The organism is Herbiconiux oxytropis (assembly GCF_024979315.1).
GTDB classification, from domain to species: Bacteria; Actinomycetota; Actinomycetes; order Actinomycetales; family Microbacteriaceae; genus Herbiconiux; species Herbiconiux oxytropis.
In genome coordinates this window covers 1-56,456 of sequence record NZ_JANLCK010000001.1, presented here as the reverse complement: position 1 = coordinate 56,456, position 56,456 = coordinate 1, and the positions used below count along the sequence as shown (strand labels likewise).

General features: G+C 69.3%; 58 protein-coding genes and 1 pseudogene (1 of these 59 running past the window's edge). 53 read left to right on the top strand and 6 right to left on the bottom strand.

The window, feature by feature from the left end; translation table 11 throughout:
• Positions 1-165, top strand: a pseudogene (locus N1028_RS00295) (ComEC/Rec2 family competence protein) (its annotated part extends 1,596 nt beyond the left edge of the window); the annotation flags it as partial.
• Between the two features lie 358 nt (positions 166-523).
• Positions 524-1,567, top strand: a complete 1,044-nt coding sequence (gene holA / locus N1028_RS00290; RefSeq protein WP_259524750.1) for a DNA polymerase III subunit delta — start codon at positions 524-526, stop codon at positions 1,565-1,567.
• Positions 1,568-1,734: 167 nt separating this feature from the next.
• Here holA and rpsT read toward each other — a convergent pair whose 3' ends face one another.
• Positions 1,735-1,995 (bottom strand): 30S ribosomal protein S20, encoded by a 261-nt coding sequence (rpsT, locus tag N1028_RS00285; protein WP_259524749.1) that lies wholly within the window; start codon positions 1,993-1,995, stop codon positions 1,735-1,737.
• Positions 1,996-2,204: 209 nt separating this feature from the next.
• On the opposite strand from rpsT, the gene N1028_RS00280 reads away from it, so the two are divergent.
• Together N1028_RS00280 and N1028_RS00275 are read left to right on the top strand one after the other, a co-directional pair.
• Positions 2,205-3,395 carry a pyridoxal phosphate-dependent aminotransferase gene (locus tag N1028_RS00280; protein WP_259524748.1) on the top strand — a complete coding sequence of 397 codons (1,191 nt, stop codon included), beginning with the start codon at positions 2,205-2,207 and terminating at the stop codon, positions 3,393-3,395.
• A complete protein-coding gene (locus N1028_RS00275; RefSeq protein ID WP_259524747.1) occupies positions 3,392-4,387 on the top strand; it encodes a ketopantoate reductase family protein in 996 nt (331 codons plus the stop codon). The genes N1028_RS00280 and N1028_RS00275 overlap by 4 nt, the downstream gene beginning before the upstream one ends.
• Positions 4,388-4,507: 120 nt before the next feature.
• Here the strand turns inward: N1028_RS00275 and N1028_RS00270 are convergent, their stop codons facing one another.
• Entirely contained in the window at positions 4,508-5,398 is an 891-nt protein-coding gene (locus N1028_RS00270; protein ID WP_259524746.1) for an NAD-dependent epimerase/dehydratase family protein, read from the bottom strand.
• 131 nt (positions 5,399-5,529) lie between these two features.
• On the opposite strand from N1028_RS00270, the gene lepA reads away from it, so the two are divergent.
• Genes lepA through hemW form a run of 3 tightly spaced genes read left to right on the top strand, consistent with a single transcriptional unit; the run spans position 5,530 to position 9,278 of the window.
• On the top strand, positions 5,530-7,380 hold the full coding sequence (gene lepA / locus N1028_RS00265; RefSeq protein ID WP_259524745.1) for a translation elongation factor 4: 1,851 nt from the start codon (positions 5,530-5,532) through the stop codon (positions 7,378-7,380).
• Between the two features lie 5 nt (positions 7,381-7,385).
• Entirely contained in the window at positions 7,386-8,048 is a 663-nt protein-coding gene (locus tag N1028_RS00260; protein WP_259524744.1) for a DUF1990 domain-containing protein, read from the top strand.
• Between the two features lie 6 nt (positions 8,049-8,054).
• Positions 8,055-9,278, top strand: coding sequence for a radical SAM family heme chaperone HemW (gene hemW, locus N1028_RS00255; RefSeq protein ID WP_259524743.1), 1,224 nt, complete (start codon positions 8,055-8,057; stop codon positions 9,276-9,278).
• 9 nt (positions 9,279-9,287) lie between these two features.
• Here the strand turns inward: hemW and N1028_RS00250 are convergent, their stop codons facing one another.
• Positions 9,288-9,812, bottom strand: coding sequence for a DUF4870 domain-containing protein (locus N1028_RS00250; protein ID WP_259524742.1), 525 nt, complete (start codon positions 9,810-9,812; stop codon positions 9,288-9,290).
• 193 nt (positions 9,813-10,005) lie between these two features.
• Between N1028_RS00250 and hrcA the strand changes: the two genes are divergently transcribed.
• The 20 genes from hrcA (at position 10,006) to dapF (ending at position 30,227) form a co-directional block, all read left to right on the top strand.
• Positions 10,006-11,040, top strand: coding sequence for a heat-inducible transcriptional repressor HrcA (hrcA, locus tag N1028_RS00245; protein ID WP_259524741.1), 1,035 nt, complete (start codon positions 10,006-10,008; stop codon positions 11,038-11,040).
• A gap of 72 nt (positions 11,041-11,112) precedes the next feature.
• Positions 11,113-12,222 (top strand): molecular chaperone DnaJ, encoded by a 1,110-nt coding sequence (dnaJ, locus tag N1028_RS00240; protein ID WP_259524740.1) that lies wholly within the window; start codon positions 11,113-11,115, stop codon positions 12,220-12,222.
• 7 nt (positions 12,223-12,229) lie between these two features.
• The gene (locus N1028_RS00235) at positions 12,230-12,982 is read left to right on the top strand and encodes a 16S rRNA (uracil(1498)-N(3))-methyltransferase (RefSeq protein WP_259524739.1); all 753 of its coding nucleotides are present in this window, start codon (positions 12,230-12,232) and stop codon (positions 12,980-12,982) included.
• Positions 12,983-13,011: 29 nt separating this feature from the next.
• Positions 13,012-13,374 carry a histidine triad nucleotide-binding protein gene (locus N1028_RS00230; RefSeq protein WP_259524738.1) on the top strand — a complete coding sequence of 121 codons (363 nt, stop codon included), beginning with the start codon at positions 13,012-13,014 and terminating at the stop codon, positions 13,372-13,374.
• Positions 13,375-13,399: 25 nt separating this feature from the next.
• Positions 13,400-14,344: a PhoH family protein gene (locus N1028_RS00225; RefSeq protein WP_259525315.1), complete on the top strand. Its 945-nt coding sequence runs from the start codon at positions 13,400-13,402 to the stop codon at positions 14,342-14,344.
• Positions 14,345-14,354: 10 nt separating this feature from the next.
• Complete coding sequence (gene ybeY, locus N1028_RS00220) at positions 14,355-14,822, top strand: rRNA maturation RNase YbeY (protein ID WP_259524737.1); 468 nt, start codon at positions 14,355-14,357, stop codon at positions 14,820-14,822.
• Entirely contained in the window at positions 14,819-16,117 is a 1,299-nt protein-coding gene (locus tag N1028_RS00215; protein WP_259524736.1) for a hemolysin family protein, read from the top strand. The genes ybeY and N1028_RS00215 overlap by 4 nt, the downstream gene beginning before the upstream one ends.
• The gene (gene era, locus N1028_RS00210) at positions 16,114-17,016 is read left to right on the top strand and encodes a GTPase Era (RefSeq protein WP_259524735.1); all 903 of its coding nucleotides are present in this window, start codon (positions 16,114-16,116) and stop codon (positions 17,014-17,016) included. The genes N1028_RS00215 and era overlap by 4 nt, the downstream gene beginning before the upstream one ends.
• A gap of 41 nt (positions 17,017-17,057) precedes the next feature.
• Positions 17,058-18,035, top strand: a complete 978-nt coding sequence (dapA, locus tag N1028_RS00205) for a 4-hydroxy-tetrahydrodipicolinate synthase (protein WP_259524734.1) — start codon at positions 17,058-17,060, stop codon at positions 18,033-18,035.
• A 38-nt stretch (positions 18,036-18,073) separates the two neighbouring features.
• The gene (locus tag N1028_RS00200; RefSeq protein WP_259524733.1) at positions 18,074-19,750 is read left to right on the top strand and encodes a ribonuclease J; all 1,677 of its coding nucleotides are present in this window, start codon (positions 18,074-18,076) and stop codon (positions 19,748-19,750) included.
• A 142-nt stretch (positions 19,751-19,892) separates the two neighbouring features.
• Positions 19,893-22,775 (top strand): FtsK/SpoIIIE family DNA translocase, encoded by a 2,883-nt coding sequence (locus N1028_RS00195; protein WP_259524732.1) that lies wholly within the window; start codon positions 19,893-19,895, stop codon positions 22,773-22,775.
• Between the two features lie 3 nt (positions 22,776-22,778).
• Positions 22,779-23,384 carry a CDP-diacylglycerol--glycerol-3-phosphate 3-phosphatidyltransferase gene (pgsA, locus tag N1028_RS00190; RefSeq protein WP_259524731.1) on the top strand — a complete coding sequence of 202 codons (606 nt, stop codon included), beginning with the start codon at positions 22,779-22,781 and terminating at the stop codon, positions 23,382-23,384.
• Positions 23,381-23,863: a CinA family protein gene (locus tag N1028_RS00185; RefSeq protein WP_259524730.1), complete on the top strand. Its 483-nt coding sequence runs from the start codon at positions 23,381-23,383 to the stop codon at positions 23,861-23,863. Before pgsA ends, N1028_RS00185 begins: the two co-directional genes overlap by 4 nt.
• Positions 23,864-24,027: 164 nt before the next feature.
• Positions 24,028-24,336, top strand: a complete 309-nt coding sequence (locus tag N1028_RS00180; protein ID WP_259524729.1) for a helix-turn-helix domain-containing protein — start codon at positions 24,028-24,030, stop codon at positions 24,334-24,336.
• Positions 24,337-24,352: 16 nt separating this feature from the next.
• Positions 24,353-24,580 carry a DUF3046 domain-containing protein gene (locus N1028_RS00175; RefSeq protein ID WP_259524728.1) on the top strand — a complete coding sequence of 76 codons (228 nt, stop codon included), beginning with the start codon at positions 24,353-24,355 and terminating at the stop codon, positions 24,578-24,580.
• Positions 24,581-24,885: 305 nt separating this feature from the next.
• A complete protein-coding gene (recA, locus tag N1028_RS00170) occupies positions 24,886-25,977 on the top strand; it encodes a recombinase RecA (protein WP_259524727.1) in 1,092 nt (363 codons plus the stop codon).
• A 3-nt stretch (positions 25,978-25,980) separates the two neighbouring features.
• A complete protein-coding gene (locus tag N1028_RS00165) occupies positions 25,981-26,700 on the top strand; it encodes a regulatory protein RecX (protein WP_259524726.1) in 720 nt (239 codons plus the stop codon).
• A 77-nt stretch (positions 26,701-26,777) separates the two neighbouring features.
• The gene (gene miaB, locus N1028_RS00160; protein ID WP_259524725.1) at positions 26,778-28,376 is read left to right on the top strand and encodes a tRNA (N6-isopentenyl adenosine(37)-C2)-methylthiotransferase MiaB; all 1,599 of its coding nucleotides are present in this window, start codon (positions 26,778-26,780) and stop codon (positions 28,374-28,376) included.
• A gap of 7 nt (positions 28,377-28,383) precedes the next feature.
• Complete coding sequence (gene miaA, locus N1028_RS00155; RefSeq protein ID WP_259524724.1) at positions 28,384-29,340, top strand: tRNA (adenosine(37)-N6)-dimethylallyltransferase MiaA; 957 nt, start codon at positions 28,384-28,386, stop codon at positions 29,338-29,340.
• A 5-nt stretch (positions 29,341-29,345) separates the two neighbouring features.
• Positions 29,346-30,227 (top strand): diaminopimelate epimerase, encoded by an 882-nt coding sequence (dapF, locus tag N1028_RS00150; protein ID WP_259524723.1) that lies wholly within the window; start codon positions 29,346-29,348, stop codon positions 30,225-30,227.
• A 21-nt stretch (positions 30,228-30,248) separates the two neighbouring features.
• Here dapF and N1028_RS00145 read toward each other — a convergent pair whose 3' ends face one another.
• On the bottom strand, positions 30,249-30,866 hold the full coding sequence (locus N1028_RS00145; RefSeq protein WP_259524722.1) for a class I SAM-dependent methyltransferase: 618 nt from the start codon (positions 30,864-30,866) through the stop codon (positions 30,249-30,251).
• 41 nt (positions 30,867-30,907) lie between these two features.
• On the opposite strand from N1028_RS00145, the gene hflX reads away from it, so the two are divergent.
• Positions 30,908-32,455 carry a GTPase HflX gene (gene hflX / locus N1028_RS00140; RefSeq protein WP_259525314.1) on the top strand — a complete coding sequence of 516 codons (1,548 nt, stop codon included), beginning with the start codon at positions 30,908-30,910 and terminating at the stop codon, positions 32,453-32,455.
• Positions 32,456-32,541: 86 nt separating this feature from the next.
• Here hflX and lexA read toward each other — a convergent pair whose 3' ends face one another.
• Positions 32,542-33,216, bottom strand: a complete 675-nt coding sequence (gene lexA, locus N1028_RS00135; protein ID WP_259524721.1) for a transcriptional repressor LexA — start codon at positions 33,214-33,216, stop codon at positions 32,542-32,544.
• A 282-nt stretch (positions 33,217-33,498) separates the two neighbouring features.
• Between lexA and N1028_RS00130 the strand changes: the two genes are divergently transcribed.
• The 6 genes from N1028_RS00130 (at position 33,499) to N1028_RS00105 (ending at position 37,964) form a co-directional block, all read left to right on the top strand.
• On the top strand, positions 33,499-33,891 hold the full coding sequence (locus tag N1028_RS00130; RefSeq protein WP_259524720.1) for a LysM peptidoglycan-binding domain-containing protein: 393 nt from the start codon (positions 33,499-33,501) through the stop codon (positions 33,889-33,891).
• A gap of 102 nt (positions 33,892-33,993) precedes the next feature.
• Positions 33,994-35,088 (top strand): histidinol-phosphate transaminase, encoded by a 1,095-nt coding sequence (locus N1028_RS00125; RefSeq protein ID WP_259524719.1) that lies wholly within the window; start codon positions 33,994-33,996, stop codon positions 35,086-35,088.
• A 10-nt stretch (positions 35,089-35,098) separates the two neighbouring features.
• The gene (gene hisB / locus N1028_RS00120; RefSeq protein ID WP_259524718.1) at positions 35,099-35,704 is read left to right on the top strand and encodes an imidazoleglycerol-phosphate dehydratase HisB; all 606 of its coding nucleotides are present in this window, start codon (positions 35,099-35,101) and stop codon (positions 35,702-35,704) included.
• Positions 35,701-36,339 carry an imidazole glycerol phosphate synthase subunit HisH gene (gene hisH / locus N1028_RS00115; RefSeq protein WP_259524717.1) on the top strand — a complete coding sequence of 213 codons (639 nt, stop codon included), beginning with the start codon at positions 35,701-35,703 and terminating at the stop codon, positions 36,337-36,339. Before hisB ends, hisH begins: the two co-directional genes overlap by 4 nt.
• Before the next feature lie 97 nt (positions 36,340-36,436).
• On the top strand, positions 36,437-37,183 hold the full coding sequence (gene priA / locus N1028_RS00110) for a bifunctional 1-(5-phosphoribosyl)-5-((5-phosphoribosylamino)methylideneamino)imidazole-4-carboxamide isomerase/phosphoribosylanthranilate isomerase PriA (RefSeq protein ID WP_259524716.1): 747 nt from the start codon (positions 36,437-36,439) through the stop codon (positions 37,181-37,183).
• Positions 37,176-37,964, top strand: coding sequence for an SseB family protein (locus N1028_RS00105; RefSeq protein ID WP_259525312.1), 789 nt, complete (start codon positions 37,176-37,178; stop codon positions 37,962-37,964). Before priA ends, N1028_RS00105 begins: the two co-directional genes overlap by 8 nt.
• Here N1028_RS00105 and N1028_RS00100 read toward each other — a convergent pair.
• A complete protein-coding gene (locus N1028_RS00100; protein ID WP_259524715.1) occupies positions 37,957-38,307 on the bottom strand; it encodes a DUF1844 domain-containing protein in 351 nt (116 codons plus the stop codon). The genes N1028_RS00105 and N1028_RS00100 overlap by 8 nt on opposite strands.
• A 239-nt stretch (positions 38,308-38,546) precedes the next feature.
• Between N1028_RS00100 and infC the strand changes: the two genes are divergently transcribed.
• The 19 genes from infC (at position 38,547) to N1028_RS00005 (ending at position 56,145) form a co-directional block, all read left to right on the top strand.
• Complete coding sequence (gene infC, locus N1028_RS00095; RefSeq protein WP_259524714.1) at positions 38,547-39,236, top strand: translation initiation factor IF-3; 690 nt, start codon at positions 38,547-38,549, stop codon at positions 39,234-39,236.
• Positions 39,237-39,291: 55 nt separating this feature from the next.
• Entirely contained in the window at positions 39,292-39,486 is a 195-nt protein-coding gene (gene rpmI / locus N1028_RS00090) for a 50S ribosomal protein L35 (RefSeq protein ID WP_259524713.1), read from the top strand.
• Between the two features lie 42 nt (positions 39,487-39,528).
• Positions 39,529-39,915 carry a 50S ribosomal protein L20 gene (rplT, locus tag N1028_RS00085; RefSeq protein WP_259524712.1) on the top strand — a complete coding sequence of 129 codons (387 nt, stop codon included), beginning with the start codon at positions 39,529-39,531 and terminating at the stop codon, positions 39,913-39,915.
• Positions 39,916-39,955: 40 nt separating this feature from the next.
• Complete coding sequence (locus N1028_RS00080) at positions 39,956-40,756, top strand: TrmH family RNA methyltransferase (RefSeq protein ID WP_259524711.1); 801 nt, start codon at positions 39,956-39,958, stop codon at positions 40,754-40,756.
• Between the two features lie 82 nt (positions 40,757-40,838).
• Entirely contained in the window at positions 40,839-41,618 is a 780-nt protein-coding gene (locus N1028_RS00075; RefSeq protein WP_259524710.1) for an amino acid ABC transporter ATP-binding protein, read from the top strand.
• A gap of 60 nt (positions 41,619-41,678) precedes the next feature.
• Positions 41,679-42,542: a glutamate ABC transporter substrate-binding protein gene (locus N1028_RS00070; protein WP_259524709.1), complete on the top strand. Its 864-nt coding sequence runs from the start codon at positions 41,679-41,681 to the stop codon at positions 42,540-42,542.
• A 73-nt stretch (positions 42,543-42,615) separates the two neighbouring features.
• A complete protein-coding gene (locus N1028_RS00065) occupies positions 42,616-43,263 on the top strand; it encodes an amino acid ABC transporter permease (RefSeq protein WP_259524708.1) in 648 nt (215 codons plus the stop codon).
• A complete protein-coding gene (locus N1028_RS00060; protein ID WP_259524707.1) occupies positions 43,260-44,147 on the top strand; it encodes an amino acid ABC transporter permease in 888 nt (295 codons plus the stop codon). Before N1028_RS00065 ends, N1028_RS00060 begins: the two co-directional genes overlap by 4 nt.
• Positions 44,148-44,271: 124 nt before the next feature.
• The gene (locus N1028_RS00055) at positions 44,272-44,820 is read left to right on the top strand and encodes a hypothetical protein (RefSeq protein WP_259524706.1); all 549 of its coding nucleotides are present in this window, start codon (positions 44,272-44,274) and stop codon (positions 44,818-44,820) included.
• Between the two features lie 61 nt (positions 44,821-44,881).
• The gene (gene pheS / locus N1028_RS00050; RefSeq protein ID WP_259524705.1) at positions 44,882-45,922 is read left to right on the top strand and encodes a phenylalanine--tRNA ligase subunit alpha; all 1,041 of its coding nucleotides are present in this window, start codon (positions 44,882-44,884) and stop codon (positions 45,920-45,922) included.
• 1 nt (position 45,923) lies between these two features.
• Positions 45,924-48,455, top strand: coding sequence for a phenylalanine--tRNA ligase subunit beta (gene pheT, locus N1028_RS00045; RefSeq protein ID WP_259524704.1), 2,532 nt, complete (start codon positions 45,924-45,926; stop codon positions 48,453-48,455).
• A gap of 28 nt (positions 48,456-48,483) precedes the next feature.
• On the top strand, positions 48,484-49,530 hold the full coding sequence (gene argC, locus N1028_RS00040) for an N-acetyl-gamma-glutamyl-phosphate reductase (protein WP_259524703.1): 1,047 nt from the start codon (positions 48,484-48,486) through the stop codon (positions 49,528-49,530).
• Positions 49,527-50,690, top strand: a complete 1,164-nt coding sequence (argJ, locus tag N1028_RS00035; protein ID WP_259524702.1) for a bifunctional glutamate N-acetyltransferase/amino-acid acetyltransferase ArgJ — start codon at positions 49,527-49,529, stop codon at positions 50,688-50,690. The genes argC and argJ overlap by 4 nt, the downstream gene beginning before the upstream one ends.
• The gene (argB, locus tag N1028_RS00030; RefSeq protein WP_259524701.1) at positions 50,690-51,646 is read left to right on the top strand and encodes an acetylglutamate kinase; all 957 of its coding nucleotides are present in this window, start codon (positions 50,690-50,692) and stop codon (positions 51,644-51,646) included. The genes argJ and argB overlap by 1 nt, the downstream gene beginning before the upstream one ends.
• Positions 51,647-51,686: 40 nt before the next feature.
• Positions 51,687-52,889 carry an acetylornithine transaminase gene (locus N1028_RS00025; protein WP_259524700.1) on the top strand — a complete coding sequence of 401 codons (1,203 nt, stop codon included), beginning with the start codon at positions 51,687-51,689 and terminating at the stop codon, positions 52,887-52,889.
• Positions 52,890-52,918: 29 nt separating this feature from the next.
• Positions 52,919-53,878: an ornithine carbamoyltransferase gene (argF, locus tag N1028_RS00020; protein ID WP_259524699.1), complete on the top strand. Its 960-nt coding sequence runs from the start codon at positions 52,919-52,921 to the stop codon at positions 53,876-53,878.
• Positions 53,878-55,329, top strand: a complete 1,452-nt coding sequence (gene argH / locus N1028_RS00015; RefSeq protein WP_259524698.1) for an argininosuccinate lyase — start codon at positions 53,878-53,880, stop codon at positions 55,327-55,329. The genes argF and argH overlap by 1 nt, the downstream gene beginning before the upstream one ends.
• On the top strand, positions 55,326-55,499 hold the full coding sequence (locus tag N1028_RS00010; RefSeq protein WP_259524697.1) for a hypothetical protein: 174 nt from the start codon (positions 55,326-55,328) through the stop codon (positions 55,497-55,499). The genes argH and N1028_RS00010 overlap by 4 nt, the downstream gene beginning before the upstream one ends.
• 10 nt (positions 55,500-55,509) lie before the next feature.
• Positions 55,510-56,145 (top strand): DNA-3-methyladenine glycosylase, encoded by a 636-nt coding sequence (locus N1028_RS00005; RefSeq protein ID WP_259524696.1) that lies wholly within the window; start codon positions 55,510-55,512, stop codon positions 56,143-56,145.
• The last annotated feature ends 311 nt before the right edge of the window (positions 56,146-56,456 follow it).

Genomic DNA, 56,456 nt, shown 5'->3' with positions numbered 1-56,456 from the left:
GCCGTGCCGCTCGTCGGCAACGACGCGAGCGTCACGGTGCTCTTCACGGGTCCGCTCCGGATGATCTTCCTCGGCGACCTGGGGGAGCAGGCCCAGAGCGCGATGGCCTCGTCCGCCTCCCTCGGGCCCGTCGACGTGGTGAAGGTCGCCCACCACGGCAGTGCCGACCAGAGCGACGCCCTCTACCGCGAACTCTCCGCGCAGGTGGGCATCATCTCGGTCGGCGCCGGCAACCGCTATGGTCACCCCACCCCCCGCATCCTGTCCCTCCTGGCCGCCACGGGCACCGAGGTCCTCCGCACCGACACGGCCGGGCGGATCGTCCTCTCGGGCACCAGGGCCCGCATCACCGCCTGGACCGAGAGGGCGGAGCAGACGGCGGCCGTCGTGTCGGCGGTGGCGGCTAGGCTGGAGGGCGAGCCGAGGGATCGGCGTCGACCGGTCTTCGAGCCGTCACGGTGCGCTGAACCGACGTCGTCGCATCCGGTTCGAGTGGATCGGTCGGATCGGGCAGGGAGAACGCATGGCGGTCGCGCGAGGCAGGTCGACCGCGAAGACGGCAACCAAGTCGTCCGCCAAGGTCGGCATCCCCCAGCTGGAGTGGAACCAGATCCGCCCGGCGCCCGTCGTGCTGGTGAGCGGAACCGAGTCGTTCCTCGCCGAGCGCGCCATCCGCCAGCTCCGCGATCTGCTGAAGGCGGAGGATCCGAGCCTCGAGATCAGCGACATCGACGCGGCATCCTACGCGCCGGGCGAGCTGCTCTCGCTCGCGAGCCCCTCGCTCTTCGGGGAGCCGCGGATGATCCGCATCGCCTCGGCGGAGAAGTGCACCGACGCGCTCATCGAGGATGTCATCTCCTATCTCGCGCTCCCGGCTGACGACACCTACGTCGTGCTCCGGCACGGCGGAGGTGTGCGCGGCAAGAAGATGCTCGAAGCCGTGCGTGCGGCGGCGGGCGTCGCAGAAGAGGTCGTGTGCACCGAGCTCAAGCGCGACTCCGATAAGTACGAGTTCGCCTCGGCGGAGTTCCGAGCGGCGGGCAAGCGGGTCTCGCCCGGTGCCATCCGTGCGCTCGTCTCGGCGTTCAGCGACGACCTCGCAGAGCTCTCCTCCGCCTGCGCGCAGCTGATCTCTGATGCGAGCGAGGAGATCACCGAGGTCACGGTCGAGCGCTACTACGCCGGCCGCGTCGAGACGAACGCGTTCGCGGTGGCCGACTCCGCCATCGGCGGCAGCTACGGCGACGCGCTGGCACTGCTCCGGCACGCGCTCGCGTCCGGTGCCGATCCTGTGCCGATCGTGGCGGCGTTCGCCATGAAGCTCCGCACCATGGCGAAGGTGCTCGGCACGCGTGGGGGCTCCGGCCAGCTGGCGGGCCAGCTCGGCATGGCGCCCTGGCAGGTCGACCGCGCCCGCCGCGACCTCTCGGGCTGGACGGGGGAGGGCCTCGGCCGGAGCATCCAGGTGCTCGCCGAGACCGACGAGAGCGTCAAGGGCGCGGGCCGCGACCCCGTCTTCGCGCTCGAGCACATGATCAGCGTCATCTCGTCCCGCGGCACCCTCTAACCCCGCCCCACCCCACCCCCCCTCGCCGAACCGTCACTTTCCACACCAAGACGGCGCCGGATGCGTGAAAAGTGACGTCTCGGCCTTCCTGTGACTTGACACTTCCCGGGCCCGCGGGCACAGAAAAAGGGCCCCGCCGAAGCGGAGCCCTTTCGAGGTGAGCGCGATCAGATCGCGGAGACCTGCTTCGCGATCGCCGACTTGCGGTTCGCGGCCTGGTTCTTGTGGATGACGCCCTTCGAGGCGGCCTTGTCGAGCTTCTTGCTCGCGACGAGGAGCGAGGTCAGAGCCTTGTCCTTGTCGCCGGCGACGACGGCCTCGCGCGTGGCGCGGATCGCGGTCTTGAGCTCGCTCTTGACCGCCTTGTTGCGCTCCTGAGCCTTCTTGTTGGTGCCGATGCGCTTGATCTGCGACTTGATGTTTGCCACGGAAATAACCCTCTGTATCTGTTCGGATGAATGCGGTGCGATGCTCCGCTGCGGCCGAGCCGCGGAAGGAGCCACTCGCTGTTCGCACCCAACTGAATCGCGTGGATGCGTAAGCCAACAGGCAACATTACCAGTTCCTGAGCGACGGAACAATCCTACCGTCTCCGCGCACGCCGAAACGCCCCGCCGCAGCGACTACCGTGAGGACCATGCCCCGTCTCGCCTCCCACACCGACTCGGTCCCACCCTCCGGCATCCGCCGCATCTTCGAGCTCGCCCACGCCCTCGACGACGTCATCTACCTGGCCATCGGCGAGCCCGACGTCGCGGTCGATCCGGCCATCCTCCGCCGGGCCTCCGAGGCCTGGCTCGCCGACGACACCGGCTACACCCCCAACGGCGGCATCCTCGAACTCCGGGAGGCGATCGTCCGCACGGTCGCCGAGCGCAACGGCATCCGCACCGACACCGAGCGCGTCTGGGTCACGAACGGCGCCACCCAGGCGCTCTCGCTCGCCTTCTCGATCCTCCTCGACCCGGGCGACGAGGTGCTCGTGCCCGACCCCGGCTACACGACGTTCGGCATGAACGCCCACCTGGCATCCGCGACCCCGGTGCCGTACCCGCTCCGGCCCGAAGCGGCCTTCGCTCCCGACTTCGACGAGCTCGAGCGCCTCGTGACCGATCGCACACGCCTGCTCGTCGTGAACTCGCCCTCGAACCCGCTCGGCGCCGTCTTCGACCGCGACACCCTCGAGGCCCTCCTCGCCTTCGCCCGGGAGCACGACCTGTGGGTGCTGAGCGACGAGGTCTACGAGCGCTTCAGCTACGACCAGCCGCACATCAGCCTCGCGAGCCTCGGCGACGACGAGCGCGTGCTCACCGCCTTCAGCGCCTCGAAGACCTACGCGCTCACAGGCGCCCGCGTCGGCTGGCTGCTCACCCCGCCCGGCTTCGCACCGCTGCTCCGGTCGGTGCAGGAGGCGACGGTGAGCTGCATCAACACCCCGGCTCAGCGCGCCGTGGCGGCCGCCCTCACCGGCCCCCAGGACCACGTCGACGAGGCCGCCGCCCGCTACCGTTCCAACCTCGCCGCGGCCACCGCTCTGCTCGACGAGCGCGGCATCCGCTACCTCGAGCCCACCGGTGCGTTCTACCTCTGGGTCGACGTCTCCCACGCCGCCGACGGCGACGTCGCCGGCTGGGCCGAGCGCTTCCTGCTGCAGCAGCGCGTCGCGGTCGCCCCCGGCAGCGCGTTCGGCCGCATGGGGGAGGGCTGGATCCGCCTCTGCGTCGCCGCCTCCGAGCACGACCTCCTCGAAGGCATCCGCCGCCTCCCGGCACCACCGACGAGCACGTCGACCGTCTCTTCGTCGACCGTCGGCGCTCCCGCCTCATGAGGATCGCCGTCATCGGAGCCGGCGCCATCGGTGGTGCCACCGCAGCACTCGCCGACCGCGCGGGCCACACCGTCGCCGTCACCGCCCGCGGAGCCCAGCTCGGGGCGATCCGCACCGAGGGCCTCCGCCTCACGGGCGCCTGGGGCGACCACCTTGCCCACCCCCACGCCACCCCCGCCCTCGACGGGAGGCCCGAACTCGCCTTCCTCTGCGTCAAGGCCCAGGATGCGACGGCCGCCCTCGCCGAGAACGCCGCGTTCCTGGCGGGCGTGCCCCTCGTCGTCGTGCAGAACGGTCTCGGCGGCGCGGAGGAGGCATCCCGCCTCCTCCCGGACACACCGGTGATCGGCGCCCTCGCCCTCTACGCGGCGTCGTTCCTGGAGCCCGGGCGGATCACCATCACCACGGGTGGTGCCACCTACCTAGGCCGACTCGACTCCACGCCCCCGGATGTCTTCGCCGAGACGGTCCGGACGGTCGGCGCCTTCCTCGACACCCGTGTCACCGAGAACTTCACGGGAGCGCAGTGGACGAAGCTCATGGTCAACCACGTCAACGCCCTCCCCGCGATCACCGGCCTGTCGGTGCAGGAGACGATCGCCGACCCCCGCCTCAGGCGGATCCTCACCGCGAGCATGCAGGAGACGATCCGCATCGCCCGGGCTTCCGGCGTGCGCTTCGAGTCCCTGCTCGGCCTCGACGACCGTCTGCTCGGCGCCGTGGCCCGCCTGCCTCGCAGCCTGGCGCAGTACCTCCCGCGGCTCATGGGCAAGCGGATGGGGTCTGTCCCGAACCCGGGATCGACCCTCCAGAGCATCCGCCGCGGTCAGCTCACCGAGATCGACCACCTGAACGGCGCCGTGGTGGCTGCGGCCGCCGCGGTAGGTCGCGAAGCCCCCGTCAATGCCGCGCTCGTCGACCTCGTGCACCGCGTCGAGCGCACGAGCAACTTCTTCACCCCCGCCGAGGTCGAGGCCGCCGTCCTGCGCTGACCGCCGCCGCCCCCCCCCGCCCCACTTGACAGAAGTTGCGCGAATAACCGCCGACTTGGCACATCTTGTGTCAAGTCGGCGGCTTCAGGCCCAGGAACTGTCAAGTCGCGAGAGACTCGCTCAGCGCGCGTACGACCCCGCGCGCAGCTCCTCGAGCAGCGTCGGCCCGTTCGGCTCCCACCCGAGGTCGATCCGCGCGGCCGATCCGATCGCCTGCTGGTCGAGCAGCAGCGCGTCGCCGAACTCCTCGCCGAGCCGGGCGTGCACGTCCTCCACCGAGGTCGGCTCCACGCGCCCGCCGAGTCCCGCGGCCGCAGAAGCGGCCTCACCGAGCGACCGCACGGTCGGGTTCTCCCCGCTCGCGCCGATGTAGTACGAGCCGCCGTCGGCGAGGTCGAACGCGAGCAGGTAGAGCTCCGCGAGGTCGTCGACGAACACCGTCGTCCAGTGCTGCGTGCCCGGCCCGATCAGCGAGAGCGCCTCCCCGTCGGAGCCAGCGACCCGCGCGGCGTCGACCACGAGGTTCGGGATGCCCCCGCCGTGCCCGAACACGACGGCCGGCGCGATGATCGTGGTCTTGACCCCCGACGCGCCCTGCACGCGCGCCTCGACGACCGGGCGCCACGAGGTGAGGGCGGGCGGCGCGAACGGCGTCGACTCCGTGAGGTCGGCGCCCGATCCGAAGATCCAGATGCCGCCCGTGTGCACGTAGGGCTTGTCGCTGCCCTCGAGACCGGCGAACGCCGCGGTCACGAAGGCATCGTCGGTGGGGGCGCTCGAGTCGTCACCGGGGGAGGCGGTGTGGATGACGCCGTCGCTCTCGAGTGCGAGGTGCGTCACGATCTCGCGGTCGGTGAGCGAGCCGAGCACGGCGGTGGCGCCCGCGGCCTCCACCTCGCGCGCCTTCTCCTCGGTGCGCACGAGGGCGACGACGTCGCGGCCCTGGCCGCGGAGCTGACGGAGGACTGCGGAACCGATGTAACCGGTCGCGCCGGTGAGGAAGATGGCCATAGGAGGATTCAACCGAACAAGGCCCCGATACTTCCACCCGTGACGCTGTGAGTCGTCTCTGCGGCAGCCCTGCGCGACATGGCAGAATGGGGCGTCCGGCGATCCGGTCGGACACACCACCAGAGGAATGCGTGAGCCCCACATCACTGAAGGCACTCCAACCTGCCTCCACCGACCCCGCGTTCATCCGCAACTTCTGCATCATCGCGCACATCGACCACGGCAAGTCGACGCTCGCCGACCGCATGCTCGGCATCACGGGCGTCGTGAGCGACCGTGACATGCGCGCCCAGTACCTCGATCGCATGGACATCGAGCGCGAGCGCGGCATCACGATCAAGAGCCAGGCGGTGCGCATGCCGTGGTCGCGAGGCCTCGACACCTTCGCCCTCAACATGATCGACACTCCGGGCCACGTCGACTTCTCCTACGAGGTGAGCCGCTCCCTCGCCGCGTGCGAGGGCGCCATCCTGCTCGTCGACGCCGCTCAGGGCATCGAGGCCCAGACCCTCGCGAACCTCTACCTCGCGCTCGAGAACGACCTCACGATCATCCCCGTGCTCAACAAGATCGACCTGCCTGCGGCCGATCCGGAGAAGTACGCCAAGGAGCTCGCGAGCCTCATCGGCGGCGATCCGGAGGACGTGCTGCGGGTCAGCGGCAAGACGGGCCTCGGCGTGGAGGACCTGCTCGACCGCGTCGTCGAGCTCATTCCCGCCCCGAAGGGCGATCCGGATGCCGCGGCCCGCGCCATGATCTTCGACTCCGTCTACGACGCCTACCGTGGCGTGGTCACCTACGTGCGCATGATCGACGGGCACCTCAACCCGCGCGAGCGCATCCAGATGATGTCCACCCGTGCCACGCACGAGATCCTCGAGATCGGAGTCAGCTCCCCCGAGCCGACCCCCAGCAAGGGCCTCGGCGTCGGCGAGGTCGGCTACCTCATCACGGGCGTGAAGGATGTGCGCCAGTCGAAGGTCGGCGACACCGTCACGACCGCCGCGAAGCCCGCCACGAAGGCCCTGCCGGGTTACACCGAGCCGCTGCCGATGGTGTTCTCGGGTCTCTACCCGATCGACGGCAGCGACTACCCGGTGCTCCGCGAGGCCCTCGACAAGCTCAAGCTGAGCGACGCGGCGCTCGTCTACGAGCCCGAGACCTCCGTGGCGCTCGGCTTCGGCTTCCGGTGCGGCTTCCTCGGCCTCCTGCATCTCGAGATCATCACCGAGCGGCTCGAGCGCGAGTTCAACCTCGACCTCATCGCCACGGCCCCGAGCGTGATCTACGAGGTCACGACGGAGGACAAGAAGACCGTCACGGTCACGAACCCCAGCGAGTTCCCGGGCGGCAAGATCCTCAACGTCAAGGAGCCGGTGGTCAATGCGGCGATCCTCGCGCCGAAGGACTACGTGGGCACCATCATGGAGCTCTGCCAGAGCCGCAGGGGCACGCTCCAGGGCATGGACTACCTCGGCGAGGACCGGGTGGAGATCAAGTACACGATGCCGCTCGGTGAGATCGTGTTCGACTTCTTCGACAGCCTCAAGTCGAAGACCGCGGGCTACGCGAGCCTCGACTACGAGCCCGCCGGCGAGCAGGAGGCCGACCTCGTGAAGGTCGACATCCTGTTGCAGGGCGAGCAGGTCGATGCGTTCAGCGCCATCGTGCACCGCGAGAAGGCCTACGCCTACGGCGTGCTGATGACGGGCCGGCTCCGCGAGCTGATCCCGCGCCAGCAGTTCGAGGTGCCCATCCAGGCCGCCATCGGTGCCCGCATCATCGCCCGCGAGTCCATCCGCGCCATGCGCAAGGACGTGCTGGCCAAGTGCTACGGCGGCGACATCTCCCGCAAGCGCAAGCTGCTCGAGAAGCAGAAGGAGGGCAAGAAGCGCATGAAGATGGTGGGCCGCGTCGAGGTGCCCCAGGAGGCCTTCATCGCCGCGCTCTCGGGCGACGTCGAGAAGAAGGACAAGAAGTGACCGCGGTGAGCGCTCTCCCCGCTCCGCGGCAGGCCGTCGACGCACCTCTCAGCTACGCCGCCATCGGAGCCACCCAGGCGGCCGACCTGCTGTACTTCCCGCCGAAGGGCTTCCGGCCCATGGAGGCGCGCGCACGGATCGGCTCCGGCGCGGAGCGCTTCGAGGCCGCGAGCGCGAGGCTCATGGCCTGGGGAGTGCAGCGCGGCGCCGGGATCAGCGTCGGCGACATCCAGCTGCCCACCCCCACCGAGACCGACTACGTGGGTCTCGTCTTCGATTCCGTGGGCAATCCGATCGCCCCCCGCGACACGCATCCGGAGCAGGCCTACGGCGAGGACGGAACGCCCCTCGTCTCGCCCGGCACCACCGCCGTGCTCTCGATCAAAGCGTTCGGCCTCGTGGTCAAGGCGCCTGTTCGCGTGGTCTACCTGGTCGAGGAGCCCGGCCGCCGCGGCTTCGCCTACGGGACCCTGCCCGGGCATCCGGAGTCGGGCGAGGAGAGCTTCGTGGTGGAGCGCCGGCAGGACGACTCGGTCTGGATCGTCATCCGCGCCTTCTCCCGCCCCAGCACCTGGTACTACCGGCTGGGCTATCCCGTGCTGCGCTTCATGCAGGCGCGCGCCACGCGCCGCTACCTCCGCTCGCTCTCGCCCGCGCGGGGACTGTAGGCGCCCGTGCCCTCCGCTCTCCCGCTGGGAGACCCCGCTCCCACCGACGGACTGCTGCCGCCCACGGGTGCGGCGGCCTCGGCCGACCGCGACTTCGGCCTCTACGTGCACGTGCCCTTCTGCCGGGTGCGCTGCGGCTACTGCGACTTCAACACCTACACGGCCACTGAGCTGCGCGGCGCCAAGCAGTCCGACTACGCCGACGAGGCGATCGCCGAGATGCGCTTCGCCCGCGGTGTTCTCGAGACCTCGGGGGTGGCCGCGCGCCCGCTCTCCACGGTCTTCTTCGGGGGCGGCACACCCACGCTCCTGCCGGCCCACCAGCTGGCGCAGATGCTGGGCGCGGCCCGTGACACCTGGGGCTTCGTTCCGGATGCGGAGATCACCACCGAGGCCAACCCCGACTCGGTCGACGCCGCCTACCTGCAGACGCTCGCCGCGGCGGGCTTCACCCGGGTCAGCTTCGGCATGCAGTCGGCCGTGCCGAGCGTGCTCGCCACGCTCGAGCGCACCCACGACCCCGCGCGCATCCCGGATGTCGTGCGCTGGGCCCGCGAGGCCGGCCTCCAGGTGAGCCTCGACCTCATCTACGGCGCCCCGGGCGAGACGCTCGGTGACTGGCGGCGCTCGCTCGACGCGGTGCTCGAGAACGAGCCCGATCACGTCTCGGCCTACGCGCTGATCGTGGAGGACGGCACGAAGCTGGCCCGGCAGATCCGCTCCGGCCAGGTGGCGGAGCCCTCCGACGATCTGCAGGCCGACATGTACGAGCTCGCGGATGCGACGCTCGCGAGCGCGGGCTACGACTGGTACGAAGTGAGCAACTGGGCGCACCGCGAGACGGGACGGCCCTCCCGCCACAACCTGTCGTACTGGGTCGGCCACGACTGGTGGGGGATCGGCCCCGGTTCTCACAGCTACGTGGGCCGCACGCGCTGGTGGAACGTCAAGCACCCCGCCGCCTACGCCCAGCGCATCGCCGAGGGCGCGTCTCCCGCCGCGGGCCGCGAGACCATCGACGGCGAGACGGGCGAGCTGGAGCGCGTGCTCCTGCTCACCCGGGTGCGCGGTGCCCTGCGCACCGAGTCGCTCGTGCCCGAGGCCCGACGCGAGATCGCCGGCCTCATCGCCGAGGGCCTGATAGACGGAAAGGCGGCGCTCCGCGGGGCGGTCGAGCTGACCCTGAAGGGCCGTCTGCTCGCCGACGCCGTGGTGCGCCGCCTGACGTAGTGCTTCGCGCTACTTGATGAAGCGGAAGTTGAAGAAGTAGCGGTAGGTGCCGCCGCCGTTGACCTTCACGCCCGCGATGATCGCGAAGATGAGGCCCACGATCTGCACGGCCCAGGCGAGGAAGTAGAACAGGAAGCCGATGAAGATGATCGAGAGCAGCGTGCCGATGATGTAGAGGCCCACCACGAAGATCGCGACCGTGATCTGGAAGTTGAGGGACTCCTTGGCCTCCTGGTTGGTCAGGGGGCCGCGATCCTTGAAGACCAGCCAGATGATCAGCGGCGGGAGCCAGCCCAGGATGCCGCCGAGCTGACCGAGCATCGCCCACTGCTTGTCTTCGGCCGGTGACAGCGGAGCAGCGGCGACGGGGCCCTGGTAGCCGCCCTGCTGCTGCGGATAGCCCTGCTGGCCGGGCGGGGGAGCCTGGTAGCCGGGGGGCGGAGCCTGGTACCCGGGGGGAGGGGTCTGGCCGGGAGGAGGCGTCGGCTGGCCTGCGGCCGGGTCGTACGGCGGCGTTGCGTTGGGGTCAGTCATTGTCTCTGTGCCTTTCAGACGGGCGAGCGGAGGCTCGCATCAGAGGCAGGATAGCGCTCGGGGTCGGTGCGGGCAATGATTTCGACGGCGGGTGTCCGCACCCGCAAGCCCCCGATGGGGGATATAATTGGCACTCCGGATGTGTGAGTGCCAACAGCCCGCTCCGGGTCGGCGATCGGGAGGAGGGTTCCAGATGGTGTCGGAACGCAGTCTCGAAGTCCTCCGTGTGATCGTGCAGGACTACGTCGCCTCCCGGGAGCCCGTCGGTTCGAAGCGCATCGCCGAGCAGCATTCCTTCGGCGTCTCGGCCGCGACCATCCGTAACGACATGGCCCTCCTCGAGGAGGAGGAGCTCATCACCGCTCCCCACACCTCCTCGGGCCGCGTGCCCACCGACAAGGGCTACCGCCTCTTCGTCGACCACCTCTCCGATCTGCGCCCGCTCAGCCAGGCCCAGCGCCACGCCATCGAGACCTTCCTCGGCTCCTCGGTCGACGTCGACGACGTGCTGGCCCGCACCGTGCGCCTGCTCTCGCAGCTCACGCATCAGGTGGCCCTCGTGCAGTACCCCTCGCTCTCCCAGGCGCGGGTGCGGCACGTCGAGGTCGTGGCGCTCACCACGCGGCGGCTCATGACCGTCGTCATCACGGATGCGGGCCACGTCGACCAGAGGGTCGTCGATGTGCCGGCCGACCTCGACGACGCGCTCATCGCAACGCTCCGCAGCCGCCTCAACGAGGTGCTCTCGAGCCTCACGGTCGTCGAGGGCGCCGCGGCGCTCGCCGGCCTCGGCGAGCGCTTCCCGCCCGCCGAGCGGCCCGTCACCGACCGTGTCGTCGCGATCCTGCTCGAGCAGCTCTCCGCCAACCGGCAGGAGAAGATGCTCATCGCGGGGGCCGCGAACCTCGTGCGCACGGAGGACGACTTCAACGGCAGCATCCTCCCCGTGCTCGAGGCGGTCGAGGAGCAGGTGGTGCTGCTGCGCCTGTTCAGCGAGATGGAGGCCGACCAGCGGGGCGTGACCGTCTCCATCGGCCGTGAGAACGAGTCGTTCGGCCTCGGCGAGACCTCCATCCTCGCTTCTGGCTACCGCGGCGTCGGCACCTCGATCTCGAGGCTCGGCGTGCTCGGCCCCACGCGCATGGACTACTCGAGCAACATCTCCGCGGTGCGCGCGGTCGCGCGCTACCTCTCCCGCACCCTGGGCGACCCCGGCAGCCCCGGCTGATCGTCACCCGATCTCACCTTTCCCCCACGCATTCTTCACCGAATTCCTCACCGAACGAAGGAGTAGCCCCTGGTGGCTGACCACTACGACGTACTCGGCGTGTCCCGCGAAGCGACACCCGAGGAGATCAAGAAGGCCTACCGCAGGCTCGCCCGCGAACTGCACCCCGACGTCAATCCGAGCCCGGATGCGCAGGAGAAGTTCAAGCAGGTCACCCACGCCTACGACGTGCTGAGCGATCCCGGCCAGCGCCGCGACTACGACCGCGGCCCGCAGCAGGGGTTCGGCGGGGGCGGTCAGAACTTCGGCGGCTTCGGCGATATCTTCGAGACGTTCTTCGGCGGCCAGGGGGGTGGCTCGCGCGGCCCCAAGTCGCGGGCGGAGCGGGGGCAGGACGCCCTGCTGCGCGTGGAGGTCGACCTCGGCGAGGTCATCTTCGGCACCCACCGCGATCTCGAGGTCGACACGGCCGTGCTCTGCGAGACCTGCAACGGCTCGTGCTGCCAGCCAGGCACCTCGCCCGTCACGTGCGACATCTGCGGCGGCTCGGGCTCCATCCAGCGCACCGTCCGGTCGCTGCTCGGCAACGTCGTCACGAGTGCCCCGTGCGGCACCTGCCGCGGCTACGGCACCGTCATCCCGAACCCGTGCTCCACCTGCCAGGGCCAGGGCCGCGTGCGCGCCCGCCGCACCATCCCGGTCGACATCCCGGCCGGCGTCGACACCGGCCTCCGCCTGCAGCTCCCCGGCCAGGGCGAGGTCGGCCCCGCGGGCGGACCGCAGGGCGACGTCTACCTCGAGATGAAGGTGCGTCACCACGACGTCTTCTCCCGCAACGAGGACGACCTGCTCTGCACCCTCGAGGTGCAGATGTGGGACGCCGTGCTCGGCACGACCACCACGGTCCAGGCGCTCGACGGCGACATCGAGCTCGAGATCAAGCCAGGCACGCAGAGCGCCGAGGTGCTCACCGTCAAGGGCCGCGGCATCACGCACCTCCGCGGCAACGGCCGAGGAGACCTCCGCGTGGGCATCCAGGTGGTCACTCCCACGAAGCTCGACCACAAGCAGAAGGAGCTGGTCAAGCAGCTCGCGAAGGCGCACAAGTACCCGGCGCCCACGCTCGGGCACTTCCAGCAGGGGCTCTTCGCCAAGCTCCGCGATCGCTTCCTGAACGTCTGACCCGCGCATGAGCTCGCTGTTCCTGCGCGACGACCTCGCCGTGATCCCGATCGAGACCGGCGACCTGGTCGAGCTCTCCGGCGACGAGGCGCGCCATGCGGTCACGGTCAACCGGATGCGCGTGGGCGAGCACACGACGATCGGCGACGGGCGCGGCCTCATGGTCCGCGGCGTCGTCGTGAAGGCCGAGGCGAAGCAGCTCGAGATCGCCGTGGAGTCGAGCGAGTGGCACGAGGAGCTCACACCGCGTCTCGTGCTCGTGCAGGCCCTCGCGAAGGGCGACCGCGACGAGCTCGCCATCCAGGCCGCCACCGAGCTGGGGGTGTCGGCGATCGTGCCGTGGCAGGCCGAGCGGTCGGTGTCGCGCTGGTCGGGTCCGAAGGTGGCGAAGGGCGTGGAGCGCTGGACCACGATCGTGCGCGAGGCCGCCAAGCAGTCGATCCGCCCGTGGGTGCCGGTGGTCGACGACCCGGTCGACACGAAGGCCCTGATCGCCCGCGCCGCGGGCAGCGAGGTGCCCACCCGCACCCTCGTTCTCGAACCCACGGCGACCGACCGGCTGAGCTCGGTCGATCTCGCGTCCGGTGCCGACACCACCCTTCTCGTGGTGGGCCCGGAGGGCGGCATCTCGCCGCGCGAGCTCGAGCTGCTCACCGAGGCCGGCGCGCAGCTCGTGCGCCTCGGCGACGAGGTGCTGCGCACCTCCACCGCCGGTCCCGCCGCGCTCGCCGTGGCCAATGTGGCGCTCGGGCGGTGGTGAAGGCGAGCGGCAAAAGTAGGATGGACGGCATGTCCAGCGAATCCGAGACGCCCTCGATCTTCACGCGCATCATCGCCCGCGAGATCCCGGCCACCATCGTGGCCGAGACCGACCGCGTGATCGCGTTCGAGGACATCGCTCCCAAGGCTCCCGTGCACGTGCTCGTCGTCCCGAAGACCGAGCAGTACCGCGACGTGGCGGAGCTCGCCGCCGGCGACCCCGCTCTTCTGGCCGAGATCGTGGCCATGGCCCAGTCCCTCGCCACGGAGCTCGCCGACGGCGACTTCCGACTCATCTTCAACTCCGGCGAGAACGCCGGCCAGACCGTCTTCCACGTGCACGCGCACGTGCTGGCAGGCGGCCTGGAGGAAGCGTCACTTGCCTCACTCTGAAACCTTCCACGTCGACGGCATCGAGATGGTCCGCCTGCTCGGCCCGCAGGACCGGCTGCTCGCCACCGTCGAACGCAACCACCCGCAGGTCGAGGTGCACGTGCGGGGCAACGAGATCACTCTCTCAGGAGATCCCGACCAGGTCGCCTCGGCCAGGCGGCTCGTCGAGGAGCTGCTGCTGATGGTGCGGAACGGTCAGGACCTCACGCCCGTCGAAGTCACCTCGTCGGCCCGCATCCTCGAGGGTGACGGCACGAGGAGCCCGTCGGACCTCCTCGGCCAGGCCATCGTGTCGGCGCGCGGCAAGAGCGTGCGCCCGAAGACCGCGGGCCAGAAGGAGTACGTCGACGCGATCGACGAGAACACGATCGTGTTCGGGATCGGCCCCGCCGGCACCGGCAAGACCTACCTCGCAATGGCGAAGGCCGTGCAGGCGCTGCAGCGCAAGGAGGTCGAGCGCATCATCCTCACGCGCCCGGCCGTCGAGGCGGGGGAGCGCCTGGGCTATCTGCCCGGCACCCTCACCGACAAGATCGATCCCTACCTCCGGCCGCTCTACGACGCGCTCAACGAGATGATGGATCCCGAGATCGTGCCCAAGCTGCTCGCCGTCGGCACCATCGAGGTCGCGCCGCTCGCCTACATGCGCGGCCGCACCCTCAACAACTCGTTCATCGTGCTCGACGAGGCGCAGAACACCACGCCCGAGCAGATGAAGATGTTCCTCACCCGCCTCGGCTTCGGCTCGAAGATGGTGGTCACGGGCGACATCACGCAGGTCGACCTGCCCACCGGCACGAGCGGACTGCGGGTGGTCTCCCGCATCCTCGACCGGATCGACGACATCCACTTCGCCGAGCTCACGAGCGCCGACGTGGTGCGGCACACTCTCGTGGGCCAGATCGTCGACGCCTATACCAAGTTCGATCAGCTCCAGATGGCCAAGCAGGCCAAGCAGAACAACCGATGAGGGCAGCCGCGTGAGTATCGAAGTCAACAACGAGAGCGCCATCCCGGTCGACGAGGCGACGCTCCTGCGGCTCGCGAGCTACGCGCTCGACCAGATGCACGTGCATCCGGATGCCGAGCTCGCGATCGTGCTCGTCGACGAGGCGGCCATGGAGCAGCTCCACGTGCAGTGGATGGACGAACCGGGCCCCACCGACGTGCTGAGCTTCCCGATGGACGAGCTCCGGCCGGGCACCGAGGAGTCGCCCACGCCCGCGGGTCTCCTCGGCGACGTCGTGGTCTGTCCGCAGGTGGCCGAGACCCAGGCCGAGGCGGCGGGCCACTCCACGCTCGAGGAGATCCTGCTCCTCACCACCCACGGCATCCTGCACCTGCTCGGCTTCGACCACGCCGAGCCCGAGGAGGAGCGCGAGATGTTCGGCATCCAGCGCGACATCCTGGTCGGCTTCGCGATGGACGAGCGCCGCCGCCGGAAATGACGATAGCCCTCTTCCTCGTCGCGGCCTTCGTGCTCGTGGCATTCGGAGGCCTCTTCGCCGCCGTCGACGCGGCGCTGCTCACACTGTCCCGGAGCGATCTGCTCGAGCTCTCCGAGCGCTACCGGGCGAAGCGGTCCCTCACGGCGATCGCCCTCGATCCGGGCGCGCACCTGAACGCGGCGAACTTCGTGCGCGTCGTCTCCGAGACCACCGCCGCCGTGCTCGTCACGATCTCGTTCGCGTTCACGATCGATGAGCTGTGGATCGCGCTCGTGGTCTCCGCGGTGGTCATGACCGCGGTGTCGTTCGTGCTCGTGGGTTCGAGCCCCCGCAGCGTCGGCCGTGTGCACGCGCGGGGCGTCGTCCGCGCGGGAGCCGTCCCTGTCCACGTCGCCCGCGTGGTGCTCGGTCCGTTCGCCAACGCTCTCGTGGCCATCGGCAACCGTGTGACGCCGGGCCGGCCGCGCACGGGAGCTTTCTCCTCCGAGGAGCAGCTGCTCAGCATGGTCGACGAGGCCACGGAGCTCGACGTGCTCGAGGAGGACGACCGCGAGCTCATCCACTCCATCCTCGAGTTCAATGACACCGTCGTGCGCGAAGTGATGATCCCGCGCACCGACATGGTCACGATCGACGACGACGCCACCGTGGGTCACGGACTCGGGCTCTTCCTCAGCAAGGGCGTCTCCCGGATCCCGGTCGTGGTCGACGACGACGTCGATGCCATCTCTGGCGTGCTCTACCTCCGGGATGCCGCGCGCCTGAGCTACGAGCGGCCGCTGCAGCTGGACACCATGCCGGTGAGCGAGCTCGCCCGGCCGCCGCTGTTCATCCCCGAGTCGAAGAAGGTCGACGACACCCTGCGGCAGATGCAGGCCGAGTCGAACCACCTCGCGATGGTCGTCGACGAATACGGCGGCATCGCCGGGCTCGTGACGCTCGAGGACCTCATCGAGGAGCTCGTGGGCGACATCTCCGACGAGTACGACCGCGACGTGGTGGAGGTCGAGCCGCTCGAGGACGGCGGCTACCGGGTGAGCGCCCGCCTGCCGGTGGACGAGCTGGGCGAGCTCTTCGACCTCGAGCTCGACGACGACGACGTCGACTCCGTGGGCGGCCTCCTGGCGAAGTCGCTCGGCCGGCTCGCGGTGGCCGGATCGGTCGCGCGGTCCTCCGGCCTCGTGCTCACCGCCGACCGCGTCGACGGCCGCCGCAAGCGCATCACGACCGTTCTCGTGCACCGCGACCCCGAGGCATCCGCGAGAATGACCGAACCTACCGAGGAGAACTCATGAACCAGCAGCAGGACGACTTCAGGGCGGGGTTCGCGACCTTCGTGGGCCGGCCGAACGTCGGCAAGTCGACGCTCACGAACGCGCTCGTGGGCGAGAAGGTCGCCATCACGAGCTCGAAGCCGCAGACCACCCGGCAGACCATCCGCGGGATCGTGCACGACGAGGCGGGCCAGATCATCGTCGTCGACACCCCCGGCATGCACCGCCCGCGCACCCTCCTGGGTGAGCGGCTCAACTCGCTCGTGCAGACGACGCTCGGCGACGTGGACGTGATCGGGTTCTGCGTGCCGGCTAACGAGAAGATCGGGCCGGGAGACCGGTACATCAACGACCAGCTCGATCAGTACCCGGGGGCGAAGAAGATCGCGGTGGTCACGAAGATCGACTCGGCGTCGAAGCAGCAGGTGGGTGAGCAGCTGCTGGCCGTCTCCGAGCTCCGCGAATGGGACACGGTGATCCCCGTGTCGGCGACCAGCCGCATCCAGCTCGACGTGCTCACGAGCGAGCTCATCCGGCTGTTGCCGAAGTCGGAGAAGCTCTACCCCGACGACCAGTACACCGACGAGGGGCTCGAGTCGCGCATCTCCGAGCTCATCCGCGAAGCCGCGCTCGAGGGCGTGCGCGACGAGCTGCCGCACTCCATCGCCGTGACGATCGACGACATGCGAGAGCGCGACGACAAGGATCTCGTCGAGATCTTCGCCAACCTCTTCGTGGAGCGCGACAGCCAGAAGGGCATCATCATCGGCCCGAAGGGCGCCAGACTCGGCGAGGTCGGATCGCGGGCCCGCGCCCAGATCGAGCCGCTGCTCGGGCGGCAGGTCTACCTCAACATCCGGGTGAAGGTCGCGAAGGACTGGCAGCGCGACCCGAAGCTGCTCGGACGGCTGGGCTTCTGAGCGCGTCGGCTCCCGTTAACCTGAGGCGATAGCCTAGAGCCGTGTCTACCGCAGCGAACCCGTTCGGCCAGGTCCTGGTCGCCATGGTCACCCCGTTCACCGCCGAGGGCGAGGTCGACTGGCCCGCCGCCGAGAAGCTCATCGACGACCTCGTCTCCCACGGAGCCGACGGCATCGTCGTCACGGGCACGACGGGCGAGACCTCCACCCTCACCGACCCGGAGAAGATCCGGCTCGTCGAGGTGGGGAAAGACGTCGCGGCGGGGCGCGCGAAGATCATCACGGGCGGCGGATCGAACGAAACGGCGCACGCCATGCAGCTCGCGCGCCAGAGCGAGAAGGCGGGTGCCGACGGCAACCTCGTCGTCACGCCCTACTACAACAAGCCCACCCAGGCGGGCATCCTCACGCACTTCCGGATGATCGCCGACGCGACAGACCTGCCGGTGATCCTCTACGACATCCCGGGCCGCACCGGTGTGCCGATCAAGTACGAGACGCTGCTGCGCCTCGCGAAGCACCCCAACATCCTCGGTGTGAAAGACGCCAAGGGCGACTTCAGCGAGGTCAGCCGGGTGCTCAACCAGACCGACCTGCTCTACTTCTCGGGCGACGACGCCAACGTGCTGCCGCACCTCGCCATCGGCGCCGTGGGCCTCATCGGTGTCACCGCCAATATCGCGCCGGCGTCGTACCGGGTGATCGTCGACGCGGTCAACGCGGGCGACCTCGCCACCGCCACCGCCGCCCACCGGTCGCTCGAGCCGCTCGTCCGGGCCGTCATGACCCATGTGCCAGGCACGGTCGCGGCCAAGTACATCCTGCACGGCCTCGGCCGCATCGGCAGCCCGCGCGTGCGGCTGCCCCTCGTGGGCCCCGAGGAGTGGGAGGCCGCCCAGATCGAGAACGAGATCGACCTCGTCAAGGACATCCCGGGCCTCGACTTCAAGAACTTCCGCCCCGACCGCAACGCGGCCGCCGGCGGTGCACTGCCGAAAGTAGCGGGCACGACCCGCTGAGTGAAAGAAGCGGGCTACCCCCGCTGAGAGGAGGGCCCATGCAGAGCCCCATTGCAGATCCGCCGCCGCTTCAGCCCGGCACACTCCGAGTCGTCCCCGTGGGCGGACTCGGCGAGATCGGCCGCAACATGACCGTGTTCGAGTACGAGGGCAAGCTCCTCGTCGTCGACTGCGGGGTGCTGTTCCCCGAGGAGCACCAGCCCGGCGTCGACCTGATCCTGCCCGACTTCAGCATCGTGCGCGACCGCCTGCAGGACATCGTGGGGATCGTGCTCACGCACGGCCACGAAGACCACATCGGCGCGGTCCCGTATCTCCTGAAGCTGCGCGAGGACATCCCGCTGATCGGTTCGGCGCTCACGCTCGCGCTCGTCGAGGCGAAGCTCAAGGAGCACCGCATCAAGCCGTACACGCTCGACGTGACCGAGGGCGACATCGAGGATCTCGGCCCGTTCGAGTGCGAGTTCGTGGCCGTCAACCACTCCATCCCGGATGCCCTCGCCGTGGCGATCACGACGCCCGCGGGCACCGTGCTGCACACCGGCGACTTCAAGATGGACCAGCTGCCGCTCGACAACCGGCTCACCGACCTCCGTGCCTTCGCGCGACTCGGCGAGGAGGGCGTCGACCTGTTCCTCGTCGACTCCACGAACGCCGATGTGCCCGGTTTCACGACGCCCGAGCGCGACATCGGACCGGTGCTCGAGGCCGTCATCGCCCGGGCCCCCCGCCGCGTGGTCGTGGCGAGCTTCTCGAGCCACGTGCACCGCGTGCAGCAGGTGCTCGACGCCGCACACGCCAACGGTCGCCGCGTGGCGCTCCTCGGCCGCTCGATGGTGCGCAACATGACCATCGCCGAGGATCTGGGCTACCTGAAGGTCCCCGCGGGCGTGCTCGTCGACTTCAAGAAGGCCGGCGACATCCCCGACAACAAGATCGTCTACATGTCCACCGGGTCGCAGGGCGAGCCGATGGCGGTGCTGTCGCGCATGGTGAACCTCGAGCACCAGATCGAGGTGGGGGAGGGCGACACCGTCATCCTCGCCTCGAGCCTGATCCCGGGCAACGAGAACGCGGTCTACCGCATCATCAACGGGCTCACGAAGCTCGGCGCGAACGTCGTGCACAAGGGCAACGCCAAGGTGCACGTCTCCGGCCACGCGGCCGCGGGCGAGCTGCTCTACTGCTACAACATCCTGAAGCCGAAGAACGTGCTGCCCGTGCACGGCGAGTACCGCCACCTCGTGGCCAACCAGAAGCTCGCCATCGAGACCGGCGTGCCCGAGGAGAACACGATCATCGCGGAGGACGGCACGGTCATCGACCTCCGCGACGGCGTCGCGAAGGTGGTCGGCCAGTACGACCTCGGCTTCGTCTACGTCGACGGCTCGAGCGTGGGCGAGATCACGGATGCCGACCTCAAGGATCGCCGCATCCTCGGCGAGGAGGGCTTCATCTCGATCATCGTCGTGGTGGAGGCCCAGACCGGCCGCATCGTCGTCGGTCCCGAGATCCACGCCAAGGGCTTCGCAGAGGACGACCGGGTCTTCGACGCGGTCAAGCCGAAGATCAGCGCCGCCCTCGCCGAGGCGGCCGAGAACGGCGTGCGCGACTCCCACGCCCTGCAGCAGGTCGTGCGCCGCACGGTCGGCCGCTGGGTCAACTCGAGCCTGCGCCGCCGCCCCATGATCGTGCCGATGGTCATCGAGGCGTAAACCCACCCCACCCCTCTGCCGAGACGTCACTTTCCACACCTAGATCTCGATCTTCGTGTGGAAAGTGACGTCTCGGTCGTGGTTTTGGAGACACCCGAGGTCGTGACGGGGAGAACAGGGCCCGCGCGGGTAGCGTGAAAGCATGGCCACGAGTAGCAAGTCGACGCCCCGCGCGCGGGCGTCATCGGCGCGCGGGACGGCCGCCACCAGCACCCGCAAGACCCCCGCCCGCACCACCGCTCAGAAGACGGTCAAGTACCCCGTGGTGAGCGAGGAGCAGGGTCCCGGCGTCATCACACGGGCCTGGCTCGGGCTCGCGCACGTCGTGGGCGGTGCCGCCCGGGCGTTCGGCCCCGAGAAGCTGGCCAAGGAGGAGCGGCGCGACGGGCTCCCGTTCCTGTTCTTCCTGCTCGCCGTCTCGGGTGCGCTCGTGGAGTGGTTCTTCGCCTCCAGCGCCGTCGCCAACTCGATCAGCGCCTGGACCTTCGGCGGCCTCTTCGGCCGCGTCTCCTACGCGCTCCCGGTCATCATGCTGCTGCTGGCGCTGTGGCTGTTCCGGCATCCGAGCTCGGTGCACGACAACGGCCGGATCGGCATCGGCCTCTCGATCTTCCTCGTCACCGTCTCCGGCCTCTGCCACATCTTCGGCGGCGCCCCCGAGCCTGCCGCGGGGATCGAGCAGCTCGCGGTCGCCGGTGGCGTCGTCGGCTGGCTCGTGGCCGCCCCGTTGATCCTCCTCATCACGCCCATCGGCGCCACGGCCGTGATGATCGTCTTCGGCGTGCTCTCGCTCTTCATCATCACCAAGACCCCGCCCAACCGGATCGGCCGTCGCCTCCGCGAGCTCTACGCCTACCTGTTCGGCGCCCCGGCCCCCGAGGCCGAGGAGGCCAAGCCGGAGAAGCCCGCCAGGGGCTCGAAGGCCAAGGGTTCGGGCGACGCGGATGCCACGGGCTCGATCGACGACATGCTCGACTTCGACGCCGATCGCGTCGGCGACGACGCCCTCCCGTGGTGGCGCCGCAACAAGAGCCAGCGCGAGGAGGACCCCGAGTTCGACACCCCCTCGCTCGCCCCGCGCATCGAGGACCGCACTCCGCCCGCCGAGGAGGGCGCCTTCGCGAGCGCCGCCGAGGTGGTCGACCCGGCCGCTGGAGCGCCGCTGGACCCCGACAGCACCGAGGCCTTCGGCAACGGTCTCCTCCACGACATGGAGGCCGCCGAGCTGGCGATCAAGCGCATCACGGGTGAGGTGCTGCCCGGTCGCCGCCAGACCACGGGCCTGCTCGACGACGAGGGCACCGAGGCGCTCCCCGCCTTCGCGACCCCGCTCCCCGACACCCCGCTCGAGATGACCATGACGGGCGAGGTGTCCGGCATGCCGGCTCCCGCGCCGGCCTCCGACTCGGCGAACTACCGTCTGCCCTCGGTGTCGCACCTCTCCACCGGAGAGCCGTCGAAGGCGCGATCGGCGGCCAACGACGACATCGTGGCGGCCATCACCGACGTCCTCAAGCAGTTCTCGGTCGACGCCTCGGTCACGGGCTTCTCCCGCGGCCCCACCGTCACGCGCTACGAGATCGAGCTCGGCCCCGGCGTGAAGGTCGAGCGCGTCACCGCGCTGTCGAAGAACCTCGCTTACGCGGTCGCGTCCAACGAGGTGCGCATCCTCTCGCCCATCCCCGGCCGGAGCGCGATCGGCATCGAGATCCCGAACACCGACCGCGAGACGGTCTCGCTCGGCGACGTGCTCCGCTCGCAGAAGGCGATGAACGACCCGCACCCGATGACGATCGGTGTCGGCAAAGACGTCGAGGGCAAGTTCGTGCTCGCGAACCTCGCCAAGATGCCCCACCTCCTGGTCGCGGGCTCGACCGGCTCCGGCAAGTCGAGCTTCATCAACTCGATGGTCACGAGCGTGCTCATGCGCGCGAAGCCCAGCGAGGTGCGCATGGTGCTGATCGACCCCAAGCGCGTCGAGCTGACCGCATACCAGGGTGTGCCGCACCTGATCACCCCCATCATCACCAACCCCAAGAAGGCGGCCGAGGCGCTGTCGTGGGTGGTGAAGGAGATGGACATGAGGTACGACGACCTCGAGAGCTTCGGCTTCCGTCACATCGACGACTTCAATCGTGCCGTCATCAACGACGAGATCGTGCTCCCGCCGGCATCGCAGCGCCAGCTGAAGCCCTACCCCTACCTCCTCGTGGTGGTCGACGAGCTCGCCGACCTCATGATGGTCGCCCCGCGCGACGTCGAGGACTCGATCGTGCGCATCACCCAGCTCGCCCGCGCCTCCGGGATCCATCTCGTGCTCGCCACCCAGCGGCCCTCGGTCGACGTCGTCACGGGGCTGATCAAGGCCAACGTGCCGTCGCGCCTCGCCTTCGCCGTCACGAGCGTCACCGACTCCCGCGTCATCCTCGATCAGCCGGGTGCCGACAAGCTGATCGGCCAGGGCGACGCGCTGTTCCTGCCGATGGGCTCGTCGAAGTCCATCCGCGTGCAGGGCGCCTGGGTGCCCGAGAGCGAGATCGCGAAGGTCGTCGAGCACGTCACCAGGCAGGCCCGCCCCGAGTACCGGGACGACGTCGCGGTCACCGCCGAGAAGAAGAACATCGACTCCGACATCGGCGACGATCTCGAGGTGCTGCTGCAGGCGGCGGAGCTCGTGGTGAACACGCAGTTCGGCTCCACGTCGATGCTCCAGCGCAAGCTCAAGGTCGGCTTCGCGAAGGCAGGCCGCCTCATGGATCTGCTCGAGTCGCGGGAGATCGTCGGCCCGTCCGAGGGCTCGAAGGCGCGCGACGTGCTCGTGACCGCCGAGCAGCTGCCCGAGGTGCTGGCGATGCTCCGCGGGGGCGCGGCCGCCGCTCCCGCCGCCCCTGCCACCGCGCCGCCGGCCGCGGTCGTGGCGGCTCCGGTGGAGGCCAATCCGTTCCCGACCGAGTCGCTCGACCAGTACCCTGAGGTGGACGGCGACTCGGATGAGGACGCCTGGGGCCTGACCGGCAGGGAGTAGCACGTGACGAGCACCGAGCACGGCGGCGCGGTGCCGAAGCCGAGCAACTGGAACCTGCCGAACGCCATCACGGTGATCCGGATCCTGCTGGCCCCGGTCTTCTTCGCCATGCTCCTCGCCGACGGCGGCACCGACAGCTGGCTCCGCTGGGCGGCAGCCGTGCTGTTCATCCTCGCCATCGCCACCGACGGCATCGACGGCCACATCGCCCGAAGCCGCAACCTCGTCACCGACCTCGGCAAGCTGCTCGACCCGATCGCCGACAAGGTGCTCACGGGAGCCGCGCTCGTCGGCCTGTCGATCCTCGCCGAGCTGCCCTGGTGGGTCACGATCGTCATCCTCGTGCGAGAGATCGGCATCACCGTGTGGCGCTTCGTTCAGCTGTCGGATCGCGTCATCCCGGCTTCCCGCGGCGGCAAGCTCAAGACCCTGGCCCAGTCGATCGCCATCTCGCTCGCGCTGCTGCCGTTCCCGAGCCTTCTCGGCGACTGGATGAACTGGGTCAACGGCGTGACAATGACCATCGCGGTGCTGCTGACGGTGCTCACCGGCATCGACTACCTCGTGCAGGCCTGGCGCCTCAATCGCAGGCCGGCGGCCGCGGCGTGAGCGAGACCGTCGCGTCCCGGATCATCGCGTCGCTCACCAGGAGCCGCACCACGATCGCCGTCGCAGAATCGCTCACCGGCGGCCTCCTCACCTCCGCGCTCGTCGACGTGCCGGGCGCCTCGGCGGTGCTGCACGGGGGAGTGGTGGCCTACGACACGGCACTCAAGCACAGCGTGCTGGGCGTCGATGCCGAGGTGCTCGCAGCCCATGGCGCCGTGCATCCGGATGTGGCCATGCAGATGGCGGTCGGGGTGCGCACCGCCCTCGAGGTGCGCGGCGAACCGGCCGCGATCGGGCTCTCCACCACGGGGGTGGCCGGTCCGGAGCCGCAGGACGGGCACGACGCGGGAGTCGTCTTCATCGGCCTGGCGATCGGTCACGACGTGCGGAGCTTCCCGCTCCGGCTCGAGGGTGATCGGCGCTCCATCCGCGAGCAGACGGTCGAGCGGGCCCTGGAGATTCTCGAGGACTTCCTGTGAACCGGGAACCGGGGAATGCCCGGGGTTTCGATCACGTTACATCTGACGTCATTCACAAGTATTGTCCAGTCCCCGTCGTTTAGAGTTTCTGCTACGAACCAAAGGGTGAAACCGCGGTTCGAGTGCCACTCGAAAGATCGTGACCGGAACGCAAGGAGGGTCCAGTGATTCTAGTTCGTCAGGAAATCGGCGACGTGCTTCGGGACTTCCGCCTGCAGAAGGGCCGCACCCTTCGTCAAGTGGCAAGCAAGGCGAGCGTCGCACTCGGCTACCTGAGTGAGGTGGAGCGAGGCCAGAAAGAGGCCTCGAGCGAGATTCTCGCCTCCGTGGCCGAAGCGCTCGACACCCCGATCTCGGTGATCATGCGCGAGGTCGGAGACCGTCTCGCCATCGTCGAGGGCATCGATCCCATCCCCGACACCATTCCGGACGAGTTCGTCGCCGACTTCGACGCCGACCTCGTCGCGCGCTGAGCGCGGCAGCTCCTCGGTGAGACTGAGCGAGTTCCGGACAGCGATCGCCGAGGAGTTCGGCGATGCGTACGGCCAGGTCGTCACACGTGATCTCGTGCTCGTCGATCTGGGTGACCACACGGCAGAGCATGCGCTCCGCTCCGGCATCCCCCCGCGAGAGGTGTGGCTCGCGGTGTGCCGGGCGGCAGATGTGCCGCCGCAGCGAAGACACGGCGCCGGGCTCCCCGCCCAGCCCGGCAGCTGAATCGAAGGCCCCCGGATGCGTCCGGGGGCCTTCTCGCATGCCTCGAAGATCGGACGCGACACGCCGGGTTTGTCTCGAACATACCTTCGGATGGGCGTAGGCTCCTGCACAGCGGAAGCAACTCGAACACTTCTCCACAGATGCGTACCCCGTCGGCCCGGTGTCGGTGGTCGTCCCTAACGTGGGGTTCGTTCGAACACTCCCGAGACGCCTTGTCGTTGCCGCCCGGAAAGCTCGGACGCACACGACAGCCTGTGGGCACACCATCGCCGCCGAGAGGCCGCACACACCAGAAGGAGACCGAGATGCCGTCAGAAGCAAATCGTGAGAAAGCACTCGAGACCGCGCTCGCCCAGATCGACCGCCAGTTCGGCAAGGGGTCGGTCATGCGTCTCGGCAGCGACGACCGCGCCCCCGTCGAGGTCATCGCGACCGGTTCGATCGCCCTGGATGTCGCGCTCGGTATCGGAGGGCTCCCGCGCGGCCGCATCGTCGAGATCTACGGTCCGGAATCCTCGGGTAAGACCACGCTGACCCTGCACGCCATCGCCAACGCCCAGCGTGCCGGTGGCATCGCGGCCTTCATCGATGCCGAGCACGCGCTCGATCCGGAGTACGCCAAGAAGCTCGGCGTCGACATCGACTCCCTGCTGGTCTCCCAGCCCGACACGGGTGAGCAGGCACTCGAGATCGCCGACATGCTCGTGCGCTCAGGCTCGATCGATCTGATCGTGATCGACTCCGTGGCGGCCCTCGTGCCGCGCGCCGAGATCGAGGGCGAGATGGGCGACTCGCACGTGGGTCTGCAGGCGCGCCTCATGTCGCAGGCGCTCCGCAAGCTCACCGGTGGCCTCAGCCAGACCAACACCACGATGATCTTCATCAACCAGCTGCGCGAGAAGATCGGGGTGTTCTTCGGCAGCCCCGAGACCACCGCGGGAGGCAAGGCGCTCAAGTTCTACGCCTCCGTGCGGCTCGACATCCGCCGCATCGAGACCCTCAAGGAGGGCACCGATGCGGTCGGAAACCGCACCCGCGTGAAGGTTGTGAAGAACAAGATGGCTCCGCCCTTCAAGCAGGCCGAGTTCGACATCCTCTACGGCATCGGCATCTCCCGCGAAGGCAGCCTGATCGACTTCGGGGTGGAGCACGAGATCGTGCGCAAGTCGGGTGCCTGGTACACCTACGACGGCGACCAGCTCGGGCAGGGCAAGGAGAATTCGCGTCGTTTCCTCACCGAGAACCCCGACATCGCGCTCGAGATCGAGACCAAGATCCTCGCCAAGCTCGGTGTGGGCGAGGCCGGAGCCGCGGCTCTGGCTGCTGCCGACGCAGCGGCCGCCTCGGGCAAGGTCGAGTCCATCCAGCCGAAGATCGCTTCGCGGAAGGGCGCCTAGCGCGTGAACGACATCGTCAGCCTCGATTCGGTCCGTCGTGGGCGGCAGCGCTCCTCGGCGGCCGGGTCGGCTGCCGAGGTCGCCCACCCCGTGTTCGGGCGGCGCTCGTCGTCGTCCGAGGAGGCCGGCACCACGCCTCCGGGGCCTGTGGTGTCATTCCCCGTCACACCGACCACGTGGGCTTCGGAGGACGACCCGGCCGAGGTCGACGACGAGCCCGAGCTGAGCGATGAGGAGCGTCTCGCCCGGGTGAGCGACACCGTCGTGCGCGCTCTCGGCCGTCGTCAGCTCTCTGCGGGCGAGACGCACGACCTGCTCGTGGCTCAAGGCGCCTCGTCCGATGAGGCCGATGTCCTCGTCGCCCGCTACGCCGAATTCGGCTACCTCGACGACTTCGCGCTCGCGGAATCGCTCGTCGAGCGGCTCAGCGAGCGCAACCACAAGAGCCGAGCAGTGATCTCGCGTGAGCTCTCGGCGCGCAAGATCCCGTCCGAACTCGTCACCGAGGCGCTCTCCCGTCTCGACGACGACCACGAGTTCGAGCTCGCCCGCGATGCCGCGATCAAGCGCATCGGGCAGCTCTCCTCGTTCGACGACCAGACGGCCGAGCGGCGCCTGATGGCCTTCCTCACCCGTCGCGGTTTCGCCTCGGGAGTCGTCCGTGAGGTCACCCGCCAGGCCATGTCCACCCGCAAGTCCTCCGGCGGCCCCCGCTTCCGCTGAGTCGGGAGGGGGTCTCCGGGCCGGCTCACAGACCGGCTCGGCTGGGTGGGCCGGCTCAGTTCGTAGACTGGGGGATCATGAGCACCTTGAGCGAAACGCGCACCTACGAGGTGCGCACCTACGGCTGCCAGATGAACGTGCACGACTCCGAGCGGTTGAGCGGATCGCTCGAGGCCGCCGGGTATGTGCCGGCCGACGGCGTCGAGGCGGACGTCGTCGTCATCAACACCTGCGCCGTGCGCGAGAACGCCGACAACAAGCTCTACGGAAACCTGGGTCACCTGGCGTCGGTGAAGCGACGGCACGAGGGCATGCAGATCGCCGTAGGCGGCTGCCTGGCCCAGAAGGACAAGAACGTCATCCTCGACAAGGCTCCGTGGGTGGATGTCGTGTTCGGGACCCACAACATGGGCTCGCTGCCGAGCCTCCTCGAGCGAGCCCGGCACAACGACGAGGCGCAGATCGAGATCCTCGAGTCGCTCGAGACGTTCCCGTCGACCCTGCCCACCAAGCGCGACTCCACCTTCAGTGGCTGGGTCTCCATCTCGGTCGGCTGCAACAACACCTGCACCTTCTGCATCGTGCCCGCTCTCCGCGGCAAGGAGAAGGATCGCCGTCCGGGTGAGATCCTCGCCGAGATCCAGTCGCTCGTCGACGACGGCGCCCTCGAGGTCACGCTGCTCGGCCAGAACGTCAACTCCTACGGCGTCGAGTTCGGCGACCGCCTCGCTTTCGGCAAGCTCCTGCGGGCCGCCGGGCAGATCGAGGGGCTCGAGCGCATCCGCTTCACGAGCCCCCACCCGGCGGCGTTCACCGACGACGTCATCGATGCCATGGCGGAGACACCGGCGGTGATGCCGCAGCTGCACATGCCGCTGCAGTCCGGCTCCGACCGCATCCTCCGCGCCATGCGCCGGTCGTACCGCTCCGCGAAGTTTCTCGGCATCCTCGACCGCGTGCGCGAGAAGATCCCGAACGCGGCGATCTCGACCGACATCATCGTGGGCTTCCCCGGCGAGACCGAAGAGGACTTCCAGGAGACGCTTCGAGTGGTGGAGCAGGCCCGGTTCGCGTCGGCCTTCACGTTCCAGTACTCCATCCGCCCGGGAACGCCGGCGGCCACACTGCCGGACCAGGTCCCTCATGCGATCGTGCAGGAGCGCTACGAGCGCCTCGCCGCCCTGCAGGAGCGCATCTCGCTCGAGGAGAACCAGGGGCTCGTCGGTCGCCGGGTCGAGCTCGTGGTGGCCAACGGTGAGGGGCGGAAAGACACGGCGACGCACCGCCTGAGCGGCCGCGCCGAAGACAGCAGGCTCGTGCACTTCGAGCTGCCGGCGGGCTCACCACGACCGCGTCCGGGAGACGTGGTCTCCGTCGTCATCACGCAGGCCGCTCCCTTCCACCTCCTCGCCGACAGCGACGGGTCGCCGCTCGCCGTGCGCGCCACCCGCGCGGGCGATGCCTGGGACAGGGCAGAGGCCGAGTCCTGCGGTGTTCCCACCGCGGCCGGCGGGTCGGCGACGAGCCCCACGAAGGTCGGTCCTGTGTCACTCGGCCTGCCCACCCTCCGGGTCGGCTCCGCCGCAGGCGCTGCCTCTGCCGCAGGGGCTCACGACCATGGGCCGGGCGTGAGCACCGTCCCCATCTACAGCCCCACCGACGACCTCCGCGGCTAGCTGCGGCATGGTCTCCCACCCGGCACCGGTCTCACCCTCGGCGGGCCCCGCGACCCTCATCGCCGTCGTCGGCGCCACCGGCACGGGAAAGTCGGACCTCTCACTCGACCTCGCCGAGCGATTGGCCGCGGTGGGACGCCAGGCGGAGGTCGTCAACGCCGACGCCATGCAGCTCTACCGCGGCATGGACATCGGCACCGCGAAGCTCCCGCTGCCCGAGCGCCGAGGCATCCCTCACCATCAGCTCGATGTGCTCGAGGTCACCGACGACGCGTCGGTCGCTGCCTACCAGCGTGCGGCCCGGGCCGACATCGACGGCATCCTCGAGCGCGGCGACACGGCCGTGCTCGTCGGGGGATCGGGCCTCTACGTCTCCTCCGTGCTCTTCGACTTCAGTTTCCCCGCGCGCGACGACGCGGTGCGCGCCCGTCTGGAGGCCGAGCTCGAGTCTTCGAGCCCGCGTGCCCTCTACGACCGCCTCAAGGAGGTCGACGCCGCGGCGGCGGCGGCGATCGGCCAGCACAACGGCCGTCGCATCGTGCGCGCGCTCGAGGTGGTCGAGCTCACGGGGGCCCCGCTGTCCGGCACGCTGCCGGATGCGCCCGTGCCGTGGCGACCGGCCACCGTGCTGCGACTCGGCATCCCGCGCCCCGACCTCGTCGAGCGGCTCGATGCGAGGGTCGAGCGGATGTGGGCCGGCGGCCTCCTGGAGGAGGTGGCCGCCCTCGCGCAGAACGGCCTCCGGGAAGGCACGACGGCGGCCCGTGCCATCGGCTATGCCCAGGCCCTCGCCGAGCTCGACGGCCACTCCACGCGCGAAGAGGCGATCGCCGAGGCGCAGTCCCTGACCCGCCGGTACGCCCGCCGTCAGGTGAGCTGGTTCAAGCGCTACGCCGATGCGATCGACGTCGATCCGCTGAGCGCGGACAGCGTGCAGGCGGCTCTCTGCGCCGTCCTAGACTGAATCCCATGCCAGCCGATCTGCACTTCACCAAGGGCCAGGGCACGGGGAACGACTTCGTGCTCTTCACCGACCCCGAGGGTGAAGTCGACCTCGATCCGAGTCAGGTCGCCGCGATCTGCGACCGCCATTTCGGCGTGGGTGCAGACGGTCTCCTCCGCGCCGTGCGCTCGGCGAACATCGACGCGGGCGCCGCGTCGCTCGCCGAAGACCCGGCGGCGGAGTGGTTCATGGACTACCGCAACGCCGACGGCTCGATCGCCGAGATGTGCGGCAACGGCATCCGCGTCTTCGCCCGCTACCTCCTCGACAACGGCCTCGCCACGCTCGAGCCGGGCGAGACCCTCGCCATCGGCACCCGCAGCGGCGTGCGCGACGTGCAGCGCAACACCCTCGGCTTCCAGGCCGACCTCGGTCGCTGGCGGCTCGAGGGCGGTGAGCCGCTCGTGCGTGCCAAGAACCTGCAGGTGGCCCGCCCCGGACTCGGCATCAACCTCGGCAACCCCCACGTGGTGGTCGCTCTCGCCGACGACGCCGAGCTCGACGAGGCCGACCTCTCCTACATCCCCCACCTCGAGCCCTCGCCGGTCGACGGTGCGAACGTCGAGTTCGTGGTGCCGAGCGATCCTCTCGTGCGCGACGGTGTCGGCCACATCCGCATGCGCGTGCACGAGCGGGGGAGCGGCGAGACCCTCTCCTGCGGCACGGGAGCGGCGGCCGCGGCGCTCGCGACCCGCCACTGGGCGGGAGCGGGCGCTCCGAACCAGTGGCGCGTCACCGTGCCGGGCGGAGTCGTGGGGGTGCGGATGTTCCCCACCGAGGACGGCGAGCACGTCGCCCTCTCCGGTCCGGCCGAGCTCGTCTACGAAGGCGATCTCTCGCTCGCCTGACGACTCCCGCGAGCGGCGACGCTAGTCGTCGGCCTGTTCCGCGCGAGCACGCAGCACCCTGAAGCCCTTGGCCGTGGTGGTGCGAGACACCTCGAGGGTCGGGAACTCCCCGTGCAGCCAGCGCTGCAGGGAATCCGAGCCCAGGTTCTTCTGCACCACGAGCCACGCCTCCGCGTCGACCTCGAGTCGGGGCAGCCAGTGCTGCAGCATCGAGTGAAGCACCTCTTTGCCCACACGGATCGGCGGATTCGACCAGATCGTGGCGAATCTCACGTGATCGGGAACATCCTCGGGTCGACAGGCGTTGATGTTCTCGAGACCCATCATGTGACTATTCCGCCGCACCAGATCCAGAGCACGTTCGTTGACGTCCACCGCCCACACCGTGGCGCGCGGTGACTCCAGCGCGAGCGTCAGCGCGATCGGTCCCCAGCCGCAGCCGAGATCGAGCAGATCGCCGACGGCCGGCGGAGTCGGGACGTTCGCCAGCAAGACCTGGGTGCCGGTGTCGACGTGGTCGGGACTGAAGATCTTCGACGACGTGACGACCCGGTGGGGAGAACCCGCGAGGGTGACGTCGATCTCACGGAGCGCCAGCTCTCCGGCGGGTTGCGCCGAGAAGTAGTGCTCGCCCTCCATACCAAGGAATCTAGCAAACAAGGAGACTAGTCTTGACCGCAATGTCAGACCACCAGACTCACGAAGACAGCACGACCGCAGAGGGCGACGACGCCGTCAGCCGGGTGCTGGCGAGCGCCGCGAAGCGCTCGTCCGGCTACTCGCTGTTCGAGCAGGGCGCGGCCCAGGCGCTGCAGCGGCCCGAGACCACGGGCCACGGCGCTCCGGGCTCGGGCTACGACGGCGACCAGTTCGACCGGGAGGATCGCCAGTCGCTCCGCCGCGTGGCCGGGCTCTCGACCGAGCTCGTAGACGTCACCGAGGTCGAGTACCGGCAGCTCCGGCTCGAGAACGTCGTCATCATCGGCGTCTACTCGCAGGGAACGCTCGGCGACGCCGAGAACTCCCTGCGCGAGCTCGCGGCCCTCGCAGAGACCGCGGGAGCCGTCGTGCTCGACGGTCTCCTGCAGCGCCGTCCGTATCCCGACCCCAGCACCTACTTCGGCAAGGGCAAGGCCGAGGAGCTGCGCGCGCTCGTGGCCTCGCTGGGAGCCGACACGGTGATCGCCGACACTGAGCTCGCTCCCAGCCAGCGGCGCGCACTCGAAGACGTCGTGAAGGTCAAGGTGATCGACCGCACGGCCGTCATCCTCGACATCTTCAGCCAGCACGCCAAGAGCCGCGAGGGCAAAGCCCAGGTCGAGCTCGCGCAGCTCGAGTACCTCCTGCCGCGACTGCGCGGCTGGGGTGACTCGATGTCCCGCCAGGCCGGTGGCCAGGTCGGTGGTGCGGGAGCCGGAATGGGCTCGCGCGGACCGGGTGAGACGAAGATCGAGCTCGACCGCCGTCGCATCCACATCCGGATGGCGAAACTGCGCAAGCAGATCAAGGAGATGAAGCCGGCGCGTGACGCCAAGCGGGCCAGCCGCAAGCGCAACGCCGTGCCGAGTGTGGCGATCGCCGGGTACACCAACGCGGGAAAGTCGTCGCTGCTGAACCGCATCACGAGCGCCGGCGTGCTCGTCGAGAACTCCCTGTTCGCGACCCTCGACGCCACCGTGCGCAAGAACGTCACGGCCGACGGCCGGCCCTACACGATCGCCGACACCGTCGGGTTCGTCCGTGCTCTGCCGCACCAGCTCGTGGAGGCCTTCCGGTCGACCCTCGAAGAGGTGGCCGACTCGGATGTCGTGGTGCACGTGGTCGACGGATCCCACCCGGATCCGGCCAGCCAGATCACGACCGTCCGCGACGTGATGGGCGAGGCGGGTGCCCGCGGCATCCCTGAGATCGTGGTGTTCAACAAGAGCGACCTGGTGCCGGAGGACGACCGGCTCGTGCTCAGGGGCCTCGAGCCGAACGCGATCTTCGTGTCGGCCCGCACAGGCGAGGGCATCGCCGAGCTGCTCGCGGCGATCGACGAGATCCTGCCGCGGCCGAGCGTGGAGGTCGACCTTCTCGTCCCCTACGAGCGCGGTGACCTGGTGACGCTCCTGCACGAGAAGAACACCGTGCTCAGCACCGAGTACGAGGAGTCGGGCACCCATGTGCGCGCGCTCGTGAACCCGGAGTTCGAGGAACGCCTTACGGAGTTCGCCGTCCCCCGCTGACCCCTCAGTGAAAACGGTGACGGGCCGCACCCGGTTGCCCCAAGGTGAAGTCCCGGCCGCGAGAGCGACCGGGACTTCACATGCAGCTAAACAGCTCGCAGCACCGCGACGACCTTGCCGAGCACCGTGGCGAAGTCGCCCAGGATGGGTTCAAAGTTGGAGTTGCGGGGGAGGAGCCAGGTGTGGCCGTCGCGCTGGCGGAACACCTTCACTGTGGCCTCCTCGTCGAGCATGGCGGCCACGATGTCGCCGTTCTCGGCGGTGTTCTGCTGACGGATGACGACCCAGTCGCCGTCGCAGATGGCCGCGTCGATCATCGACTCGCCCACGACCTTGAGCATGAAGAGGTCGCCGTTGCCGACGAGCTGGCGGGGGAGCGGGAACACCTCGTCGACCTGCTGCTCGGCGGTGATCGGGATTCCGGCGGCGATGCGGCCGACGAGCGGCACGAGCGTGGCGTCTCCGACGGGGGGCGCGGAGTCGGCGTCCGGCGAGGGTGCATCCTCGAGGCTCGGCACGTCGATCAGCACCTCCATGGCGCGAGGGCGGTTCGGATCGCGGCGGAGGTAGCCGGAGAGCTCGAGCTGGTTGAGCTGGTGTGTGACGCTCGACAGGGAGGCCAGACCGACGGCGTCGCCGATCTCGCGCATGCTCGGCGGGTAGCCGCGTGACAACACGGAGCGCTGGATCACGTCGAGGATCGCCAGCTGCTTGTCGCTGAGGCTCTTGCGTCGCCTGGTGCGCCCGGTGTCGTTCGCCACGTCTCCTGCTTTCTGCGCTCCGTCTTGATGCGCTCATCTCGATGCGCTCCATCGCCCCGTCCTGGGCCATCGCTGACCCAGTGTCGGTGGCTGCTGGTTGAGTTCACCTGTCGATCGAAACTGTATCCGAGAAGTGCTCGAAAACACACATATGTTCGAGTGTGTCGCCGACTCTTCGAGGTGAGACCGCTTGACGAACCACTAATTCGAATATACATTCGGAACAAGACTTCGTATCGGTGCTCCCGGCCGAGCGCCGGTACGAACCCTTCAGGAGGAATCATGAGCTACGCAGCACCTCTCCGCACCACCCGCACCGCATCCGTCGCCGCATCTGGCGCGCCCACCTCCGCCACGCCGACTGTGCGGCTGCGCATCACCGCCCGTGGCCGTGCCGTGCTCGCCGCCGTGGTGGCGCTGCCAATCATCCTCGTGCTCGGGTTCTTCGCGATGTTCAGCGGGGGTTCTGCCGTGGCGACCGGCAGCAACGCGGGTGCCGAGTTCGACTACCTGACGGTGAAGGCCGGCCAGAGCCTGTGGGTCATCGCCGAGACGCTCGCTCCCGAAGCCGATCCGCGCGACGTCATCGCCGAGATCATGAGCCTCAACCAGCTGAGTGAGTCCGCAGTGCAGCCCGGCCAGCGCATCGCCGTGCCGGCAGACCTCGCGAAGTAGTGCAGACCTCGCGGAGTAGTTCGGTGGCCGAGCCACCGATCCGGTTGCGTTCGGTGCTCTGGCCCCGGCGGGCACCCCGGACGACCTCGTAGAATTCTTCGAGTGACCTCCCTCTCCGACCTCCCCATCCGAGACGACCTCCGGGGCCTCGAGCCCTACGGCGCTCCGCATCTGCACCTGCCGGTCGAGCTCAACGTCAACGAGAACACGCACCCCATCCCCGAAGACGTGGCGCGCGACATCATCGAGTCGGTCGCGAGGGAACTGCTCACCGTGAACCGCTACCCGGATCGCGAGTTCACGGCCCTTCGCGAATCGCTGGCCGGCTACCTCGTGAGCACCGAGCCCGGACTGGAACTCGGCCCCGAGGGCATCTGGGCCGCCAACGGGTCGAACGAGATCCTCCAGCAGATCCTCATGGCCTTCGGGGGGCCGGGCCGCTCCGTGCTCGGCTTCCCTCCCACCTACTCGATGCACTCGATCATCGCCCACGCCACGGGAACGCGCTGGATCGCGGGGGAGCGCGATGCCGACTACCTCATCTCCCCCGAGACCGCGGTCGACTGGGTGCGACGCTCTGAGCCCGACATCGTCTTCCTCTGCTCACCCAACAACCCCACCGGCACGGCTCTCGGGCTCGACACCATCAACGCGGTCTACGACGCGTTCGACGGCGTCGTCGTGGTCGACGAGGCCTATGCGGAGTTCACGGCCGAGGGCGAGCCCACCGCGCTGAGCCTGCTCGAGGGCCGTCCGCGCCTGATCGTCTCGCGCACCATGAGCAAGGCGTTCGCCTTCGCGGGGGCCCGGCTCGGCTACCTCGCCGCCGATCCGGCGGTCACCGACGCGTTGAGGCTCGTGCGGCTGCCCTACCACCTCTCGGCCCTCACCCAGGCTGCAGCGGTCGCAGCCCTCGCACACGCGCCCGAGATGCTGGCGATGGTCGACGACATCAAATTCCAGCGCGACCGCATCGAGCGGGGGCTGGCCGAGCTCGGCTACTACCCGTGGCCGAGTGCGGCGAACTTCGTCCTGTTCGGTGGAGTCTCCGATCCCGAGGGTCTCTGGCAGCAGCTGCTCGAGCGCGGCATCATCATCCGCAACCTCAGCATCCCCGGTCACCTGCGGGTGAGCGCGGGCACGGCGGCCGAGACCACGGCGTTCCTCGACGCCATGCGCGAGTTGACCCCTCGGTAGGATTGTCACCATGACCGCACCCCGCAACGCCCGCCTGCAGCGCGAGACCAGCGAGTCGTCGATCGAGCTCTCGCTCGACCTCGACGGCACGGGCGTCTCCGACATCCAGACCTCGGTGCCGTTCTACGACCACCTGCTGACCGCGTTCGCGAAGCACTCGCTCACCGACCTCACCGTGCGGGCGAAGGGCGACATCGAGATCGACGTGCACCACACGGTGGAGGACACGGGGATCCTGCTCGGTCAGGCCATCCGGCAGGCGCTCGGCGACAAGTCGGGCATCTCCCGCTTCGGCGATGCGCTCGTGCCCCTCGACGAGGCCCTCGTGCAGGCCGTCGTCGACATCTCGGGCCGCCCCTACCTCGTGCACACGGGGGAGCCCGCGGGCTTCGAGTTCCACCTCATCGGCGGTCACTTCACGGGATCGATGGTGCGCCACGTGTTCGAGGCCATCACGTTCAACGCCGGCCTCACCGTTCACGTCACGGTGCTGAACGGCCGCGATCCGCACCACATCGCAGAAGCCGAGTTCAAGGCCTTCGCCCGCGCGTTCCGCCAGGCCAAGGCGCTCGACCCGCTCGTGTCGGGCATCCCTTCCACCAAGGGGGCTCTGTGACCGCGCGCCCGAACGTCGTGCTGCTCGACTACGGCAGCGGCAACATCCACTCCGCGGCCAAGGCCCTCGAGCGCGCCGGCGCCGATGTGACCGTCACGGGCGACCGTGCCGCCGCCCTCGAGGCCGACGGTCTCGTCGTGCCCGGCGTCGGCGCCTTCAGCGCGGTCATGGAACAGCTCGCGGCCGTGCGCGGCGGCGAGGTCATCGACAGGCGGCTCGCCGGTGGCCGTCCGGTGCTCGGGATCTGCGTGGGCATGCAGGTCATGTTCGCTGACGGCATCGAGCGCGGCATCGACACCGAGGGTCTCGGCGAGTGGCCGGGCACGGTGCGCCCGCTCGAGGCCGACGTGGTGCCGCACATGGGGTGGAACACGGTCGACGCGCCCACGGACTCGGTGCTGTTCGACGGCATCCGCGACGAACGCTTCTACTTCGTGCACTCCTACGCCGCGCAGGACTGGCACCTCACTCCGGATGTCACGCACCGGCCGCCGATGGTCACCTGGTCCGAGCACGGATCCCGGTTCGTCGCCGCCGTGGAGAACGGGCCCCTCTCGGCCACACAGTTCCACCCCGAGAAGTCCGGCGAGGCCGGCATCCGCCTGCTCGCGAACTGGATCGGCACGCTCCGCTGAGATCCGTTTCGACGTGGCCAGCGCGAGTCGCTACTATCGCGGGGGGCAGTCGCACGCAGCCAGCCGAGTCGTGCGGGGCCGGAACGAGAGAAGAGTGATGAGCGAGTTCAACAAGGCGCCGAAGCTGGTGCTGCTCCCCGCGGTCGACGTCGCCTCAGGCAAGGCCGTGCGCCTGACCCAGGGCAAAGCCGGCACCGAGACGCATCACGGCGACCCCGTCGACGCCGCAGCGGATTGGATCTCGCAGGGTGCCGAGTGGATCCACCTCGTCGACCTCGATGCCGCCTTCGGTCGTGGCAGCAACCTCGGCGTGATCAAGAAGGTCATCCGTCAGGCCAAGGGTGTCAACGTCGAGGTCTCCGGGGGCATCCGCGACGACGAGAGCCTCGAGACGGCGCTCGAGTCCGGTGCCAAGCGCATCAACCTCGGCACCGCGGCGCTGGAGAACCCCGAGTGGGCCGCCAACGTCATTGCGCAGTACGGCGAGGCCGTGGCCGTGGGCCTCGACGTGCGCGGCACCACGCTCGCCGCCCGGGGCTGGACGCAAGACGCCGGCGACCTCTGGGCCGTCATGGATCGCCTCGAGGAAGCCGGCTGTGCGCGCTACGTCGTGACCGACGTCACGAAGGACGGCACGCTCAAAGGCCCGAACGTCGACCTGCTCCGCCAGGTCATGGAGCGCACCTCACGCCCCGTCATCGCCTCCGGCGGCATCTCGAGCCTCGACGACCTCGCCGAGCTCCGGGAGCTCGTGCCGCTCGGTCTCGAGGGTGCGATCGTGGGCCGCGCGCTCTACTCGGGCGCGTTCACCCTCGCCGAGGCGCTGGACGTGGCATCTGACTGACGACGGCCACGGCGAGGCAGACAGCCATTCCGGCGCCGACTCCGCCGGCCAGCCCTGGAAGGGCCGCCACTTCGAGCCCCACGGCCATGAGGCCGATGACGGCAGCGCTCCTCAGGTGATCCTCGACGCCCTGACCGCCTTCCGCGACGGCCGGTCAGGTCCGGAGGCCGTCGTCGACGCGCTCCGCGGCATCCGGCTGCTCGTACCCCTGGTCGCCCACGCCGGCGACGAAGGCGTGACGGATGCGGGCCTCCGGGTCGACAAGACCCAGGAGCTCTCGCTCGTCACGGTCAGCGGCCCCGGCGGTCGCACGGTTCTCCCCGCCTTCACCTCGGTCACCGCGCTCGCGGCCTGGAACCCGAAGGCCCGGCCCATCCCCGTCGATGCACGCAGGGCCGCCCTGGCGGCGGCGGCGGAGGGCACCGAGCTCGTCGTGCTCGACCCCGGCTCGCCCACCGAGTTCGTCGTCCGCCGTCCGGCCGTCTGGGCGCTCGCCCAGGGCGAGCCCTGGCTGCCTGCTCCTCAGGATCCGGATGTCGTCGACGCCTTCGAGTTCGCCACCCGCGACGAGCCGGCCGTCGCCGGCATCCGGGTGGTCGGGGGAGACCCGGAGGCGCGCCTCCGCGGCCCCGAGGTCGTCGCGGTGCTCGCCCTCGTGCCCGGGCTCGATCAGCCCGCCCTCGACGCCCTGATCGGCCGCCTGCAGCACCGCTGGGCGGAGAGCACCGTCATCGCCGAGCGGGTCGACTCGCTCGGCGTGCGGATCACCGCACTCAGCTGACGGGGCCGGTGTACTTCTCGCCGGGGCCCTCGCCCACCGCATCCTGGATGACGGATGCCTCGCGGAACGCGAGCTGGAGCGAGCGGAGCCCGTCGCGGAGGCTCCTCGCGTGCTGGTCGCCGAGGAACGGCGCCGACGCCGTCACGAGCCCGGCCAGCGCCGTGATGAGCTTGCGCGCCTCGTCGAGGTCGGTCTCGACGTCGGGGTCGTCCGAGAGCCCGCACTTCACGGCCGCCGCGCTCATGAGGTGCACGGCCGCGGTGGTCACGATCTCGATCGCGGGCACCTCCGCGATGTCGCGGATGGCGGACGACGAGTCGTCGGGCAGACTGGTTTCACTCATCGAGAGAAGTCCTTCGCTATTAGGGCCGAGTCTCTGATAGACTCTCTGCGGCTCTGAGGCCATTGGTCTCAGTACGAAAGTGGAGAATCTCCCACCCGCGCATAACCGCCTCAACAGGTTACCGGGTCATTGCACTCCCTGAGTTGATGCCTGGGCTACGGCCCACGGGATCAGCGCAGAGACAGGGTGTGGTGTGATGCACATCAGCGTGCGCACATCGAGGGATGTCCTTTGCTTTCGTGACCACACACGAAACTAAGGAGCAACGCATCAGCGATCCCCGTACCAACGACCGTATTCGAGTCCCCGAGGTCCGCCTCGTGGGCCCCGGCGGCGAGCAGGTCGGCGTCGTCAGCATCGACGTCGCCCTTCGGCTTGCCCAGGAGGCTGACCTCGACCTGGTCGAGGTCGCACCCAACTCCAAGCCCCCGGTCGCGAAGATCATGGACTACGGAAAGTTCAAGTACGAAGCCGCGCAGAAGGCCAAGGAGGCCCGCCGCAACCAGGCCAACACGATCCTCAAAGAGGTCCGTTTCCGCCTGAAGATCGACGTGCACGACTACGAGACCAAGCGCAAGCGCGCCGAGGGCTTCCTGAAGGCCGGCGACAAGGTCAAGGCGATGATCCTCTTCCGCGGCCGCGAGCAGTCGCGCCCCGATCAGGGCGTCCGTCTGCTCCAGCGCTTCGCGGAGGACGTGGCCGAGTTCGGCACCGTCGAGTCCACCCCCACCATCGATGGCCGCAACATGGTCATGGTGATCGGTCCGCTCAAGAACAAGTCAGAGGCCAAGGCCGAGCAGAACGCCAAGCGCGATGCGTCCAAGGCACATGCCCGCGAAGGCGATGCGCCCGCCGCCGATGCGCCCGCCGCCGAAGCCCCCCAGAACTCCGACCCGGCACCGGCTTCACCGGCTGCCGCGGCCGAGTAGCACCCACTCCGGCCGTCCCGGCCGCGACAAGCCCGAACAACACGAGGAGAACCCCATGCCCAAGATGAAGACGCACTCCGGTGCCAAGAAGCGATTCAAGGTCACCGGTACCGGCAAGCTGATGAAGCAGCAGGCCGGCATGCGCCACAACCTGGAGGTCAAGGCCCCGGGGCGCAAGGCTCGCCTGAACAAGGACCAGACGCTGTCCAAGGCCGACACCAAGGTCGCCAAGAAGCTTCTCGGCCTGTAGTCCACCGACTGCTGCCGACCAGAGACACGAAGGAAAAGAACAATGGCAAGAGTGAAGAGGGCCGTCAACGCCCACAAGAAGCGTCGGGTCATCCTCGAGCGCGCCGCGGGCTACCGCGGTCAGCGGTCGCGCCTCTACCGCAAGGCGAAGGAGCAGGTCACCCACTCGTTCGTCTACTCCTACCGTGACCGCCGTGCGCGCAAGGGCGACTTCCGCCGTCTGTGGATCCAGCGCATCAACGCCGCCTCGCGTGCGAACGGCCTGACCTACAACCGCTTCATCCAGGGTCTCGCCCTGGCCGGCATCCAGGTCGACCGTCGCATGCTCGCCGAGCTGGCCGTCAACGAGCCCGCCACCTTCGCGGCGATCGTCGCGAGCGCCAAGGCCGCTCTTCCCGCCGACACCTCGGCACCGAAGACCGCCGCGTAGCGAGCCTCCGCAGCCGACAACAGAACACAGAGAGCGCCACATGCTGGACAATCCGAGATCACCTCGTGTCAGGGCCGTGGCGAAACTCGCCAAGAGGGGAGCCCGGTCCGAGACCGGGCTCTTCCTGTTGGAGGGCCCGCAGGCAGTCAGCGAAGCGCTGGCCTACGGGGCCGAGCTGCTCGTCGAGCTCTACGCCACCCCCACCGCCCTCGAGCGGTACGGCGACATCGCGCGCCCCGCCGCCGACGCCGGCCTCGAGGTGGAGTTCGTGACCGAGCAGGTGCTCGACACCATGGCCGACACGGTCACGCCGCAGGGCTTCGTGGCGGTCTGCCGTCAGTTCCCCACCGCGGTCAAGGACATCTTCGCCGCCTCGCCGCGACTCATCGCGGTGCTCGAGGAGGTGCGCGATCCCGGCAACGCCGGCACCATCATCCGGGCGGCGGATGCTGCGGGCGCCGACGCCGTCATCCTCACCGGCCGCTCGGTCGATCTCTACAACCCCAAGGTGGTCCGCTCCACCACGGGCTCGCTCTTCCACCTCCCGGTGGCTCGCGAGGCGGCCCTCGGCGACATCGTCGAGCGCGCCCGCGAGGCCGGCCTGCAGGTGCTCGCCGCCGACATCAAGGGCGACGACCTGCTCGACGTGCGCACCGCGGGTGTGCTCGGCGCACCCACGGCCTGGGTCTTCGGCAATGAGGCGCGGGGCCTCGAAGACGAGCATCTCGCGCTCGTCGACCGCGCCGTCTCGCTGCCGATCTACGGCCAGGCGGAGTCGCTCAATCTCGCCACTGCGGCCTCCGTCTGCCTCTACGAGAGCGCGTTCGCCCACCGCTCCTGAGTGTTTCGCGTGCGTTTCGGTTCCGTCACGGATTCGCATGAGAGATTGCCGCCCCCCGTACGGGTGTGGTTGGGTGAGTGCCATGAACGCATCCACCGCCCCCGTTCGAGGCACAGAGGGTGCGGGAGCACCGCTCGTGGTGATCGACCATGTCGACAAGCACTTCGGCGAGCTCCATGTGCTTCGCGACATCACCACCACCGTCGCCCGCGGCGAGGTCGTCGTGGTGATCGGCCCGAGCGGGTCGGGCAAGTCCACGCTCTGCCGTGCCATCAACCGGCTCGAGACCATCGACTCCGGCATCATCTCTATCGACGGTCATGTGCTGCCGAGCGAGGGCCGGGAGCTCGCGAAGCTCCGGTCCGACGTCGGCATGGTGTTCCAGTCGTTCAACCTCTTCGCGCACAAGACGGTGCTGGAGAACGTGACGCTCGCCCCCATCAAGGTGCGCGGCCTCAGCCGAAAAGACGCCGAGAAGCGCGCCATGGAGCTGCTCGAGCGGGTGGGGGTCGCGAACCAGGCGAAGAAGATGCCCGCACAGCTCTCCGGCGGTCAGCAGCAGCGCGTGGCCATCGCCCGCTCGCTCGCGATGGAGCCCAAGCTCATCCTGCTCGACGAGCCCACGAGTGCGCTCGACCCCGAGATGATCAACGAGGTGCTCGACGTCATGGTCGGTCTCGCCAAAGACGGCATGACCATGATCGTCGTCACGCACGAGATGGGCTTCGCCCGGAAGGCCGCGGACCGCGTGATCTTCATGGCCGACGGCCGCATCGAAGAAGAGGCGGCACCCGAGGCCTTCTTCAACAACCCCCAGTCACCGAGAGCGAAGGACTTCCTCTCCAAGATCCTCGCCCACTAGGCGGGAACAGACCCGCCACAGCAGATGCGCGGGAAACAGCACACACGAGAGGTACGACCAATGAGGCACAAGAAGCTATCGTTCTTCGCACTCGCCGCGGCCACAGCAGTGGTCCTGACCGGATGCGCCGGAGGTGACGCCGGCGAGGCCGAAGTCACGCCCGAGGCAGCCCCCACCTTCGCCGCCGGCTCCACGATGGAGACCCTGGCGAGCGCGGGCGAGATCACGATCGGCACCAAGTTCGACCAGCCCCTGTTCGGTCTCGTCGGCCCGAGCGGCACGCCCGAGGGCTTCGACGTGGAGATCGGTAAGATCATCGCCGCCAAGCTCGGCATCGCCGAAGACGGCATCAACTGGGTCGAGACGGTCTCGGCCAACCGCGAGCCCTTCATCCAGAACGGCGAGGTCGACATCGTCGTGGCGACCTACACGATCAACGACAAGCGCAAAGAGGTCATCTCCTTCGCGGGTCCGTACTACGAGGCGGGCCAGTCCATCCTGACCCTGGCCGACAACGACGACATCAAGAGCGAGGACGACCTCGTGGGCCAGCCGGTCTGCTCGGTCACGGGTTCGACTCCTGCCGCGAACCTCGAGGAGCTCGGCGCCGAGGTCGTGCTGACCGACACCTACACGAACTGCCTGGAGCCGCTGCGCACGGGCTCCGTGGTCGCGGTCTCGACCGACAACGTCATCCTCGCGGGCCTCGCGGCCCAGAACGAGGGCGAGTTCAAGGTGGTGGGCGAGCCCTTCACCCAGGAGCCCTACGGCATCGGACTCGCGCTGGAAGACACGGAGTTCCGCGACTGGATCAACGACGTGCTCGAGGAGTCCTACGAGGACGGCTCGTACGAAGCGGCCTGGGACGAGACGGCCGGCGCCGTGCTGCCCTTCGTCGACCCGCCCGCGGTGGATCGCTACTAGTCACCCGCCCTGCCGGTGAGGGGTGCCTCCGGGCACCCCTCACCTCGCATGAGAACAACAGGAAGGAGCGCGGGTGAACGTCGTCATCGACAACCTGCCCCTGTACCTCGAGGGCTTCGCGCAGACGCTGTCGCTGCTCGTGATCTCGGGGCTCGCCGCTCTCGTGGTCGGAACGATCGTGGCGGTGATGCGGATCTCGCCGATCCCGTCGCTGTCGGGATTCGCCGCCGTCTACACCGAGCTGCTGCGCAACACTCCGCTGACCCTCGTGCTGTTCTTCTGCGCCATCATCCTGCCCTACCTCGGTTCGGAGCTTCCCTACTTCTGGTGCGCCATCATCGGCCTCACCGCCTACACGTCGCCGTTCGTGGCCGAGGCGATCCGCTCGGGCGTGAACGGCGTGCCCATCGGACAGGCCGAGGCCGCTCGCAGCCTCGGGCTCGGCTTCGGCCAGACGGTGGGGATCATCATCTTCCCGCAGGCCATCCGGATGGTCATCCCGCCGCTCATCAACGTCCTGATCGCGCTCACCAAGAACACCTCGGTGGCCGGCGCCTTCTTCGTGGCCGAGCTCTTCGGCGTCGGCCGCACCCTCGCCAACGCGAACGGCAACGCGGTGGTCGCGGTCCTCCTGGCCGTCGCCACCTTCTACCTCCTCATCACCATCCCGCTCGGCATCCTCGCCGGCCGGCTCGAGAAGAAGTTCGTGGTGCAGCGATGAGCGCTCCCTCCGTCCTGTTCGACGCCCCCGGCCCCCTGGCCCGACGCCGCTCCCGCATCGCCTCGGTGATCGTCATCCTCGTGCTCGCGGCGGGCGCTGCCTGGGTGGTCTACACCCTCGCCCAGCCGCGCGACTCCGGCGGCATCACCCTGCCCGGCTTCTTCGACTGGAGCCGCTGGGAGCGGCTGGTCACCGACCCGGAGTTCTGGACCTTCGTCGGCCGGGGCCTCCTGGCCACCCTGCAGGCCGCCGCCATCGCGGCCGTCATCGCGATCGTGGTGGGCGTGCTGTTCGCGCTCCTGCGCACCTCGCCGAAGGCCGTGGTGCGCGTGCCGGTCACGATCGTGCTCGAGTTCGTGCGCGGCATGCCCGTGCTGCTCATGATGTTCTTCATCCTGCTCGTGGCCTCCACGGGGGCGTTCTGGGCCGTGGTGCTCGGGCTCGGACTCTACAACGGCGCCATCATCGGAGAGGCCCTCCGCGCAGGCATCGCCTCCCTTCCGCGCGGCCAGAAAGAGGCGGGGCTGAGCCTCGGCCTCACCCGGCTGCAGACCAAGATGCTGATCGAGTTCCCGCAGGCCTTCCGGCAGATGCTGCCGATCATCCTGGCGCAGCTCGTCGTGCTCCTGAAAGACACGAGCCTCGGCTTCATCGTGGGCTACAACGAGCTCATCCGCGTGACGATGAACAACCTCTCGGCCTACTACGGCAACCGGTTCCTGTTCACCCTCTTCGTCATCACGCTCGTGATCTACCTCACGGTCAACCTCACGTTCTCGTGGGTCACGCGCCGGATCGCGGCCCGCAGTGCCCGCAAGCGCGGTGCCGCCGCGAAGAAGACCATCGCCGGCCCCCTCGATCCCGCCGACGCCACGACCGAGTGAGCCGGTGCGCTGCCCGAACGCGCAGCGCTTCTCGTAGTCTCGACTGGAACCGTCGAGCTCATTCGCACCACGATGGACAATCTCACGATCCGCAATGGGCAGCATGAGGTATGCTCATGTAGTCATGTCGGAACGTCGAGACCATGAGCACGGCCGGGTCTCTGTCTGGCGAACCCACCGTGCTGCATTTGCGAGCGGAGCGATCAGTGCGCCGCTGATGATCACCGGCTTCGGCGTGGCCATCGTGGTGATCGCCCTCGGTTTGATTGCGATGGTCGCTCTCTCCGCTCTGGCCACTTCCTCCAACAGGGTGGTCGAGTCGTTCATGCCGTTGACCTGGTGGATCGCAGGCGGCGCTATCGTCGGTGCGATCGGCTTCGTCGTCAGTGTGATCTCTTTTCGTCGGCACGGACGGAGAGCGCCCAAGATCGCAACCCTGGTCGCCGGCGTGATCTCGGCTATGCCGTCTCTTATCCTTGCCGCTCTGATCTCGGCCTCGGTGTCGGCGGCAACGACGCCTGTGCCTTTTCCACAGTCCACCTACCCGGAGTACAACCCAGGACTGGCGCTAGGTGTGGTGGTGATCTTCGTCATGACTGAATCCCTGGTCGGGGGCTTGACCTGGGTCCTGGTCGACGTGCTCTTCGCTGCACTGGACCGAGGCGGGCAGTAGTGACGAGCGATCCCGTGAACGCGGCGACGGATCGGCGTCAGGCCGCGTAAACTTGTGACTCGTGTCTGAACCCATCGCCATCACCGAGCAGGCGGTGAACGACGCGGTCGACGCGGCGCTCTCCGCCCTCGCGACCGCCACCGATTCCGCCTCCCTGCGCGCCGTGCGCTCCGAGCACGCCGGAGAGGCTTCGGCGCTCGCGCAGTTCAACGCGCAGATCAAGGCGCTGCCCGGCGACCAGAAGGCCGCAGCGGGCAAGCTCGTGGGCCAGGCCCGTGCCCGGGTCAACCAGGCGATCGCGGCGCGTGAGACCGAGGTCGTCGCGCTCGAGGAAACCGCTCGGCTCGAGCGCGAGACGCTCGACGTGACGGCCGTCGCGAGCCGGCGCCGCATCGGCGCCCGCCATCCGCTCTCCCTGCTGCAGGACCGGATCGCCGACATCTTCGTGGGCATGGGCTGGGAAGTGGCCGAGGGCCCCGAGGTCGAGAGCGAGTGGTTCAACTTCGACGCCCTCAACTTCGACGCCGACCACCCCGCGCGCGCCATGCAGGACACCTTCTTCATCGACCCGCCTGAGGCCCACCTCGTGCTGCGCACGCACACGAGCCCCGTGCAGGTGCGGAGCCTGCTCGAACGCGACCTCCCGGTCTACGTCATCGCCCCCGGCCGCGTCTACCGCACCGACGAGCTCGACGCCACGCACACCCCCGTGTTCAGCCAGGTCGAGGGCATCGCCATCGACAAGGGCCTCACCATGGCGCACCTGCGCGGCACGCTCGAGCACTTCGCCACGCAGATGTTCGGCGAGGGCGCCAAGATCCGCCTGCGCCCGAACTACTTCCCGTTCACCGAGCCCAGCGCCGAGATGGACGTCTGGCAGCCGAACGCCAAGGGCGGCGCGCGCTGGGTGGAGTGGGGCGGCTGCGGCATGGTCAACCCCAACGTGCTCCGCTCGGCGGGCATCGATCCCGACGAGTACTCGGGCTTCGCGTTCGGCATGGGCATCGAGCGCACCCTGCAGTTCCGCAACGATCTCAACGACATGCGCGACATGGTCGAGGGCGACGTGCGCTTCTCCCAGCAATTCGGAATGGTGGTCTGACATGCGAGTACCGATCTCCTGGCTCGCCGAGTACGTCGACCTGCCCGCCGACGCGTCGATCGACGCGATCCACGCCGCCCTCGTGAAGGTCGGCCTCGAGGAGGAGGGCTCGCACGGCTTCGAGCTCACCGGCCCCATCGTCGTGGGGCAGGTGCTCGAGTTCGTCGAGGAGCCCCAGAAGAACGGCAAGGTCATCCGCTGGTGCCAGGTGCGCGTGGCGCCCGAGGGCGAGACGGCGGCGGATGGCGGACCGGCCGTGCACGGTATCGTCTGCGGCGCCGGCAACTTCTTCGAGGGCGACAAGGTCGTGGTCACGCTCCCGGGCGCGGTGCTGCCGGGCGACTTCCACATCGCTCCGCGGAAGACCTACGGCCACGTCTCCGACGGCATGATCGCCTCGGCGCGCGAGCTCGGCCTCGGCGAAGACCACGACGGCATCCTGCGCCTGGCGACCCTCGGCCTCGACCCCGAGGTGGGCACGGACGCCATCGCGCTGCTCGGTCTCGACGACGCGGCCGTCGAGGTCAACGTCACGCCGGATCGCGGCTACGCATTCTCCATCCGCGGCATCGCCCGCGAGTACTCGCACTCCACCGGTGCGGCCTTCCGCGACCCCGTCGACCGTGTCATCACCGCGACCGGCACCGGATTCCCCGTGGCCATCCACGACGAGGCGCCCATCCGGGGCCGTGTCGGCGCCACGGTGTTCGTCACGCGCGTGGTGCGCGAGGTGGATCCGACCCGCCCGTCGCCCGCGTGGCTGGTCTCCCGGCTCAAGCTCGCCGGCATCCGCTCGATCTCGCTCGTGGTCGACATCACCAACTACGTGATGCTCGAGTTCGGTCAGCCCCTGCACGGCTACGACCTGGATGCGCTCACCGGCGGCATCACCGTGCGCCGGGCGAACGAGGGGGAGACCCTCGAGACACTCGACGGCCAGACCAGGAAGCTCGACCCCGAAGACCTCGTGATCGCCGACGGCAGCGGCGCCATCGGCCTCGCCGGCGTGATGGGCGGAGCGGCCACCGAGATCGGCGACGGCACCACGAACGTGCTGATCGAGGCCGCGAACTTCGACCCCGTGTCGATCGCCCGCACCGCCCGCCGGCACAAGCTGCCGAGCGAGGCCTCGCGCCGGTTCGAGCGCGGTGTCGACCCCAAGGTGGCCGAGGCCGCAGCCGCCCGCGCGGTGGAGCTGCTCGAGTCGCTCGCCGGCGGCCGGGCCGACGGTCTCGGATCGCTGCACCACGAGCACGCCGAGCCGGGGGCGGTGACGGTGCCGTTCGGGTACGTCTCCGGGCTCGTGGGGGTCGACTTCACCGACGACGAGATCTCCGGGTCGCTCGCCGAGATCGGAGCCACGGTCGAGGAGACCGCGGCCGGGCTCGTCGTGGTGCCGCCATCGTGGCGTCCCGACCTCACCGATAAGGCCTCGCTCGCCGAGGAGGTGGCCCGCATCGTGGGCTACGACCGCATCCCGAGCATCCTGCCGGTCGCCCCTCCTGGGCGCGGCCTCTCGGTCTCGCAGGTGACCCGTCGCCGCGTGGCCGATGTGCTGGCCGCGGGCGGTCTCACCGAGGTGCTCGCGTACCCCTTCATCGGCTCCGCCATGAACGCGGCCTTCGGCAGTGCCGACGCCAGCGAGGTGCCCGCCATCCGCGTGGCCAACCCGCTCGACTCGGAGGCGGCGCTCCTGCGCACCTCCCTCATCCCCGGCCTCATCGAGATCGCACGCCGCAACCTCTCGCGCGGGCTCACCGACCTCGCGCTGTTCGAGCTCGGGCTCGTGTTCTCGCCCGAGGCGGGCCGCAGCTACGGCCAGGCCGACCTGCCGCTCGGCGCCCGTCTCCCAAGCGCCGAGGAGCTCGGCGAGCTGCACGGCGGCATCCCTCCCCAGCCGCGCCACGTGGGTGTGCTCGTGCTCGGCAACGCCGTCGACAAGCAGCCCGGGCAGCCCGCGGTGCCCGCGGGCGTCGCCGACGTGCTCGACGTCGTCGCGCTGCTCGAGTCCGCGCTCGCGGTCGAACTCCGGATCGCGCAGGGCAGGCACCAGTCGATGCACCCGGGTCGCACCGCCGAGCTCTTCATCGAGACCGCCGAGGGCGAGCGCGCTGTCGGCTTCGCAGGTGAACTGCTGCCTGCCCTCGCCGCCGAGCTCGATCTGCCGCGGGTCGTGGCCGTCGCCGAGCTCGACCTCGACGCCCTGATCGCCGCGGCGGGCACGACGATCGACGTGGCCCCCATCAGCGGCTTCCCTGCCGCCACCCAGGACCTCTCGCTCGTCGTCGCGGCCGATGTGCCGGCCGGAGACGTGCAGCGCGCGGTCACCGACGGCGCGGGAGAGCTCCTCGAGAGCATCCGCCTGGTCGACGACTACCGCGGAGGAGGGCTTCCGGAGGCCTCGAAGTCGCTCACATTCGCGCTGCGGTTCCGGGCGCCCGACCGCACTCTCACCGCGGCCGAGGCGAGCGACGCCAAGCTCGCTGGCGCTGCTCGCGCGGGCGAGCTCCACGACGCCGCCATCCGGGAGTAGCCCGCTGCACACGCACTAGATTGGATCCATGGTCTACACAGTCGCGATCGCGGGAGCGAGCGGATACGCCGGTGGCGAGGTGCTGCGGCTGCTCGCCGCGCACCCGGAGTTCGAGGTGCGCACGGTCACCGCGAACAAGAACGCCGGTCAGCGACTGATCGACGTGCAGCCGCACCTGCGGTCCTATGCCTCGCTCGTGCTGCAGAAGACCGACGTCGAGACGCTGAAGGGCCACGACGTGGTCTTTCTCGCGCTGCCGCACGGGCACTCGGGTGCGCTCGCGGCCGAGCTCGGCGACGCGAGCCTCGTGATCGACTGCGGCGCCGACCACCGGCTCACGAGCGCCTCGGCCTGGGAGACCTTCTACAAGTCGGAGTACCACGGCTCGTGGCCCTACGGCCTTCCCGAGCTCGTTCTCGCCGACGGCGGCAAGCAGCGCTCGAACCTCGAGGGGGTCTCGCGGATCGCGGTGCCCGGCTGCAACGTGACCGCGGTGAGCCTGGGGCTCGCCCCCGGCCTCCGCGCGGGTGTCATCCAGCCTGTCGACCTCGTGGCGGTGCTCGCCGTCGGCCCCTCGGGCGCCGGCAAGACCCTCCGCACCGACCTCCTCGCGAGCGAGATGCTCGGCTCGGCCCACGCCTACGGGGTCGGCGGCGTGCATCGCCACGTGCCCGAGATCGTGCAGAACCTGAGCGGCGCTTCGGGCGAGACGGTGACCGTCTCGTTCACCCCCGTGCTCGTGCCGATGGCGCGCGGCATCATCGCGACCTCCACCGCCAGGCTCGAGCCCGGGGTGAGCCCCGCCGACGTGCGCTCGGCCTGGGAGCTCGCCTACTCCGACGAGCCGTTCGTGCACCTGCTGCCCGAGGGGCAGTTCCCGCGGGTGGCCGACACCCTGGGCGCCAACACGGCGCTCATCGGCATCGCCGTCGACGAGGCCGCCGAGCGCGTGGTCACCGTCACCGCCCTCGACAACCTCGTGAAGGGCACGGCCGGAGCCGCCATCCAGTCCGCCAACATCGCGCTCGGCATCCCCGAGCAGACCGGCCTCGCCGTGAACGGAGTCGCCCCGTGAGTGGTGTCACCCATCCCGCCGGATTCGAAGCGGCCGGCGTGGTCGCGGGCCTGAAGTCCACGGGCGCACGCGACCTCGCGCTCGTCGTCAACCGCGGCCCGAAGTCGGCGGCGGCCGCCGTCTTCACGTCCAACCGCGCCAAGGCCAACCCGGTCATCTGGTCCGAGCAGGTGGTGCGCGATGGCCGCGTCGAAGCCGTCGTGCTCAACTCCGGCGGCGCCAACTGCTTCACCGGTGCCTTCGGCTTCCAGACCACCCACGCCACGGCCGAGGCCGTCGCGGCCGCCCTCGAGGTGTCGGCCTCCGACGTGCTCGTCTGCTCGACGGGCCTGATCGGCGTGGGCGACCAGGTCTTCCGCGACAAGATCCTCGACAACGTGCCCGTCGCCGCCGGCAAGCTCTCGGCCGAGGGCGGGGCGGATGCGGCGCTCGCCATCATGACGACCGATTCGAAGCCCAAGGAGGCCGTGGTCTCCTCACCAGCCGGCTGGTCGATCGGAGGCATGGCCAAGGGTGCCGGCATGCTCGCGCCGGGCCTGGCCACCATGCTCGTGGTCGTCACGACCGACACCGACCTCGACGCCGAGACCCTCGACCGGTCCCTCCGCGCCGCCACCCGGGTCACGTTCGACCGGGTCGACTCCGACGGCTGCATGTCGACCAACGACACCGTCGCCCTTCTGGCGTCGGGCGCCTCCGGTGTCGCCGCCGACGAGGCGGAGTTCACCGAGGCCCTCACCGCCCTCTGCCGCGATCTCGCGCTGCAGCTCCAGGCCGATGCGGAGGGCTCGAGCCACGACATCGCGATCGAGGTCGTGCACGCCGCCACGGAGGACGAGGCCGTGGTGGTCGGCCGTGCCGTCTCGCGCAGCAACCTCCTGAAGGCCGCCATCTTCGGCAACGATCCCAACTGGGGCCGCGTGCTCGCGGCTCTCGGCACGACGGATGCGGTGTTCGACCCGTACGAGATCGACGTCTCGATGAACGGCGTCATGGTCTGCCGCCGCGGTGAGCCGGGTGAGGACCGCGAGCTCGTCGACCTCACGCCCCGAGCCACGCACATCCTGATCGACCTGAAGTCGGGCGACGCCACGGCGACCATCTGGACCAACGACCTCACGCATGACTACGTGCACGAGAACAGCGCGTACGCCAGCTGATGGGCATCGAATCCCCGCAGTCCGAGTCCTCGCAGTCCGAGGCCGAGCTCGCTCACGTCAAGGCCGACACGCTGATCGAGTCGCTGCGCTGGCTGAAGCGCTACCACGGCCAGATCATCGTCGTGAAGTTCGGCGGCAACGCGATGGTCGACCCCGACCTCCAGCGCACCTTCGCCGAGGATATCGTGTACCTCCGCTACGCCGGCATCCGCCCGGTGGTCGTGCACGGAGGAGGTCCGCAGATCTCGAAGATGCTCGACCGGCTCGGCATCGAGAGCGAGTTCCGGGGCGGCTACCGCGTCACGAGCCCCGAGGCGATGGACGTGGTGCGCATGGTGCTCACCGGCCAGATCAGCCGTGACATCGTGAGCCACATCAACGAGCACGGACCGCTGGCCGCCGCGCTCTCGGGCGAGGACGCGGGACTGTTCGAGGGCAAGCGCCGCGGCGTGGAGATCGACGGCGAGCTCGTCGACCTCGGACTCGTGGGAGACGTCGTCGCCGTGAACCCGGAGGGCGTCATCGCGCAGCTCGACGCCGGCCGCATCCCCGTGGTCTCCTCCGTGGCGCCGGACGTCGACGCACCGGGCCAGGTGCTCAACGTCAACGCGGATGCCGCCGCCGCCGCGCTCGCCGTCTCCCTCGGCGCAGCCAAGCTCGTCATCCTCACCGACGTCGCGGGCCTCTACAGTGACTGGCCGAACCGCGACTCGCTCGTCTCGGTCATCGCGAGCGAGGAGCTCCGTGCCCTGCTGCCCTCGCTCGAGTCGGGCATGATCCCGAAGATGGCCGCCTGCCTCGAGGCGGTCGACGGGGGAGTGCCCAAGGCCGCGATCATCGACGGCCGTGAGCCTCACTCCATCCTGCTCGAGGTCTTCACCCAGGGCGGCGTCGGCACCGAGGTGATCGGCACAGCGACCGGTGGCGCCGAGCCCGTGCCGTCCCCGGCACCCTGACCTGCAGCATCCCCGACCCGCCACTGAACCGGAGGACCCCGTGCCCGGACCCGAGACCACGACCGAGACGTCCTGGAAGGACCGCTTCGACACCTCGATCATGCGCACCATGGGCATGCCCCTGCGCTATCTCGTGCGCGGCGAGGGCGCCTACGTCTGGGACGGAGACGGCAACCAGTACCTCGACTTCCTCGCGGGCATCGCGGTCAACTCGCTCGGCCACGCGCATCCGGTGTTCGTCGAGGCGGTCACGCGTCAGGCCTCCACGCTCGCGCACGTCTCGAACTACTTCTCGACCCCGCCGCAGCTCGAGCTCGCCGAACGTCTGACGCGCCTCACCGGCGCGGGGCAGGGCGGGCGGGCCTACTTCTGCAACTCCGGCGCCGAGGCCAACGAGGCGGCCTTCAAGCTCGCCCGGCTGAACTCGCACGGCCCGCGCACGCGCATCATCGCTCTCACCAACGCGTTCCACGGCCGCACCATGGGAGCGCTCGCGCTCACCGGCAAGCCCGCGATGCGCGAGCCGTTCGAGCCCGTGCCGGGTGGAGTCGAGCACATCGACACCACGATCGAGGCGCTCGAGGCCGCGCTCGACGACACGGTCGCCGCGCTCTTCCTCGAGCCCATCAAGGGCGAGGCCGGCGTGCTCGAGCTGCCCGAGGGCTTCCTGCAGCGTGCCCGCGAGCTCACCGAGCAGCACGGCGCGCTGCTCATCCTCGACGAGATCCAGACGGGTGTGGGGCGCACGGGTGCCTGGTTCTCGTACATGAACGCCGGCGTGGTCCCGGATGCCGTCACCATCGCCAAGGGCATGGCCGGCGGCTTCCCGATCGGCTCGCTCGTGACCTTCGGCTGGGCGTCCGACCTCTTCTCCCGTGGTCAGCATGGCAGCACCTTCGGCGGCAACCCGCTCGCCGCGGCGACCGCCAACGCCGTGCTCGGCGAGATCGAGTCGGCAGGACTGGTGCAGAACGCAGCTCGCCGTGGCGCCGAGATCCGGGACATCATCGCGCGGATCGAGTCGCCGTTCGTCTCGGAGATCCGGGGACAGGGTCTCCTCATCGGCGTGGGTCTCAGCGAGCCGATCGCCGGCCGGATCGCGGATGCCGCACTCGAGAACGGTCTCATCATCAACGCGCCCAACGACTCGAGCCTGCGCATCGCGCCGCCGCTCATCATCGGCGACGACGAGGTGCGCGAATTCGGCGTGCGTCTCGGCCGCGCGTTCGAATCGCTATCCTGATCCTTTCGACACCGATCCCCGAGGCGAGCATGACCAGGCACTTCCTTCGCGACGACGACATCACTCCGGCCGAGCAGAGCACCATCCTCGACCTCGCGGTGCGCCTGAAGCGAGACCGCTTCCAGGCCCGCCCGCTCGAGGGCCCGCAGACCGTCGCGGTGATCTTCGACAAGTCCTCCACGCGCACGAGAGTGTCGTTCGCCGTGGGCATCGCCGACCTCGGCGGCATCCCGCTCATCATCTCGACGGCGTCGAGCCAGCTGGGCGGCAAGGAGACGGCGTCCGACACCGCCCGCGTGCTCGAGCGCCAGGTGGCCGCCATCGTGTGGCGCACCTACGCGCAGTCGGGCCTCGAGGAGATGGCCGCGGGCACGAGGGTGCCGGTGGTCAATGCGCTGTCGGACGACTTCCACCCCTGTCAGCTGCTCGCCGACTTCCTGACCATCCGCGAGCACCGCGGCGACCTCGCGGGCCTCACGGTCTCCTTCCTCGGTGACGGCGCGAGCAACATGGCGCAGTCCTACCTGCTGGCCGGTGCCACCGCCGGCATGCACGTGCGGATCGCGTGCCCTGCCGAGTACTCGCCCGCCGCCGACGTGGTCGCGGCAGCCCGCGCGCGCGCCGCCGAGACGGGCGGCTCGATCTCGGTGATCCCGGATCCGGTCGCGGCAGCCGACGGCGCCGACGTGATCGTCACCGACACCTGGGTCTCGATGGGCAAGGAGGACGAGAAGGCGGCGCGCGTGAAGACGTTCGGCGGCTACCAGGTCGACACCGCCCTGATGGCGCGTGCCAAGGACGACGCCCTCTTCCTGCACTGCCTGCCCGCGGATCGGGGCTACGAGGTCGCGGCCGAGGTGATCGACGGGCCGCAGAGCGTGATCTGGGACGAGGCGGAGAACCGCCTGCACGCTCAGAAGGCGCTGCTCGTGTGGCTGTTCGAGCAGAACGCGGCCGACACCGCTCCGGCGCGGAAGGCGGGATTCTGATGACCGACGATCTGAGCAACCGGGCCGCGGAGGCCGGCGCGCTCTGGGGAGGGCGCTTCTCCGGTGGCCCTGCTCCCGAGCTGGCCGAGCTGAGCCGTTCCACACACTTCGACTGGCAGCTCGCGCAGTATGACATCGCGGGCTCCCGCGCCCACGCCAGGGCGCTCGCCCGCGCGGGCTATCTCTCGGCCGAGGAGCTGGCGGGAATGCTCGGCGCACTCGACCAGCTGGCCGAGGCGGTCGACAGCGGTGCCTTCAGCCCCGAGCCCACCGACGAAGACGTGCACTCTGCCCTCGAGCGCGGCCTGATCGAGTTCTCCGGGCCCGAGCTCGGAGGCAAGCTGAGGGCGGGTCGAAGCCGCAACGACCAGATCGCCACACTCGTGCGCATGCTCCTCAGAGACCACGCGGCCACGATCACGCGAATGCTCGTCGACCTGATCGACGCCACGGCGTCCCAGGCCGAGGCCCACTTCGAGGCGATCCTGCCCGGCCGCACGCACCTGCAGCACGCGCAGCCGGTGCTGCTCGCCCACCAGCTGCTCGCGCACTGCTGGCCGCTCGTGCGCGACATCGAGCGCCTCCGCGACTGGGATGCGCGGGCGAACGCCTCGCCCTACGGATCGGGTGCGCTCGCCGGCAACACCCTCGGCCTCGATGCCGAGCTCGTGGCGCACGACCTCGGCTTCGCCCACGGGGTGGAGAACTCCATCGACGGCACGGCGGCCCGAGACGTCGTGGCCGAGTTCGCCTACGTCATGGCCCAGATCGGCATCGACCTCTCCCGCTTCGCGGAGGAGATCATCATCTGGAACACCAAGGAGTTCGGCTTCGTCACGCTCTCGGACTCGTACTCCACGGGATCGTCGATCATGCCGCAGAAGAAGAACCCCGACATCGCCGAGCTCGCGCGCGGCAAGTCCGGCAGGCTGATCGGCAACCTCGCGGGGCTGCTCGCCACCTTGAAGGGCCTCCCGCTCGCGTACAACCGCGACCTGCAGGAGGACAAGGAGCCCGTCTTCGACTCGATCAAGACGCTCGAGGTGCTCCTGCCCGCCTTCACCGGCATGGTCGCCACCCTCACCTTCCACGCCGAGCGGATGGCGGAGCTCGCGCCGCAGGGCTTCTCGCTGGCGACCGACGTGGCCGAATGGCTGGTCAAGCAGCACGTCACCTTCCGGGACGCCCACGAGATCACGGGCTCCCTGGTGAAGTTCGCGGAAGACCATGGCCTCGACCTCGACGAGCTGACCGACGAGCAGTTCGCCGCGATCTCGCCGCACCTGACGCCCGCGGTGCGGGAGGTGCTCACGATCGAGGGGTCGGTCTCGAGTCGGGACGGCTCCGGCGGAACCGCCGGCGTGCGCGTGCGCGAGCAGCGCGCCGCCCTGACCGAACGTGTCCGGGCGCTCGTCACCCAGACCCGTGCCCTTCCCGGGAGCGGAGCATGAGCGCATCGAAGCGTCCCGCCGACTCCGGCGACCCGTCGAAAAGACCCAAGGAGGGGTTCTGGTACCGCCCGCTGTCCAAGCGCGCGACCGTCATCCTCGCCTGCGTGGCCGGCGCGATCATCGTCGGAGCCCTGATCGCCACCCCTCTGCTCGGCGTCTCACTGTTCTGAGCCACGGGGCATGATCGACTTCAGCGCCGACGCCCTCGAGGTCGCGCCGTTCCTCCTCGGCGCCGTGCTCTCGCACGACTCCCCGGAGGGCGTCGTCGCGGTGCGCATCACCGAGGTCGAGGCCTATCTCGGTGAGGGAGTCGATCCCGGATCGCATGCGTTCCGCGGTCGTTCGAAGCGGACGGCCTCGATGTTCGGTGAGCCCGGGCGGCTCTACTCGTACTTCACCTACGGGATGCACGTGTGCGCCAACGTGGTGTGCTCACCCCAGGGGGAGGCGTCCGCCGTGCTGCTGCGCGGAGGGGAGATCGTGATCGGCACGGATCTCGCCCGCGTCCGTCGCCCGACGGCGAGGTCGGATCACACGCTGGCCAGGGGGCCGGCAAATCTCGTCCGTGCTCTGGGGATCGCGCTCGGCGAGGACGGATCACGCCTTGACGTGGCACCGTTCGGTCTCGTCCCGCCGGCGTCGGTTGCGACGGAGGTGGCAGTGTCGCTCCGCACCGGAGTCAGCGGAGCCGGGGGAGTGGAGCCCTTCGCCTGGAGGTTCTTCCTGCCGGGCGAGCCGACCGTGTCTCCCTACAAGCGCCATCCGAAGGCCGGATCCGCGGATTTCCGGGGCGACACGCCCGGGATGCAGGCATGATTTGCGGGGTCCGAAACATCCACGTAATCTTCTAACTCGTCACCCCACAGGTGCGGAAAGCGGAAGAGCTTACCGGCCTCAAGCGGGACATCAATCCGATTCGCTTCTATTCCGGGACTTCTCTTGAAGAGTCCTGGTTCGAAGCGTAGGATTAACCCCTCCCAGTTCGTTGAACTCCGTAAGTCGGTTTGACAAACGGAATGCGAATGGTAGGGTTGTGAAGTTGCCCGGAGGGCCGCCAGTTCTGCTGGTGGGGCCGGTGCGTCCGATCCTTGAGAACTCAACAGCGTGCACAATGTCAAATGCCAAAA

What these genes read in the sequence shown, in the direction of transcription:
- miaB (WP_259524725.1), top strand. Translation starts at nt 26,778, where the DNA reads ATGAGCACCTTGAGCGAAACGCGCACCTACGAGGTGCGCACCTACGGC.
- N1028_RS00270 (WP_259524746.1), bottom strand. Translation starts at nt 5,398, where the DNA reads ATGGCCATCTTCCTCACCGGCGCGACCGGTTACATCGGTTCCGCAGTC.
- N1028_RS00225 (WP_259525315.1), top strand. Translation starts at nt 13,400, where the DNA reads ATGGTCCGCCTGCTCGGCCCGCAGGACCGGCTGCTCGCCACCGTCGAA.
- recA (WP_259524727.1), top strand. Translation starts at nt 24,886, where the DNA reads ATGCCGTCAGAAGCAAATCGTGAGAAAGCACTCGAGACCGCGCTCGCC.
- N1028_RS00275 (WP_259524747.1), top strand. Translation starts at nt 3,392, where the DNA reads ATGAGGATCGCCGTCATCGGAGCCGGCGCCATCGGTGGTGCCACCGCA.
- hflX (WP_259525314.1), top strand. Translation starts at nt 30,908, where the DNA reads ATGTCAGACCACCAGACTCACGAAGACAGCACGACCGCAGAGGGCGAC.
- N1028_RS00130 (WP_259524720.1), top strand. Translation starts at nt 33,499, where the DNA reads ATGAGCTACGCAGCACCTCTCCGCACCACCCGCACCGCATCCGTCGCC.
- N1028_RS00200 (WP_259524733.1), top strand. Translation starts at nt 18,074, where the DNA reads ATGCAGAGCCCCATTGCAGATCCGCCGCCGCTTCAGCCCGGCACACTC.
- N1028_RS00075 (WP_259524710.1), top strand. Translation starts at nt 40,839, where the DNA reads ATGAACGCATCCACCGCCCCCGTTCGAGGCACAGAGGGTGCGGGAGCA.
- N1028_RS00235 (WP_259524739.1), top strand. Translation starts at nt 12,230, where the DNA reads ATGAGCTCGCTGTTCCTGCGCGACGACCTCGCCGTGATCCCGATCGAG.
- hisB (WP_259524718.1), top strand. Translation starts at nt 35,099, where the DNA reads ATGACCGCACCCCGCAACGCCCGCCTGCAGCGCGAGACCAGCGAGTCG.
- rplT (WP_259524712.1), top strand. Translation starts at nt 39,529, where the DNA reads ATGGCAAGAGTGAAGAGGGCCGTCAACGCCCACAAGAAGCGTCGGGTC.
- N1028_RS00215 (WP_259524736.1), top strand. Translation starts at nt 14,819, where the DNA reads ATGACGATAGCCCTCTTCCTCGTCGCGGCCTTCGTGCTCGTGGCATTC.
- N1028_RS00070 (WP_259524709.1), top strand. Translation starts at nt 41,679, where the DNA reads ATGAGGCACAAGAAGCTATCGTTCTTCGCACTCGCCGCGGCCACAGCA.
- priA (WP_259524716.1), top strand. Translation starts at nt 36,437, where the DNA reads ATGAGCGAGTTCAACAAGGCGCCGAAGCTGGTGCTGCTCCCCGCGGTC.
- dapF (WP_259524723.1), top strand. Translation starts at nt 29,346, where the DNA reads ATGCCAGCCGATCTGCACTTCACCAAGGGCCAGGGCACGGGGAACGAC.
- N1028_RS00055 (WP_259524706.1), top strand. Translation starts at nt 44,272, where the DNA reads ATGTCGGAACGTCGAGACCATGAGCACGGCCGGGTCTCTGTCTGGCGA.
- N1028_RS00195 (WP_259524732.1), top strand. Translation starts at nt 19,893, where the DNA reads ATGGCCACGAGTAGCAAGTCGACGCCCCGCGCGCGGGCGTCATCGGCG.
- N1028_RS00010 (WP_259524697.1), top strand. Translation starts at nt 55,326, where the DNA reads ATGAGCGCATCGAAGCGTCCCGCCGACTCCGGCGACCCGTCGAAAAGA.
- rpmI (WP_259524713.1), top strand. Translation starts at nt 39,292, where the DNA reads ATGCCCAAGATGAAGACGCACTCCGGTGCCAAGAAGCGATTCAAGGTC.
- N1028_RS00280 (WP_259524748.1), top strand. Translation starts at nt 2,205, where the DNA reads ATGCCCCGTCTCGCCTCCCACACCGACTCGGTCCCACCCTCCGGCATC.
- argH (WP_259524698.1), top strand. Translation starts at nt 53,878, where the DNA reads ATGACCGACGATCTGAGCAACCGGGCCGCGGAGGCCGGCGCGCTCTGG.
- N1028_RS00005 (WP_259524696.1), top strand. Translation starts at nt 55,510, where the DNA reads ATGATCGACTTCAGCGCCGACGCCCTCGAGGTCGCGCCGTTCCTCCTC.
- argF (WP_259524699.1), top strand. Translation starts at nt 52,919, where the DNA reads ATGACCAGGCACTTCCTTCGCGACGACGACATCACTCCGGCCGAGCAG.
- N1028_RS00080 (WP_259524711.1), top strand. Translation starts at nt 39,956, where the DNA reads ATGCTGGACAATCCGAGATCACCTCGTGTCAGGGCCGTGGCGAAACTC.
- argC (WP_259524703.1), top strand. Translation starts at nt 48,484, where the DNA reads ATGGTCTACACAGTCGCGATCGCGGGAGCGAGCGGATACGCCGGTGGC.
- N1028_RS00230 (WP_259524738.1), top strand. Translation starts at nt 13,012, where the DNA reads ATGTCCAGCGAATCCGAGACGCCCTCGATCTTCACGCGCATCATCGCC.
- argB (WP_259524701.1), top strand. Translation starts at nt 50,690, where the DNA reads ATGGGCATCGAATCCCCGCAGTCCGAGTCCTCGCAGTCCGAGGCCGAG.
- N1028_RS00100 (WP_259524715.1), bottom strand. Translation starts at nt 38,307, where the DNA reads ATGAGTGAAACCAGTCTGCCCGACGACTCGTCGTCCGCCATCCGCGAC.
- miaA (WP_259524724.1), top strand. Translation starts at nt 28,384, where the DNA reads ATGGTCTCCCACCCGGCACCGGTCTCACCCTCGGCGGGCCCCGCGACC.
- N1028_RS00060 (WP_259524707.1), top strand. Translation starts at nt 43,260, where the DNA reads ATGAGCGCTCCCTCCGTCCTGTTCGACGCCCCCGGCCCCCTGGCCCGA.
- pheT (WP_259524704.1), top strand. Translation starts at nt 45,924, where the DNA reads ATGCGAGTACCGATCTCCTGGCTCGCCGAGTACGTCGACCTGCCCGCC.
- hrcA (WP_259524741.1), top strand. Translation starts at nt 10,006, where the DNA reads ATGGTGTCGGAACGCAGTCTCGAAGTCCTCCGTGTGATCGTGCAGGAC.
- holA (WP_259524750.1), top strand. Translation starts at nt 524, where the DNA reads ATGGCGGTCGCGCGAGGCAGGTCGACCGCGAAGACGGCAACCAAGTCG.
- N1028_RS00145 (WP_259524722.1), bottom strand. Translation starts at nt 30,866, where the DNA reads ATGGAGGGCGAGCACTACTTCTCGGCGCAACCCGCCGGAGAGCTGGCG.
- era (WP_259524735.1), top strand. Translation starts at nt 16,114, where the DNA reads ATGAACCAGCAGCAGGACGACTTCAGGGCGGGGTTCGCGACCTTCGTG.
- N1028_RS00250 (WP_259524742.1), bottom strand. Translation starts at nt 9,812, where the DNA reads ATGACTGACCCCAACGCAACGCCGCCGTACGACCCGGCCGCAGGCCAG.